This window comes from Pseudomonas sp. 102515, assembly GCF_031085165.1.
Classification (GTDB): Bacteria; Pseudomonadota; Gammaproteobacteria; order Pseudomonadales; family Pseudomonadaceae; genus Chryseomonas.
The window spans coordinates 687536-742494 of the sequence record NZ_JAVHTY010000002.1 but is presented as its reverse complement, the minus strand read 5'-3'; the positions used below and the strand labels follow the sequence as shown (position 1 = coordinate 742494).

Annotated in this window: 54 protein-coding genes and 7 tRNA genes (2 of these 61 running past the window's edge); 28 read left to right on the top strand and 33 right to left on the bottom strand. The window is 66.3% G+C overall.

The features are described 5' to 3' along the window. The 4 genes from glpK to metR all read left to right on the top strand — a co-directional run. A protein-coding gene (gene glpK / locus RCF34_RS10480) for a glycerol kinase GlpK (RefSeq protein WP_308708092.1) crosses the window boundary here: on the top strand, positions 1-1243 show its 3' portion. The gene continues 266 nt to the left of window position 1, outside the view; only the last 1243 of its 1509 coding nucleotides appear in the window; its start codon lies beyond the left edge, outside the window; its stop codon occupies positions 1241-1243. 169 nt (positions 1244-1412) lie between these two features. Further along, positions 1413-2177: a DeoR family transcriptional regulator gene (locus RCF34_RS10475; protein WP_308708091.1), complete on the top strand. Its 765-nt coding sequence runs from the start codon at positions 1413-1415 to the stop codon at positions 2175-2177. Positions 2178-2333: 156 nt separating this feature from the next. Beyond that, a complete protein-coding gene (glpD, locus tag RCF34_RS10470) occupies positions 2334-3863 on the top strand; it encodes a glycerol-3-phosphate dehydrogenase (protein WP_308708090.1) in 1530 nt (509 codons plus the stop codon). A gap of 150 nt (positions 3864-4013) precedes the next feature. Then, entirely contained in the window at positions 4014-4931 is a 918-nt protein-coding gene (gene metR, locus RCF34_RS10465; RefSeq protein ID WP_308708089.1) for a transcriptional regulator MetR, read from the top strand. 24 nt (positions 4932-4955) lie between these two features. On the opposite strand, the gene RCF34_RS10460 is transcribed toward metR, so the two are convergent. Continuing rightward, entirely contained in the window at positions 4956-5216 is a 261-nt protein-coding gene (locus RCF34_RS10460; protein WP_133859431.1) for a type B 50S ribosomal protein L31, read from the bottom strand. Positions 5217-5613: 397 nt separating this feature from the next. Between RCF34_RS10460 and RCF34_RS10455 the strand changes: the two genes are divergently transcribed. From RCF34_RS10455 to RCF34_RS10440, 4 genes are read left to right on the top strand one after another with little or no spacing between them, the layout of a single operon-like run. Next, complete coding sequence (locus tag RCF34_RS10455; protein ID WP_308708088.1) at positions 5614-7386, top strand: N-acetylglutaminylglutamine amidotransferase; 1773 nt, start codon at positions 5614-5616, stop codon at positions 7384-7386. Positions 7387-7399: 13 nt separating this feature from the next. After that, entirely contained in the window at positions 7400-9139 is a 1740-nt protein-coding gene (gene ngg / locus RCF34_RS10450; protein WP_308708087.1) for an N-acetylglutaminylglutamine synthetase, read from the top strand. Further along, complete coding sequence (locus RCF34_RS10445) at positions 9136-10323, top strand: osmoprotectant NAGGN system M42 family peptidase (RefSeq protein WP_308708086.1); 1188 nt, start codon at positions 9136-9138, stop codon at positions 10321-10323. The genes ngg and RCF34_RS10445 overlap by 4 nt, the downstream gene beginning before the upstream one ends. A gap of 54 nt (positions 10324-10377) precedes the next feature. Further along, positions 10378-10608, top strand: coding sequence for a YheU family protein (locus RCF34_RS10440; RefSeq protein WP_308708085.1), 231 nt, complete (start codon positions 10378-10380; stop codon positions 10606-10608). Between the two features lie 15 nt (positions 10609-10623). Here the strand turns inward: RCF34_RS10440 and RCF34_RS10435 are convergent, their stop codons facing one another. The 13 genes from RCF34_RS10435 to RCF34_RS10375 all read right to left on the bottom strand — a co-directional run bounded on the left by RCF34_RS10435 (position 10624) and on the right by RCF34_RS10375 (position 16716). Next, the gene (locus RCF34_RS10435) at positions 10624-10953 is read right to left on the bottom strand and encodes a YnfA family protein (RefSeq protein WP_077173228.1); all 330 of its coding nucleotides are present in this window, start codon (positions 10951-10953) and stop codon (positions 10624-10626) included. Next, positions 10947-12089 (bottom strand): GNAT family N-acetyltransferase, encoded by a 1143-nt coding sequence (locus RCF34_RS10430; RefSeq protein WP_308708084.1) that lies wholly within the window; start codon positions 12087-12089, stop codon positions 10947-10949. Before RCF34_RS10430 ends, RCF34_RS10435 begins: the two co-directional genes overlap by 7 nt. A 134-nt stretch (positions 12090-12223) precedes the next feature. Beyond that, positions 12224-12299 (bottom strand) — tRNA-Glu (locus RCF34_RS10425). A 34-nt stretch (positions 12300-12333) separates the two neighbouring features. Next, positions 12334-12409, bottom strand: a tRNA-Ala gene (locus tag RCF34_RS10420). A gap of 40 nt (positions 12410-12449) precedes the next feature. Continuing rightward, positions 12450-12525, bottom strand: a tRNA-Glu gene (locus RCF34_RS10415). A gap of 34 nt (positions 12526-12559) precedes the next feature. Next, positions 12560-12635 (bottom strand) — tRNA-Ala (locus RCF34_RS10410). A gap of 40 nt (positions 12636-12675) precedes the next feature. Next, positions 12676-12751, bottom strand: a tRNA-Glu gene (locus RCF34_RS10405). A 41-nt stretch (positions 12752-12792) separates the two neighbouring features. Further along, a tRNA-Ala gene (locus tag RCF34_RS10400) sits at positions 12793-12868 on the bottom strand. Positions 12869-12967: 99 nt separating this feature from the next. After that, complete coding sequence (locus RCF34_RS10395; protein ID WP_308708083.1) at positions 12968-13846, bottom strand: ParB/Srx family N-terminal domain-containing protein; 879 nt, start codon at positions 13844-13846, stop codon at positions 12968-12970. 70 nt (positions 13847-13916) lie between these two features. Further along, positions 13917-15038: a beta-ketoacyl-ACP synthase III gene (locus RCF34_RS10390; protein ID WP_308708082.1), complete on the bottom strand. Its 1122-nt coding sequence runs from the start codon at positions 15036-15038 to the stop codon at positions 13917-13919. A 72-nt stretch (positions 15039-15110) separates the two neighbouring features. Further along, a complete protein-coding gene (locus RCF34_RS10385; protein WP_308708081.1) occupies positions 15111-16100 on the bottom strand; it encodes a DctP family TRAP transporter solute-binding subunit in 990 nt (329 codons plus the stop codon). 187 nt (positions 16101-16287) lie between these two features. Continuing rightward, positions 16288-16419, bottom strand: coding sequence for a hypothetical protein (locus tag RCF34_RS10380; protein ID WP_308708080.1), 132 nt, complete (start codon positions 16417-16419; stop codon positions 16288-16290). 57 nt (positions 16420-16476) lie between these two features. Then, positions 16477-16716 carry a DUF2789 domain-containing protein gene (locus tag RCF34_RS10375; RefSeq protein ID WP_133859439.1) on the bottom strand — a complete coding sequence of 80 codons (240 nt, stop codon included), beginning with the start codon at positions 16714-16716 and terminating at the stop codon, positions 16477-16479. Positions 16717-16855: 139 nt separating this feature from the next. Between RCF34_RS10375 and cprA the strand changes: the two genes are divergently transcribed. Next, positions 16856-18007 carry a cationic peptide resistance protein CprA gene (gene cprA, locus RCF34_RS10370; protein WP_308708079.1) on the top strand — a complete coding sequence of 384 codons (1152 nt, stop codon included), beginning with the start codon at positions 16856-16858 and terminating at the stop codon, positions 18005-18007. 42 nt (positions 18008-18049) lie between these two features. Here the strand turns inward: cprA and RCF34_RS10365 are convergent, their stop codons facing one another. Next, complete coding sequence (locus tag RCF34_RS10365) at positions 18050-18988, bottom strand: bestrophin family protein (protein WP_374941174.1); 939 nt, start codon at positions 18986-18988, stop codon at positions 18050-18052. 283 nt (positions 18989-19271) lie between these two features. Between RCF34_RS10365 and RCF34_RS10360 the strand changes: the two genes are divergently transcribed. Continuing rightward, the gene (locus tag RCF34_RS10360; RefSeq protein WP_308708078.1) at positions 19272-19910 is read left to right on the top strand and encodes a DsbA family oxidoreductase; all 639 of its coding nucleotides are present in this window, start codon (positions 19272-19274) and stop codon (positions 19908-19910) included. On the opposite strand, the gene RCF34_RS10355 is transcribed toward RCF34_RS10360, so the two are convergent. Next, positions 19907-20446, bottom strand: a complete 540-nt coding sequence (locus RCF34_RS10355; protein WP_308708077.1) for a peptide deformylase — start codon at positions 20444-20446, stop codon at positions 19907-19909. The genes RCF34_RS10360 and RCF34_RS10355 overlap by 4 nt on opposite strands. A gap of 60 nt (positions 20447-20506) precedes the next feature. Between RCF34_RS10355 and RCF34_RS10350 the strand changes: the two genes are divergently transcribed. Continuing rightward, a complete protein-coding gene (locus tag RCF34_RS10350) occupies positions 20507-21697 on the top strand; it encodes a serine hydrolase domain-containing protein (protein ID WP_308708076.1) in 1191 nt (396 codons plus the stop codon). On the opposite strand, the gene RCF34_RS10345 is transcribed toward RCF34_RS10350, so the two are convergent. The 5 genes from RCF34_RS10345 to RCF34_RS10325 form a co-directional block, all read right to left on the bottom strand. Then, the gene (locus RCF34_RS10345) at positions 21685-21828 is read right to left on the bottom strand and encodes a hypothetical protein (RefSeq protein WP_308708075.1); all 144 of its coding nucleotides are present in this window, start codon (positions 21826-21828) and stop codon (positions 21685-21687) included. The genes RCF34_RS10350 and RCF34_RS10345 overlap by 13 nt on opposite strands. 140 nt (positions 21829-21968) lie before the next feature. Continuing rightward, positions 21969-22577: a hypothetical protein gene (locus RCF34_RS10340; RefSeq protein WP_308708074.1), complete on the bottom strand. Its 609-nt coding sequence runs from the start codon at positions 22575-22577 to the stop codon at positions 21969-21971. A 379-nt stretch (positions 22578-22956) separates the two neighbouring features. After that, positions 22957-25596, bottom strand: coding sequence for an aminopeptidase N (gene pepN, locus RCF34_RS10335; RefSeq protein ID WP_308708073.1), 2640 nt, complete (start codon positions 25594-25596; stop codon positions 22957-22959). Positions 25597-25607: 11 nt separating this feature from the next. After that, positions 25608-26450, bottom strand: coding sequence for a DUF2797 domain-containing protein (locus tag RCF34_RS10330; protein WP_308708267.1), 843 nt, complete (start codon positions 26448-26450; stop codon positions 25608-25610). Positions 26451-26533: 83 nt separating this feature from the next. Continuing rightward, on the bottom strand, positions 26534-26797 hold the full coding sequence (locus tag RCF34_RS10325) for a DUF1315 family protein (protein WP_308708072.1): 264 nt from the start codon (positions 26795-26797) through the stop codon (positions 26534-26536). Positions 26798-27112: 315 nt separating this feature from the next. Between RCF34_RS10325 and pdeM the strand changes: the two genes are divergently transcribed. Continuing rightward, on the top strand, positions 27113-27772 hold the full coding sequence (pdeM, locus tag RCF34_RS10320) for a ligase-associated DNA damage response endonuclease PdeM (RefSeq protein ID WP_308708071.1): 660 nt from the start codon (positions 27113-27115) through the stop codon (positions 27770-27772). 18 nt (positions 27773-27790) lie between these two features. Here pdeM and RCF34_RS10315 read toward each other — a convergent pair whose 3' ends face one another. Then, positions 27791-28015, bottom strand: coding sequence for a hypothetical protein (locus RCF34_RS10315; protein ID WP_027602825.1), 225 nt, complete (start codon positions 28013-28015; stop codon positions 27791-27793). 67 nt (positions 28016-28082) lie between these two features. Beyond that, positions 28083-28964: a polyprenyl synthetase family protein gene (locus RCF34_RS10310; protein WP_308708070.1), complete on the bottom strand. Its 882-nt coding sequence runs from the start codon at positions 28962-28964 to the stop codon at positions 28083-28085. Between the two features lie 135 nt (positions 28965-29099). Between RCF34_RS10310 and fni the strand changes: the two genes are divergently transcribed. From fni to RCF34_RS10280, 6 genes are all read left to right on the top strand, one after another. Continuing rightward, complete coding sequence (fni, locus tag RCF34_RS10305; protein WP_308708069.1) at positions 29100-30149, top strand: type 2 isopentenyl-diphosphate Delta-isomerase; 1050 nt, start codon at positions 29100-29102, stop codon at positions 30147-30149. Next, positions 30149-31444: a glycosyltransferase gene (locus tag RCF34_RS10300; RefSeq protein WP_308708068.1), complete on the top strand. Its 1296-nt coding sequence runs from the start codon at positions 30149-30151 to the stop codon at positions 31442-31444. The genes fni and RCF34_RS10300 overlap by 1 nt, the downstream gene beginning before the upstream one ends. Then, positions 31407-32600 carry a lycopene beta-cyclase CrtY gene (gene crtY / locus RCF34_RS10295; RefSeq protein ID WP_308708266.1) on the top strand — a complete coding sequence of 398 codons (1194 nt, stop codon included), beginning with the start codon at positions 31407-31409 and terminating at the stop codon, positions 32598-32600. The genes RCF34_RS10300 and crtY overlap by 38 nt, the downstream gene beginning before the upstream one ends. Next, entirely contained in the window at positions 32597-34093 is a 1497-nt protein-coding gene (locus RCF34_RS10290) for a phytoene desaturase (protein WP_308708067.1), read from the top strand. The genes crtY and RCF34_RS10290 overlap by 4 nt, the downstream gene beginning before the upstream one ends. A gap of 2 nt (positions 34094-34095) precedes the next feature. Continuing rightward, complete coding sequence (locus RCF34_RS10285; RefSeq protein ID WP_308708066.1) at positions 34096-35031, top strand: phytoene/squalene synthase family protein; 936 nt, start codon at positions 34096-34098, stop codon at positions 35029-35031. Between the two features lie 172 nt (positions 35032-35203). Beyond that, a complete protein-coding gene (locus RCF34_RS10280; RefSeq protein WP_308708065.1) occupies positions 35204-35734 on the top strand; it encodes a gluconate 2-dehydrogenase subunit 3 family protein in 531 nt (176 codons plus the stop codon). A 40-nt stretch (positions 35735-35774) separates the two neighbouring features. On the opposite strand, the gene RCF34_RS10275 is transcribed toward RCF34_RS10280, so the two are convergent. The 5 genes from RCF34_RS10275 to RCF34_RS10255 all read right to left on the bottom strand — a co-directional run bounded on the left by RCF34_RS10275 (position 35775) and on the right by RCF34_RS10255 (position 39850). After that, the gene (locus RCF34_RS10275; RefSeq protein ID WP_308708064.1) at positions 35775-36299 is read right to left on the bottom strand and encodes a sterol desaturase family protein; all 525 of its coding nucleotides are present in this window, start codon (positions 36297-36299) and stop codon (positions 35775-35777) included. Between the two features lie 22 nt (positions 36300-36321). Continuing rightward, a complete protein-coding gene (gene yegS, locus RCF34_RS10270; RefSeq protein ID WP_308708063.1) occupies positions 36322-37266 on the bottom strand; it encodes a lipid kinase YegS in 945 nt (314 codons plus the stop codon). 126 nt (positions 37267-37392) lie between these two features. Next, positions 37393-38589 carry a gephyrin-like molybdotransferase Glp gene (gene glp / locus RCF34_RS10265; protein WP_308708062.1) on the bottom strand — a complete coding sequence of 399 codons (1197 nt, stop codon included), beginning with the start codon at positions 38587-38589 and terminating at the stop codon, positions 37393-37395. Then, positions 38586-39125: a molybdenum cofactor biosynthesis protein B gene (gene moaB, locus RCF34_RS10260; RefSeq protein WP_133859462.1), complete on the bottom strand. Its 540-nt coding sequence runs from the start codon at positions 39123-39125 to the stop codon at positions 38586-38588. Before moaB ends, glp begins: the two co-directional genes overlap by 4 nt. A gap of 233 nt (positions 39126-39358) precedes the next feature. Next, positions 39359-39850 carry a hypothetical protein gene (locus RCF34_RS10255; protein ID WP_308708061.1) on the bottom strand — a complete coding sequence of 164 codons (492 nt, stop codon included), beginning with the start codon at positions 39848-39850 and terminating at the stop codon, positions 39359-39361. Between the two features lie 204 nt (positions 39851-40054). Here RCF34_RS10255 and mobA point away from each other — a divergent pair, with 204 nt between their 5' ends. The 3 genes from mobA (at position 40055) to RCF34_RS10240 (ending at position 41114) form a co-directional block, all read left to right on the top strand. Next, positions 40055-40630 (top strand): molybdenum cofactor guanylyltransferase MobA, encoded by a 576-nt coding sequence (gene mobA / locus RCF34_RS10250; protein WP_308708060.1) that lies wholly within the window; start codon positions 40055-40057, stop codon positions 40628-40630. Positions 40631-40739: 109 nt separating this feature from the next. Further along, a complete protein-coding gene (locus RCF34_RS10245; RefSeq protein WP_059314378.1) occupies positions 40740-40961 on the top strand; it encodes a YgdI/YgdR family lipoprotein in 222 nt (73 codons plus the stop codon). Positions 40962-41037: 76 nt separating this feature from the next. After that, positions 41038-41114 (top strand) — tRNA-Pro (locus tag RCF34_RS10240). A gap of 87 nt (positions 41115-41201) precedes the next feature. Here RCF34_RS10240 and RCF34_RS10235 read toward each other — a convergent pair. From RCF34_RS10235 to RCF34_RS10225, 3 genes are all read right to left on the bottom strand, one after another. After that, complete coding sequence (locus RCF34_RS10235) at positions 41202-41822, bottom strand: LysE family translocator (RefSeq protein ID WP_308708059.1); 621 nt, start codon at positions 41820-41822, stop codon at positions 41202-41204. A 108-nt stretch (positions 41823-41930) separates the two neighbouring features. Then, a complete protein-coding gene (locus RCF34_RS10230) occupies positions 41931-42419 on the bottom strand; it encodes a hypothetical protein (RefSeq protein WP_308708058.1) in 489 nt (162 codons plus the stop codon). Positions 42420-42634: 215 nt separating this feature from the next. After that, on the bottom strand, positions 42635-43021 hold the full coding sequence (locus RCF34_RS10225; protein WP_308708057.1) for a response regulator: 387 nt from the start codon (positions 43019-43021) through the stop codon (positions 42635-42637). 231 nt (positions 43022-43252) lie between these two features. Here RCF34_RS10225 and RCF34_RS10220 point away from each other — a divergent pair, with 231 nt between their 5' ends. From RCF34_RS10220 to RCF34_RS10205, 4 genes are all read left to right on the top strand, one after another. Continuing rightward, positions 43253-44866 carry a hybrid sensor histidine kinase/response regulator gene (locus tag RCF34_RS10220; protein WP_308708056.1) on the top strand — a complete coding sequence of 538 codons (1614 nt, stop codon included), beginning with the start codon at positions 43253-43255 and terminating at the stop codon, positions 44864-44866. A gap of 258 nt (positions 44867-45124) precedes the next feature. Beyond that, entirely contained in the window at positions 45125-46618 is a 1494-nt protein-coding gene (locus tag RCF34_RS10215; protein ID WP_308708055.1) for an ATPase domain-containing protein, read from the top strand. Beyond that, entirely contained in the window at positions 46615-48717 is a 2103-nt protein-coding gene (locus tag RCF34_RS10210) for an ATP-binding protein (RefSeq protein ID WP_308708054.1), read from the top strand. The genes RCF34_RS10215 and RCF34_RS10210 overlap by 4 nt, the downstream gene beginning before the upstream one ends. Before the next feature lie 38 nt (positions 48718-48755). After that, the gene (locus RCF34_RS10205; protein WP_308708053.1) at positions 48756-49241 is read left to right on the top strand and encodes a GNAT family N-acetyltransferase; all 486 of its coding nucleotides are present in this window, start codon (positions 48756-48758) and stop codon (positions 49239-49241) included. A 302-nt stretch (positions 49242-49543) separates the two neighbouring features. Here RCF34_RS10205 and codA read toward each other — a convergent pair whose 3' ends face one another. Together codA and codB are read right to left on the bottom strand one after the other, a co-directional pair. Beyond that, positions 49544-50785, bottom strand: a complete 1242-nt coding sequence (codA, locus tag RCF34_RS10200) for a cytosine deaminase (protein WP_308708052.1) — start codon at positions 50783-50785, stop codon at positions 49544-49546. 10 nt (positions 50786-50795) lie between these two features. After that, positions 50796-52058: a cytosine permease gene (codB, locus tag RCF34_RS10195; RefSeq protein WP_308708051.1), complete on the bottom strand. Its 1263-nt coding sequence runs from the start codon at positions 52056-52058 to the stop codon at positions 50796-50798. A 198-nt stretch (positions 52059-52256) separates the two neighbouring features. On the opposite strand from codB, the gene RCF34_RS10190 reads away from it, so the two are divergent. From RCF34_RS10190 to RCF34_RS10180, 3 genes are all read left to right on the top strand, one after another. Further along, complete coding sequence (locus RCF34_RS10190) at positions 52257-53174, top strand: 3-hydroxyacyl-CoA dehydrogenase family protein (RefSeq protein WP_308708050.1); 918 nt, start codon at positions 52257-52259, stop codon at positions 53172-53174. Further along, positions 53171-54610: a sigma 54-interacting transcriptional regulator gene (locus RCF34_RS10185; protein WP_308708049.1), complete on the top strand. Its 1440-nt coding sequence runs from the start codon at positions 53171-53173 to the stop codon at positions 54608-54610. The genes RCF34_RS10190 and RCF34_RS10185 overlap by 4 nt, the downstream gene beginning before the upstream one ends. Positions 54611-54913: 303 nt before the next feature. Further along, positions 54914-54959: the start of a GntP family permease gene (locus tag RCF34_RS10180; protein ID WP_308708048.1), read on the top strand. It continues 1349 nt past the right edge of the window; the window shows 46 of its 1395 coding nt (coding positions 1-46); the start codon lies at positions 54914-54916; its stop codon lies off the right edge, out of view.

The following is a 54959-nucleotide window of genomic DNA, read 5'->3' as shown; positions in this document are numbered from 1 at the left end:
CATCGTCTGGGACAAACTCACCGGTCGTCCCATCTACAACGCCATCGTCTGGCAGAGCCGCCAGAGCACCGCGATCTGCGACCAGCTCAAGCGCGATGGCATGGAAGACCATATCCGCAAGACCACCGGCCTGGTGATCGACCCCTATTTCTCGGGCACCAAGATCAAGTGGATCCTCGACCACGTCGAAGGCAGCCGTGAGCGCGCCCGCCGCGGCGAGCTGCTGTTCGGCACCGTGGACACCTGGCTGATCTGGAAGATGACCCAGGGCCAGGCCCACGTCACCGACTACACCAACGCCTCGCGCACCCTGCTGTTCGATATCCACAAGCTCGAGTGGGACGCCACCATGCTCGAGGTGCTGGACATCCCGCGCGAGATGCTGCCGGAAGTGAAGTCCTCCTCCGAAGTCTACGGCCAGGCGCACCTGGGCAGCGGCCAGACCACCGGTATCCCGATCGCCGGTATCGCCGGCGACCAGCAGGCGGCCCTGTTCGGCCAGATGTGCGTGGAGCCGGGCCAGGCCAAGAACACCTATGGCACCGGCTGCTTCCTGCTGATGAATACCGGCGAGAAGGCGGTACAGTCCCAGCACGGCCTGCTGACCACCATCGCCTGCGGTCCCCGTGGCGAGGTCAACTACGCCCTGGAAGGCGCCATCTTCAACGGTGGCTCCACCGTCCAGTGGCTGCGCGACGAGCTCAAGGTGATCAATGACTCCCTGGACTCCGAGTACTTCGCCACCAAGGTGACCGATAGCAACGGCGTCTACCTGGTCCCGGCCTTCACCGGCCTGGGCGCGCCCTATTGGGATCCCTATGCCCGCGGCGCGCTGTTCGGCCTGACCCGCGGCGTCAAGGTGGACCACATCATTCGCGCCACCCTGGAATCCATCGCCTTCCAAACCCGCGATGTGCTGGACGCCATGCAGCAGGATGCCGGCGAAGCCCTGAAGTCCCTGCGCGTGGACGGTGGCGCCACCGCCAACAACTTCCTCATGCAGTTCCAGTCGGACGTGCTCGGCACCCGGGTCGAGCGACCGGAAATGAAGGAAACCACCGCCCTGGGCGCGGCCTACCTCGCGGGTCTCGCCACCGGCTTCTGGAGCAGCCTGGACGAGTTGCGCAGCAAGAGCACCATCGAGCGCGTGTTCGAACCGGCTTGCGACCCGAGCAAGAGAGATACCCTGTACAAGGGCTGGAAGAAGGCCGTCGAGCGTACCCGCGGCTGGGCGCTGGACTGAGCCGAATCCGACCGGAAGGCGGCCGACGATTGCCAGGCCGCCTTCCGGACGCCCCCCACCAGGCCGGCGTCTTCCGACGCCGGTCTTGCTTTGCGCGACAAGCGCTTTCCACCTTGAAAGAGCTACGGCATCCTCTGTGAATTTACTCGATCACCTCAAGGAAGCCGTAATGAGCCTGGCGCCTCGCCAACAGCAGATTCTCGAACTGGTCCGTGAGCGCGGCTACGTCAGCATCGAAGAGCTGGCCCAGCATTTCTCCGTCACCCCCCAGACGATCCGCCGCGACATCAACCAGCTCGCCGAAGCCGGGCTGCTGCGGCGCTACCACGGGGGGGCCGCCCACGACTCCAGCGTGGAAAACACCGAATACAGCATGAGAGCCGGGCAGATGCGCGAGGAAAAGCGTCTGATCGCCGAAGCCGTGGCCGCGGCCGTACCCGACCATGCCTCGCTGTTCATCAACATCGGCACCACCACCGAGGCCATCGCCCATGCCCTGCTCGGGCATCGCAGCCTCAAGGTCATCACCAACAACCTGCACGTGGCCAACATCCTCAGCGCCAAGGACGACTTCGACGTGCTGATCGCCAGCGGCAAGGTACGCAGCGACGGCGGCGTGGTGGGCCAGGCCACCGCCGATTTCATCAAGCAATTCAAGGTCGACTACGCCCTGGTGGGCATCAGCGGTATCGACGAAGACGGCACCCTGCTGGACTTCGACTACCAGGAGGTCTGCGTCTCCCAGGCCATCATCCATAACGCCCGCCAGGTGTTTCTCGCCGCTGACTCCAGTAAGTTCGGCCGCAACGCCATGATCCGCCTGGGCAGCCTGGAACAGATCGACCAGCTGTTCACCGAGCAGGAACCCTCTCCGACCTTCGCCCGCTGCCTGCGGGAATGGCAGGTCAAGGTGGAAGTGGCGCGCCCGCGCTGACCTTCCAGGGCGACGACCATTCGTCGCCTGACCTCTCTCTATATTCGTTTTTTTTCGTTTTAGTGGTCTGAAGACACGGACCTGGCTAGAACCTGAGTTTTTGCTGGGCTATTATGTTCGAAACCGAATAATTATGTTCGTTTCACAGGAGGCACCATGGCCCAGGCACCCACTGCAACTCCCCGGACTTACGATCTCGCCGTCATCGGCGGTGGCATCAACGGCGTAGGCATCGCGGCCGATGCAGCCGGTCGGGGGCTGTCGGTGTTTCTCTGTGAACGGGACGACCTGGCGAGCCATACCTCGTCCGCCAGCAGCAAGCTGATCCACGGTGGCCTGCGCTACCTGGAACATCACGAATTCCGCCTGGTACGCGAAGCCCTCGCCGAGCGTGAGGTGCTGCTGGCCAAGGCGCCCCATATCGTCAAGCCGATGCGCTTCGTCCTGCCCCATCGCCCGCACCTGCGCCCGGCCTGGATGATCCGTGCCGGTCTCTTCCTTTATGACCACCTCGGCAAGCGCGAAAAGCTGCCAGGTTCCCGTGGCCTGAAGTTCGATGCCCAGGGGCCGCTCAAGGCCGAGATCAAGCGCGGCTTCGAATACTCCGATTGCTGGGTGGATGACGCCCGCCTGGTGGTACTCAACGCCATGCAGGCGCGCGACAAGGGCGCCGACATCGTCACCCGCACCCGCTGCGTCAGTGCCCGTCGCGTCGAGGGTCACTGGGAGGTCGAGGTCGAGGGTCCCCAGGGCCGCCAACAGATCCGCGCCAAGGGCCTGGTCAATGCCGCCGGTCCCTGGGTCGCCAGCTTCATCCGCCAGGACCTGCAGCAGAAGTCGCCCTATGGCATCCGCCTGATCCAAGGCAGCCACGTCATCGTGCCCAAGCTGTACGAAGGCGAGCAGGCCTACATCATGCAGAACGAAGACCGCCGCATCGTCTTCGCCATCCCCTACCTGGGCCAGTACACCATGGTGGGTACCACGGATCGCGAGTACCAGGGCGATCCGGCCAAGGTGACCATCACCGACCAGGAAATCGACTACGTCCTCGGGGTGGCCAACGCCCACTTTCGCAAGCAGCTCAGCCGCGACGATGTCCTGCACACCTTCTCCGGTGTCCGTCCGCTGTGCGACGACGAATCGGACAACCCCTCCGCCATCACCCGCGATTACACCCTGTCCCTGGCCGAAGAACAGGGCGCGCCGCTGCTGTCGGTGTTCGGTGGCAAGCTGACCACCTACCGCAAGCTCGCCGAGTCGGCGATGGCGCAGTTGCAGCCTTTCTTTCCCCAGTTGGGCAACAGCTGGACCGCGTCGGCGCCGCTGCCCGGTGGTGAGAACATGACCACGCCCCAGGCGTTGACCCGCGAATTGCTGGACAAGGTCAGTGGGCTGACCCCGGCCCTGGCGCAGCGCTGGGCGACTACCTACGGCAACCGGGTCTGGACCCTGCTGGGTGACGGGCGCTCGGTGGAAACGCTGGGCAAGGTGATTGGTGCCGACCTGTACGCGCGGGAAGTCGAGTACCTGCAGCAATACGAGTGGGTCACCAGCGCGGATGACGTACTCTGGCGGCGGACCAAGCTGGGCCTGGTGTTCACCGACGCCGAACGGGCTGCCTTGGAAGACTTTCTGGTGCATTCGGAACCGGCCCAGGCGACCAAGGACAGCAACGCGGCCTGAGGGCGATGCTGACCTGTCCCCGGGCAGGCGAACTGCTCGGGGACAATCGGTTCATCAATCGCATTGGACTCTGCAACGGCTGGCGTGGCGAAGGATGGTCAGCACCATGAAAAGTCTTCATGATGCGGCTTTATCCTCAGCGCCGGCGCCATGTTCGAACTTCGTCACCTGAAAACCCTGCATGCACTCCGTGAATCCTCCAGTCTGGTGGAAGCCGCGGAGCGGCTGCACTTGACCCAGTCCGCCCTCTCCCATCAGTTCAAGGAACTGGAAGAGCGCCTGGGTACCCCGCTGTTCATCCGCAAGACCAAACCCATCCGCTTCACCAGTGCCGGCCTGCGGCTGTTGCAGACCGCTGACGCGGTGTTGCCGCATCTGCGCAGTGTCGAGCGGGATCTGGCGCGGCTGGTCGGAGGGACGGCAGGCCGCCTGCACATGGCCATCGAATGCCACAGCTGCTTCCAGTGGCTGATGCCGACCATCGACCAGTTTCGTGATTCCTGGCCGGAAGTGGAGCTGGACCTGGCCTCCGGCTTTTCCTTCGCGCCCCTGCCGGCCCTGGCGCGTGGCGATCTGGACCTGGTGGTGACAGCCGATCCGGTGGACCTCTCGGGCGTCACCTACGTGCCGCTGTTCACCTACGAGGCCCTGCTGGCGGTAGCCAATCAGCATTCGCTGGCGCAACGGACCTATATCGTGCCCGAGGACCTCGCTCAGGAGACCCAGATCACCTATCCGGTGGAGCGCGATCGGCTGGATATCTTCACCCGCTTCCTCGATCCGGCGGACGTCGAACCGCTGTCGATACGCACGGCGGAGATGACGGTGATGATGCTGCAACTGGTGGCGTCGGGGCGTGGCGTCTGCTGCCTACCCAACTGGGCGATCCACGAGTACAGCTCCCGTGGCTACGTGACGGCGCGGCGGCTGGGCGAGAAAGGGCTCTATGCGACGCTCTATGCGGCGATCCGCGAAGACATGCTGGAGGCGCCCTTCATGCAGGACTTCCTGCTGACCGCCAAGGACACGTCCTTCGCCACCCTCGAAGGGGTCAGCAGCGCGCGATGAGCCGGCGCGCTGCTCGCGAGGGGCTTACTTGCTGTTGCCGCCCGGGAAGCCGGCGAACTTCTTGTTGAAGCTCGAAACGCGACCTTCGACCTTCATCTGACGCTGCTCGCCGGTGTAGATGGGGTGGGAGGCGCTGGACACATCGAGGCTGATGTAGGGATAGGTCTCACCCTCGTATTCCTGGGTGCGGTCGCTCTCGGCAGTGGAGCGAATCAGGAAATAGGTGTCCGACGTGGTGTCATGGAACAGCACAGGACGGTAGTTGGGATGGATACCGGGTCTCATGAAGTCTCTCCTGATCTGAGGCACCGACGACAGGATGTCTTCGGCACACACGCTAAAGATACATTATAACATATTTATGCCTGTTGGACAGCTACACCTGTGACGGTGACGGCAGCCACGGCCATTCGCATGGAACCATCCGCCGCGCCCGGGGCTCGTAACCTGAGGCCCTGACCGGCGGCATCCTACCCTCTCTGAGACCTGCTGTCGGTCGCTGCGTGCGTTCAGACCTGGAGCGCCAGACAGACGACCTGTCCGCCCCACGTCTCCCGCGCGCACAGCGCCCCCGCATTGGCTTCTCAAGGATGGCGAGAAGTCCACACGCATTGGATGCGCACGCCGGGTTCGGGACTGAACTCACCGCGCCGCATCCCAAGGATTCAAGAGGCACAGCACCATGTGCGGCATCGCCGGAGAGCTTCGTTTCGATCGTCAACCTGCATCCATCAGCGCGGTGGAGCGCATCACCCACCGCCTCGAACAGCGCGGCCCCGACGCCTGGGGTTTCCATAGCCAGGGGCCGGTCGCCCTGGGCCATCGGCGGCTGAAGATCATGGATCTGGCGGAAGCCTCGGGCCAGCCCATGATCGAGCCGGAGCTGGGGTTGTCGATGGTGTTCAACGGCGCCATCTACAACTACCCGGAACTGCGCAGCGAGCTGGAAGCCAAGGGTTACAGCTTCCACTCCGGCGGCGATACCGAGATCCTGCTCAAGGCCTATCATGCCTGGGGCAGGGACATGCTGCCCAAACTCAATGGCATGTTCGCCTTCGCCATCTGGGAGCGTGACAGCGGCCGGCTGTTCATCGCCCGGGATCGCCTGGGGATCAAGCCGCTGTATCTATCCTTCACCGACAAGCGCCTGAGATTCGCTTCCAGCCTGCCCGCCCTTCTGGAAGCCGGAGACATCGACACTCGCATCGATTCGGTCGCGCTCAACCACTACCTGAACTTCCACGCCGTGGTGCCAGCGCCGCGCACGATCCTGCAGGGCGTGCAGAAGCTGCCGCCGGCGACCTGGATGACCGTGGATGCGTCTGGCCAGCAGCATCAGGAGACCTGGTGGAACCTGGACTACGGCCCCCGTGAAGACGAGCGCCGCTACACCCTGGACGACTGGGCCGAGCGCGTCCTGCACGGCCTCAAGGACGCCGTCGCGATCCGCCAGCGAGCGGCGCGCGAGGTCGGCGTGCTGCTCTCCGGCGGGGTGGACTCCAGCCTGCTGGTCGGCCTGCTGCACGATTCGGGAGTGAAGGACCTGCTGACCTTCTCCATCGGCTTCGAGGATGCGGGCGGCGAGCGTGGCGACGAATTCCAGTATTCCGATCTGATCGCCAATCACTACGGCACCCGCCATCACCAGCTGCGCATCGCCGAGGATGAGATCATCCAGCAGCTGCCACGCGCTTTCTCGGCGATGAGCGAGCCGATGGTGAGCCACGACTGCATCGCCTTCTATCTGCTGTCACGCGAGGTCTCCAAGCACTGCAAGGTGGTACAGAGTGGCCAGGGCGCGGACGAACTCTTCGCTGGCTACCACTGGTATCCCCAGGTGCATGGCGCCGCCGATCCCTTCGCCGCCTATCGTGCCGCCTTCTTCGACCGCGACTATGCCCAATACGCTGCCACCGTGCAGGCGGGGGTGCGCCTGGAGGAAGACGCCGCCGAGGCCTTCGTCCGCCAGCACTTCGCCAAGCCGGGCGCCAGCGCCGGCGTTGACAAGGCCCTGCGTCTGGACAGCACCGTGATGCTGGTGGATGACCCGGTCAAGCGGGTCGACAACATGACCATGGCCTGGGGCCTGGAAGCCCGGGTGCCCTTCCTCGACTATCGCCTGGCCGAACTCTCGGCGCGCATTCCCGCCGAATTCAAGCTGGGCGACGGTGGCAAGCAGGTCCTCAAGGCCGCCGCGCGCAAGGTCATCCCCCAGGAGGTGATCGACCGGCCCAAGGGCTATTTCCCAGTGCCGGGCCTCAAGCACCTGGAAGGCAACACCCTCAACTGGGTACGAGAGCTGCTGCTGGACCCCAGCCAGGATCGCGGCCTGTTCGACACCGCGGAGATCGATCGCCTGCTGACCAATCCGGCGGACCGCATCACGCCCCTGCGTGGCTCGAAGCTCTGGCAACTCGCCGCGCTCAACCTCTGGCTGAGCGAACACGGACTGTGAGGGTGCAAGACGCATGAAAGCGACCAGCTACAACCAGCGCCTCCAGCGTGCCCAGACGCCCTCCTACGAACGGCTGCAGGCGCGCCTGGCGGAAGGCGACCATCCGACCTCCCAGCCGCTCTGCCTCCATTGCGGCTGGGGACGGCTGCTCGTCGGCCACACCTATCCCGATCCCGCCAGTCTGGCCAAGGAACTGCTCACTGAAACGCCGGGCGAGCGCGATATCGCGCTCTATGTGGCCGCGCCCCACCAGGTGCTGGCCCAGGCACCCCAGCAACTGTTCCTCGACCCCAGCGATACGCTGCGGGTCTGGTTCAGCGACTATCGCCCGGCGCGCCGGATCTATCGCGGCTTCCGTATCCGCCGCGCCTGCTCCGCGCAGGATTGGAACGAGATCAACCGGCTCTATCAGCAGCGGCACATGCTGCCCGTCGACACGGAGCGGCTGACGCCCCGGCACAAGGGCGGCCCGGTCTACTGGCTCGCAGAGGATGACGATAGCGGCGCCATCATCGGCTCGGTGATGGGCCTCAATCACGTCAAGGCCTTCCAGGATCCCGATGGCGGCTCCTCGCTGTGGTGCCTGGCCGTCTCGCCCGAGTGCAGCCGACCCGGCGTCGGCGAGGCGCTGGTTCGCCATCTGATCGAGCACTATGCCAGTCGCGGCCTGGCCTATCTGGATCTGTCGGTGCTGCATGACAATCTGCAGGCCAAGCGGCTCTACGACAAGCTGGGATTCCGGCCGCTGCAGACCTTCGCCATCAAGTGCAAGAACGGCATCAACCAGACGCTGTTCCTCGGTCCCGGGCCAGCGGCCGAACTCAATCCCTATGCGCGCATCATCGTCGACGAAGCCCTGAGGCGTGGCATCGAGGTGCAGGTTGATGACGCCGAAGGCGGCCTCTTCACCCTGATCCAGGGCAACCGTCGTATCCGCTGCCGCGAGTCCCTGACCGACCTCACCTCAGCGGTCACCATGACCCTCTGCGCCGACAAGGTGCTGACCAGCCGTACCCTGGCCCGCGCCGGGCTGAAGGTCCCTGAGCAGCAACTGGCAGGCAGCGACGAAGACAACGCCGCCTTCCTGGAGAAGCATGGCGCCCTGGTGGTCAAGCCGGTCAATGGCGAGCAGGGCAAGGGTGTGGCCGTGGATATCCGCGACGCCGAACACCTCGCCACCGCCATCCAGGCGGCGCAGCGCCATGACGATCGCGTGTTGCTGGAGAGCTTTCACCAGGGTCTCGATTTGCGGGTAGTGGTCATTGGCCACGAGGTGGTGGCCGCCGCCATTCGCCGGCCGGCAGAAATCGTCGGCGACGGTCAGCACAGCGTCAGGGACCTGATCGAGGCCCAGAGTCGCCGTCGTCAGGCCGCCACCGGCGGCGAGTCGCGCATCCCGGTGGACGAGGAAACCGAACGCGCCATCCGCGGTGCCGGTTACGAGTGGGACAGCGTGCTGCCCGCCGGCACCCACCTGGCCGTGCGCAAGACCGCCAACCTGCACACCGGCGGCATCCTGGAGGACGTCACCGACAGCCTCCATCCGGTGCTGGCCGATGCAGCCATCCAGGCGGCCCGGGCGCTGGACATCCCGGTCACCGGCATGGACCTGCTGGTGCCTGCCGCCGATTCGCCCGACTACGTCATCATCGAAGCCAACGAGCGACCGGGCCTGGCCAATCACGAGCCGCGCCCCACCGCCGAACGCTTCATCGACCTGCTGTTCCCGCTCTCCCGGGAGGTTCCGCTATGAATCACTTGCCCGAGCCCGATCTGGATTACCTGCGCAAGGTCCTGCTGGACATGCTGGCGATCCCCAGCCCTACGGGTTTCACCGATACCATCGTCATGTACGTCGCCGAACGGCTCAACGAACTCGACATCCCCTTCGAACTGACCCGCCGCGGCACCATCCGCGCCACCATCAAGGGCCACAAGGAGAGTCCCGACCGGGCCGTGTCCGCGCACCTGGACACCATCGGCGCCATCGTCCGCGAGATCAAGGACAACGGTCGCCTGGGCCTGGCGGCCGTGGGCCACTGGTCGAGTCGCTTCGCCGAAGGCAGCCGCGTCAGCCTGTTCACCGATGACGGCACCCTGCGAGGGAGCGTGCTGCCCCTGCTGGCCTCCGGCCACGCCTTCAACACCGAGATCGACAAGATGCCGGTGACCTGGGACCACATCGAGCTGCGGCTGGACGCGGTGACCAAGAGTCGCCACGAGACCGAGCAGCTGGGCGTGCAGGTCGGCGACTTCGTCGCCTTCGATCCACTGCCCGAGTTCACCGACAGCGGCTACATCAGCTCGCGCCATCTGGACGACAAGGCCGGCGTCGCCGCCCTGCTCACGGCCTTGAAGATGCTCAAGGAGACCGGCCAGACCCCGCCGATCGACTGCCACCCGCTGTTCACCATCACCGAGGAGGTGGGCTCGGGCGCCGCCGGCGCCCTGCCCTGGGACGTCAGCGAATTCGTCGGCATCGACATCGCCCCGGTGGCTCCCGGCCAGCGATCCGACGAGCACCGGGTCAGCGTGGCCATGCAGGACTCCGCCGGCCCCTACGACTATCACCTGTCGCGACACCTGCTGCGCCTGGCGCAACGCAACGACATCCCGGTGCGTCGCGACCTGTTCCGCTACTACTACAGCGACGCCCACTCGGCGATCAGTTCCGGCCAGGACGTGCGGGTCGCCCTGCTGGCCTTCGGCTGCGACGCCACCCACGGCTACGAGCGCACCCATATCGTCAGCCTGGCGGCGCTCAGCCAGCTGCTGACCGGCTACATGCTCAGCCCGCCGGTGTTCGACAGCGATGCCCAGCCGGCCGACAGCTCGCTGGACCGCTTTGGTCACCAGCTGCTGCCGGAAGACACCCAGATGGACAACCAGACGCACCTGCCGCCGCTGGAGGTGGTCGTCGGCGACGGCAGCAAATAGCGTTCGATCAACGCGCCTGGGGTATCCTGGGCGCCTTTTTCCAGGCACATCCCCATGATCATCCCCCACGACCAGCTCGCTGCCGCCACCCTCGACAACCTGCTGGAAGACTTCGTCACCCGCGACGGCACCGACAACGGTGACGAGACGCCCCTGGCGACCCGTACCCAGCGCGCTCGGCGCGCGCTGGAAACCGGCGAAGCCGTCATCCTCTTCGACCCGGACAGTGCGCTGTGCCAACTGGTGCTGCGCCGCGACGTCCCCGCCGAACTGCTGAACGACTAGCGCGTCTCGCGCCTGTCAGGCACTGCCGCGCGGCGCCAGCAGGATCACCAGCGCCCCCGCCACGCAAAGCAAACCACCCGCCAGATCCGTCCAGGTCGGCCGGATGCGCTCGACCAGCGCCAGCCAGCCCAGCGAGGCCACCACGTAAATGCCGCCATAGGCCGCATAGGCGCGCCCGGCGTAGGCCGCCTCGATACGGGTCAGCAACAGGGCGAAGAGCACCAGGCTGGCAAGCCCGGGCGCTATCCACCAGGGACTGCGATCCAGCCGCAGCCAGAGCCAGAAGGCATAGCAGCCGGCGATCTCGAACAGCGCCGCCAGCAGGAACCAGAGATAGTTCAGCATGGGGCCGCGCCGTCGTCCTGGCGATAGGGCAAGGCCTCGGCGGCCCGCCGTGCATAGGCCTGGACGCCATCGCGCTCCTGGTCGAGAAACTCCGCCACCGCCGCCCTCAGGCCCGGATGCACCAGGTAGTGCCAGGAGCGGGTCAGGGTCGGCTCGAAGCCGCGAATCAGCTTGTGCTCGCCCTGGGCGCCCGCATCGAAGCGCTGCAGTCCTTCGGCGATGGCGTACTCGATGCCCTGGTAGAAACAGGTCTCGAAATGCAGCTGATCGAATTCCTGCAGGCAACCCCAGTAACGACCATAGAGGGTGTCACCGTCCTTGAGATAGAACGCCATGGCCACCGGCCGACCGCCCTGGCGGACCAGGACCACCCGAATCGCCTCGGGCAGCCGCTCGGCCAGCAGACTGAAGAAGGCGCGGGTCAGATAGGGATCCTGGCCGCGCACCTCGTAGGTATTGGCATAGCAGGCATAGACGAAATCCCACTCCGCTTCGCTCAGCTCACCGCCCCGGCACCATTCGAAGCTCACCCCGAGCCCGGCGACCTGATCACGCTCCTTGCGCAGCTGCTTGCGTTTGCGCGAGGTCAGGGCCGCGAGGAAATCGCCGTAGTCGCCGTAGCCGCGATTATGCCAGTGGAACTGGCAACCAAGCCGCGCCAACCAGCCTTCGCGATCCTGGAGCAGGGCATCGGCCTTGGGATCGGTGAAGTTGACGTGCAGACTGGAGAGCTCCAGACCGGCCAGGCTGCCGGTGGTGGCGTCGAGCAAGGCCGCGCAGGCGGCCGGATCGCCCAGCAGGCGTGCGCCCTGCACCGGCGAAAAGGGCACGGCGGCCAGCAGCTTGGGGTAGTAGTCGATCCCGGCACGGCGGCAGGCATCGGCCCAGGCCCAGTCGAAGACGTATTCGCCATAGGAATGCGTCTTCAGATAGGCCGGCATCGCGGCCCGCAGGTGCCCCTGCTCATCCTTGAGGATCTGGTGCGCCGGCTGCCAGCCGGTCCCCTGCCCCAGGCTGCCACTGTCTTCCAGGGTAGAGAGGAATTCATGCCGCAGAAAGGGCTGGTCGTCCGCCAGCAGCGCGTTCCACTGGACGGCAGGCATTTGGGCCAGGCTGTAGAGATACTCGACGATCATCCTACTCCCCTTGCTTGGACTCGGCCTACAGGTCTAACACAGATGAGTACCCGGACGGGCACCTGTGAAAGACTCTGGCGGCTCGCTTTCGTGCGGGCGAAAAAAAACCGCCGTGAGGCGGTTTCCTTCGAGTGTGGCGTCCCCTAGGGGACTCGAACCCCTGTTACCGCCGTGAAAGGGCGGTGTCCTAGGCCACTAGACGAAGGGGACGTTACCCTGGTGCGATCCTTGCGGATCACGAATTTGGTGGAGCTAGACGGGATCGAACCGTCGACCTCTTGCATGCCATGCAAGCGCTCTCCCAGCTGAGCTATAGCCCCAAGTACAGCATCTTGCCACGCCTGGGATGCGTGACCGATATGGCGTCCCCTAGGGGACTCGAACCCCTGTTACCGCCGTGAAAGGGCGGTGTCCTAGGCCACTAGACGAAGGGGACGTTACCCTGGTGCGATCCTTGCGGATCACGAATTTGGTGGAGCTAGACGGGATCGAACCGTCGACCTCTTGCATGCCATGCAAGCGCTCTCCCAGCTGAGCTATAGCCCCAAGTACAGCATCTTGCCACGCCTGGGATGCGTGACCGATATGGCGTCCCCTAGGGGACTCGAACCCCTGTTACCGCCGTGAAAGGGCGGTGTCCTAGGCCACTAGACGAAGGGGACGAAACCCTCTACCGATTCCCCCCGAAGGCGAAACCGAAATTTGGTGGAGCTAGACGGGATCGAACCGTCGACCTCTTGCATGCCATGCAAGCGCTCTCCCAGCTGAGCTATAGCCCCGTCGGTCAGGACGGGGCGCATGTTAAGAGCCCCGGCCTCCCCTGTCAACACCAATAAGAAAAAAACCTGCTAGTAACAGACACTTAAGCCGGAAAACGGCTAGATCGCCCGCGACAGGGCCGCCCGCTGGGCGCGGGCCGCCAGCAGGTAGGTGAACTTGCCGTCGCTGGCGGACAGCTTGCGCAGCACCTTCTTGTCCAGGGCCCGATAGCCACCCATCTCCAGCGCCGTACGCCCCGAGCTGCCGATCAGCATGCCGGGGTTGGCCACCATCAGCCGGGCAGCCTGCTCCACCGCCTTGGCGTAGCTCTTGCGATCGTCGAGATCGTAGCCCTGCAGGGGCAACAGCATGCGCAGCCACTCGGCCCAGTAGAACTCGAGGAATTCCGACGGCAGCACCCGACCGTCCGGCGTACGCGGCTTGTCGTAGCCGATCTGGCGGGCGAAATAGACCAGGGCGCGATAAGGATCGTCGGCCATGGCGGTGAGCCCCAGGGTTTCCGGGAGCTGTTCAGGCAGGATCGGGCGGCCCTGGGGGTCCTTGAGCCAGGCCTTGCGCTCGTCGAGCAGGCGAATCCAGAACTCGGCCATGCTCGCAGCACCACTGAAGTCGTCGGTGACCCTGACCCATACCGAGGTTTCCGGGCCACCGCCGGGATGTTCCCAGAAGGCGGAAAAAGTGTGGTGGCCATCGGTGAGATAGAGCTGCCGTCCGGGCCCTATGACGACGGTCTTCATTTCATCCGGACAGCTACCCGGCGGCCGTACCCCGAGGGCATCGCCGGCCGAACGCAGACTGGTGCTCGGCTGGAAGCCACCACTCAGGTGCTGGCCGTTGGCTTCGCAGTAGTCGTCGAACAGCTTGCGCCGGTCGCAGGCGTACTTGCCAAGCTTGTACAGCACCTGGTCGTGGCCGATCGCGGGCTGGGTGGGGCGCAGCTGACGCAGCTGGACCTGAAGCAGGCTTCCTGGCGGCACGGGGTCTCCCTATATCAAGAGGTCTTCCCAGGTCCGACAACGGTCATCCCGGGAAGACTCCTGCCGTCGATCAGACCTTGCGTAGCACCACGCTGCCGATGGAATAGCCGGCGCCGAAGGAGCTGAGCACGCCCAGGCTGCCACTGGCCAGATCCTCGTGGTGCAGATGCATCGCGATGACCGAACCGGCCGAGCTGGTGTTGCCATAGGTGTCGAGGATGACCGGAGCTTCGCCAGACTCGGGCTCGCGGCCCAGCAGACGCTTGACGATGAGCTGATTCATCGCCAGGTTGGCCTGGTGCAGCCAGAAGCGCGAGACCCGCTCGACGGGGATGTCCAGTTCGGCGAGGTGATTGGCGATCAATTCGGCCACCAGTGGGCAGACCTCCTTGAACACCTTGCGCCCTTCCTGGACGAACAGCTTGTCCGGGTGGGTCATGCCCTCCTCCGCCGCGCGGTTGAGGAAGCCGAAGTTGTTGCGGATGTTGTTGGAGAACTGGGTGAACAGCCGGGTCCCGAGGATCTCGAAGCGATGCGCCGAGGTCGCTTGGTCGGCGCGCTCCACCACCAGGGCGGTGGCCGCATCGCCAAAGATGAAATGGCTGTCGCGGTCGCGGAAATTCAGGTGGCCGGTGCAGATCTCCGGATCTATCACCAGCACCGCCCGCGCCTGGCCCAGTTGCACGGCGTTGGCCGCGGTCTGCAGGCCGAAGGTCGCCGAGGAGCAGGCGACGTTCATGTCGAAGCCGTAGCCCTGGATTCCCAGCGCGGCCTGCACTTCGATGGCTACCGCCGGATAGGGGCGCTGCAGGTTGGAGCAGGCGACGATGACGCCGTCGATGTCGGCGGCCGTCCGCCCGGCGCGCTCCAGGGCCTCGCGCGCCGCGGCGACACCCATCTCGCAGAGGATCGAGGGCTCGTCGTTGGAACGTTCGGGGATATGCGGCACCATGCGCGCCGGATCGAGGATGCCGGCCTTGTCGACCACATGGCGGCTGCGGATGCCGGAGGCCTTCTCGATGAAGGCGGCGCTGGATTCCGGCTGGGGCGCCAGGCTGCCCTGGGCGATGGCGTCGGCATGCTCGGCATTCCACTGGCCAGCCCACTGATTGAAGGACGCAACCAGTTCGTCGTTGGAAATGCTTTCGGGCGGCGTATAGAGCCCACTACCGCTGATGACCGCGTGCTGCACGGCTATTCCTCTTGTTGTCGGGATGACGCCGTGCCAGTTTGCCGCAAATCCGGGGTGGACGCCCGTGCAATCTCAGCGCCGATTGGCGGCCTCGGCGGCGCGCAGGACGTCGCTGCCCACTTCACTTTCGTACCGCTTGATCAGGGGCGCCACCGCCGCGCGCCAGGCATCGCGCTCGGCCGCCGTCGGCACCAGGATCTTGCTGGTATTGGCCGCCGCCACCCGCTCGCGCGCCTTGGCGTTGATGGCTTCGGCATCGCGGTTCACCGATTGGGAGACCTCGTCGAGGATGGCCTCCAGCTCGCTGCGGATCTCGAAGGGCAGCCCGTTCCAGAAGGCGGGGTTGGTGATGAGCATATAGGTGAGGAAGCTGTGATTGTCCTCGACGATATAGGGCTGCACGGTATTGATCTTCTGCCCCAGCAGATTCGACCAGGGATTCTCCGCGCCCTGGACCTTGCCGGTGCGCAGGGCGTCGTAGACCTGGGCGAACGGCAGCTTGACCGCCTGGGCGCCCAGTTGCTGGTAATAGGCCGCCAGGACATCGGAGGACTCGACGCGGAAGGTCAGGCCCTTGAGGTCGGCGGGGACGTGGATTTCCCGCGTGGCCGAGAGCTGCCGGCCACCGTTGTTCCAGTAGGCCAGCCCGGTGATACCGTGGGGGACCAGGCTGCCCAGCAGTTCGCGACTCTTGTCGCGCCGCTGGAAGCGCTTGACCGCCTCGATGTTGTCGAACAGAAAGGGCAGATCGTAAACCTTGAGCGGCTTGGCCAGGGCATTGAGCTTGGAAACCGAGGGCGCCAGCAGCTGGACCCGGTTGCTGCGCAGGGCCTCCAGTTCGTCGGCATCGCCCACCAGGCTGGAGTTGGGATAGACCTCGATCCTGACCTTGCCGGCCAGCCGTTCCTGCACCAGCTTCTGCACCTGCAGGGCACCGCGGCCCTTGGGCGTATCGTCCGTCACCACATGGGCGAACTTGATGACGATGGGTTCGGCCACAGCGAAGGGCATGGCCAGAGCGATAAGCGAGCCGGCCACGGTGGCGAAGAAGGTCTTGATCATGGGATTCCCTGCGTTGAACGATCCGTCGGATCGCCTGCGCGACCCCGGTCGCGATGCGGGCGCGACGCAATTACCTTAGCAGTCGCGGCGGGAAGGGCTGGTCAACGGAGGAAAACGGCACGACGAGTGTGCAAGAAAGCCAGATCAGGGGTAGGGGTGGCGCCGCCGAAACGGCGCCAAGAAACCATCAGGGCGAGATGGGATCGCTCGCGGGAAAGGTTTCCTCGACGGATTCGTCGAGCTGTTCCTCGCTCACCTCTTCTTCATCGTCGGCGACGGGCGGATCGTTGGGCTGCTGCTGGGCATGGACGGCATTCATGGCAAGTCTCCGGACATGGAAGGGTCTGCAGGGCTGAATGCTTCCAGCCCTGTAGGTTTAGTCATGACTATGCAGACGGACGTTCAGCTCGTCGACGATCGGCGCCCAATCGGCGTCTCCCATGATCTCGTCCTTGAGAAAAGCCTTCTGCGCCGGCGACCAGAAGTCGGCTTCGGATACCTTGACCGCGTCGGGCAGCGGGGAGTGGCTGGCGATGAAGTCATCGATGGCAGCCGGATCGGAGTCCAGGCCCAGTTGCTCGAAGAGGGTCGTCAGATCGTGAACGGGAAGTTCCATGGGGGTCTCCAGGCGGTTGTCGGTCGTTACGCTCAGGTATCTAGAAAGACGCCGGCCTTGAGGGGTTCCCCAGCCTTAATAAATCCTTCAGCGTCGAGCCCTAAGGTAAGCCCACGTTTCGCCAACCAGGGCCTCTGCCATGTCGCTTCCCGTCTCTTCCATCCCATTCACCGCCGCGCCGCGCCGCATCCTCGTTACCGGTGCCACCGGCTTTCTCGGCGGTGCCGTCACCCTGCGTCTGCTGGAGCTGGGCCATGTCGAAGGGCTGAGATTCCTGGTCCGTGCCGCCACCCCGGCGGAGGGCCTGGAGCGTCTGCTGCAGAACCTTCGCGTCCATGACATCGACGAGCGCCTTGCCGCCCTGCTCAAGCCCGAACAGATTCTTTGTGGCGACCTGCTCGACACTCACTGGATCGAAGCCGCCAAGCCGCTCCTGCGGACGCTGGACGAAGTCATCAACTGCGCGGCGGTGGCCTCTTTCTCGCGCAATCCGAAGATCTGGCCGGTCAACGTCGAGGGCACCTTCGCCCTGGCCGAGGCGTGCGCCCAGTCGCGGCGACTGAAGCGCTTCCTGCACGTCAGCACCGCCATGGCCTGCGGTCCGCAGCGCCAATCGCCGGTCGCCGAGACCTGGGATTTCCCCGAACCGGACCAGCAGCTGGTGGACTACACCGCCTCCAAGGCCGCCATCGAACTCAAGTTGCGCAACGAGTTGCCGCTGCTGCCGCTGGTGGTGGCGCGCCCCTCCATCGTGGTGGGTCATCGTCGTTCGGGCTGCAAGGCGTCGGGCAGCATCTTCTGGGTGTTCCGCATGGGCTTCGCCCTGGAACGCTTCACCTGCGGCCTCGATGAGCAGATCGATGTCATTCCGGTGGACTACTGCGCCGAAGCCCTGGTGGAACTGGCGCTCAAGCCCAAGCTGAACTACAGCCTGTACCACATCTCCGCAGGCAACGCCGGCGCCTGCACCTTCGGCGAAATCGACGAGGCCTATGCCGGTGCCATGGGCGACGCTCCGGTCGGCGAGCGCTATCGCCAGGTGGACAGCGCCGACCTCAAGGAGCTGGCCGCCGACTTCAACGAACGCATCGGCCCGGCCAATCCGCGCCTGGTGCTGCGGGCGCTCAAGCTGTACGGCGGGTTCGCCGATCTGAACTACCTGTTCGACAACCAGCGTCTACTCGACGAAGGCATCGCCGCCCCGCCACGCTTCACCGACTACCTGGATGTCTGCGTGCACTCCTCGCGCGACATCAGCATCCCGGCGCAGATGCAGTGGGACTTCAAGTAACGCCCGGGCCCGGTGCGGGCACTTGCCGGCACCGAGCCCTGCTCAGACGGAATCCTTCTCTGGCGAACTCAGCCGCGAATCCCGCACGATCTCGCTGACCGAGGCGTACCCCCCGCGGGCATCGCGCAGCATGGTGCGCAGGTTGCCCTCGATGGTGTTGCAGATGGTGCCCATGGTGATCTGGTGCCGACTGCGCTGGAAGGGATTCTGCAGGTCCGTACCGACCTTTTCCATGGCCAGGAAGATGAAGCCCACCACGGTGGAGGCCAGCGGTGTGTACCACTCCAGGCTCTCCACCAGGCCGATGGGCATGAGCACGCAGAACAGGAAGATGAACAGCCGCGGGAAGTTCACGTAGGGATAGGGCAAGGGCGTGTTGGCGATGCGCTCCATGCCACCCTGCCAGTTGGACATGTCGACGAAGGTGGCTTCCAGGCGCTCCAGGCGAATGCTGTCCAGCCGACCGGCGCGGTATTCCAGGGCGATCAGGCTGGAAGAGCCGCTCAAGATGGCGTTGGCGAAGTTGTTGGTTTCCTTGCGCATCGCCCACTCCTCCTTGCCCAGGTAGGTGCGGACTTCCTTGGGCAACGGGTCACCGCTGAGCTGGCAGGCCAGGCAGCGGACATAGGCGAGATGGCGCTCGATGAGCACCGTCTTGATGGCGTTGAAGTGCTCGTCGCCATCATCGATGAGCGACAGTACCTGCCGGGCGAAGCTGCGCGAACTGTTGACCATGCCGCCCCACAGGGTGCGCGCCTCCCACCAGCGCTGATAGGCACTGGTGTTGCGGAAGCTGGTCAGCACGATCAGCGCCGAACCGATCAGGGTCAGGGGAATGGTGGGCAACTGCGCCCGCTGGTCGACGAAGAGCATGTAGTCGACGGTGACGGCGATATCCCACAGCAACAGCCAGAAGACCGACCAGCCGACGTAAGTGAAGGTTTGCCGAAGGAATGTCAGGATGCGGTGGAAATAGCCCACGATGATAGTCCTTAGCGCGTGAAAGAAGGGGTGCCGCCATAGGAACCTGGGGTCGGAAACAGGTTCAAGGCAAGCGTCTGGAGCGCGGATCGCCGCTCAATTCACGTAATTGACCGGTGGCGATTCCGTTTCCGGATATGAAGAGCTATCCGCTCGCAGGCTGCTGGCTTTCGCGGCCGCAGGACCTGACCGGTGCCCGATTGCCCAGGGATATCGGCCGCTTCACCGAACATCCGCGCCCGGGTGCGGTCCGACGGACACCATGCCCTTCCGGAGCACTGCCATGACCGCCATCCCGCGCGTTCGTCTGGATGTCTGGAGCGATTACGTCTGCCCCTTCTGCTACCTCGAGCTGCCCCAGCTGGCGCGTCTACAGGAGGAATTCGGCGACCAGCTGGCCATCGAGTGGCATGCCTTCGAATTGCGTCCCGAACCCACGCCCACCCTCGATCCCGCCGGTGACTACCTGCGCCGGACCTGGGATCGCGCCGTCTATCCCATGGCGGCGGAGTACGGCATGGTGCTGCGCCTACCGCCCGTGCAACCGCGCAGTCGCCTGGCGCTCGAGGCGGCGGAATTCGCCCGCGAGCACGACCGTTTCGACGCCTTCCACCTGGCGGTCTTCCAGGCCTTTTTCGTAGAGGGGCACGATATCGGTGAGCTGGACGTCCTGCTCGAGCTCGCGCGGCGCAGTGGTCTGGACAGCCAGGCGTTGAAGGCCAGTCTTGCCCGGGGCGATCACACCGACGTGGTGCTGCATGCCGAGGATCGCGCCGAAGCCCTGGGCATCACCGCGGTGCCGACGCTACTGCTGCGCTCCGCCGGGGCGCCCGTCGAAGAGGCTCAGGCGCTGGATGGCGCGGTGCCCTACGCCCAGTTGGCGGTGGCCGTCAGGGCGCAGCTGGAGACTGCCGGCGCCTAGCGCTGGGCGTCCGGCGTCAGGTCGGGGAACAGCACCTCGGTAAAGCCGAAGCGGGCGAAGTCCTGGATCCGCGAGGGATAGAGTCGCCCGATCAGGTGATCGTATTCGTGCAGGACCACCCGTGCATGAAACCCCTCGGCTTCCTGGTCGACGGCGCGGCCGTCGCCATCCACGCCACGATAGCGGATCCGCCGTGGCCGCGGCACCTCGCCGCGCAGTCCCGGGATCGACAGGCAGCCTTCCCAGCCCAGCTCTTCGCGGGCGTCCAGCACCTCGAGCCGCGGATTGATCAGTACCTGCAGCGGCACCGGAGCGGCCTCGGGATAGCGGGCATTGCGCTCGAAGCCGAAGACCATCAGTTGCAGATCCTCGCCGATCTGGGGCGCCGCGAGGCCCACGCCACCGGCGGCGGCCATGGTGTCGAACAGGTCCTGGATCAGGCCGTGCAGCTCGGGCGAGCCGAAGCGCTCGGCCGCCACCGGCGGCGCCACCCGCAGCAGGCGCGGATCGCCCATCTTCAAAATGTCGCGAATCATGCGAGGATTCCTCCTTTTGGCCGGTCCAGCCGCCGGCGTTTCGCCAGGAGCTTAAACCAGATGTCTTCCCTACTGCTCGCCAGCGCACTCGGCCTCGGCCTGAGTACGCCCCTCGCCCAGGCCGAGGACGCCACCCTCGCCGCCCGCCTGGATCCGATCTTGGAACGCGCCATCGCCCAGCAGCATATCGTCGGGACCGTGGTCATGGTCGCCCGCCAGGGCCGGGTGGTGTACCAGCGCGCGGCTGGCTTCGCCGATCGCGAAGCCCAGCGGCCGATGCGCGAAGACCAGCTGTTTCGCTTCGCCTCCCTGACCAAGCCGCTGGTGGCCGTGACGGCCTTGCGACTGGCGGACCAGGGACGCCTGGATCTGCAGGCCCCGGTCAGTCGCTACCTGCCCTACTTCACCCCGCAGCTGGCCGATGGCACCCCGGCCGTCCCCACGCTGGCGCAGCTGCTCAGTCATACTGCCGGCCTGCACTACGGCTTCGGCGAAGACGCGAACGGTCCCTATCACCGCGCCGGGGTCTCCGACGGCCTGGATGGCGCGCCCCTGACCCTGGAAGAAAACCTCCGGCGCCTGGCGGGCGTGCCTCTGGACTTCAAGCCGGGCACCCAGTGGCGCTATTCCCTCGCGCTGGACGTGATGGGCGGCGTGCTGGCGGCCGCGACCGGGCAGCCCCTGCCCGAGGTCGTCCAGCAGGAGGTGGCCGCACCGCTGGGCCTGCACGATCTGAGCTTCCACGTCAGCGATGCCGGGCGCCTGGCCACGGCCTATCGCGACGGCTATCCGCGCCCCGAGCCCATGAGCGAGCCCTATCTGCTGCCCATGCCCAAGGGCGGCATTCTCTATTCGCCGGCGCGTGCCCTTTCGGCGCAGGCCTTTGCCTCGGGCGGCGGTGGCATGCAGGGCAGCGCGGGCGACTATCTCGCCTTCCTGGAAGGGCTCCGCCAGGGCAAGCTGCTCAAACCGGCCAGCCAGCGCCTGATCATGGAAGACCAGATCCCGGGGCTGCAACGCGACGATGCACCGGGCTGGGGCTTCAGCCTGGGCGCGGCGGTACTGCGCGATGCCCGGATGGCCAGGACCCCGCAGACGCCCGGCACCCTGCAGTGGGGCGGCGTCTACGGCAATGCCTGGTTCATCGATCCAGCGCGGGAGCTGAGCGTGGTGATCCTGACCAATACCGCGATCGCCGGCATGAGCGGGCCCTTCCCCGAAGCCATCCTCGCCGCCCTCTACCGCGACTGAGCCGCCTCCGGGCGGTCCTGTAGCGCCTGCAGCTGCTCCTGCAGCGCGACAGGCTCGTGCTGCAGGGCCTGGTAGCTGTCGGTAAGGGCATCGGTATCGATGAACACCTGCTCGATGAATTCCTTTTCCACCGGGGTCCGCGACGGCTTCGCCCGTTCCTCTTCGAGGCTTTCGCGCAGGGTCTAGGGGCAGGCCGCGCCGACGGTTGCGCAGCGCGACAGAGGCGACGGTTGAGGGGATGGCCGGTGAGCCAGGAGCCGCACACCACCGCTCAGAGGGAAGAAGGCGCACCCGCGTCAGTCGAATGCCGGGACGCCGAATCCGCCTTGCGGCTGGGCTGGACCTCGGCCAGCAGAGCATCACGCTCCTGGCGCATCTGGGCGAGGCTGGTCTGGGTCCGGGTCAGCTCTTCCTGCAGGCGTTGGGCGTGGGCTTCGGAGGCGCGCAGCTCGCGATTCTGCGCGCGCAGGCCGGTCACCACCTTGTGCGCCCGGGTCAGCCGCATGACCATGTTGTCCACCTTGAGCTCCAAGGCTTCGCGGTGCGACAGCAGCTCCTCGACATAGGGGTCGTCGCTCTTCTTCCACTCGGGATAGTTCGCGTCGTACACCTCTTCCGGTCCCTCGTCGAAGAGGTCGACGTTGCGGTTCGCCGCAGGGCCGGTGCTGGCAGGCAGTGGTGGTGGAATGTCGGCAGGCAGGCTGTCCACCGCGTCGGACACCGGAGGTGCCTGCTCCTCGCCGCTGGCGTCCTCGACCTTGGCCGCGGCGTCGCCGGCGAAATGACGCTGCCACAGGAGCAATACCACCAGGGCGATCAGCAGGATATTGCACAGGGTTATCAGGACGAATCCCCAATCCATCAGCTGTGCATGACTCATCTGCCGCTCCGCGCTCTTCCGGTGATTAGGGCCTGGGTGCCGTTCGAAACACCCTGCCCACCCTGTCGGCGGCGGCGCTTCATTCTGCAGCTGATTTGAATACAACTGACCGCCTAAAGCATTTCCAGCAGCCAAGCGGCGCCAGAGTGGGGACGAGTCGCCAGGCATGGGGCCTGCGCCGCCTTTCCGCGGGCGGGGCCAGGGGCTGTGGCTGCAGGGAAAAGCGGGACGAAAAAAAGCCCGACGCGGGGCGTCAGGCTTTGCAGCAGCGGGCCATGTTGGGCTTCGCGGGGCTCAATCCCAACCTACCTATGCCTCGGTAGGTTGAGTCGAGACGCCTCTATCGTCGACGCCCAACAAGGAGCGCTCCCGAGCAGACCTACGCCAGGCTCTTGCTCACCACCTCGTAGACGTCGCTGGACAGTTCGCCGCTGGCCAGGATGCGCTCCAGCTCGGCGCGCATCAGTGCCTGGCGCGCGGGACCGTACTTCTTCCACCGGGTCAGGGGCGTGAGCAGGCGCGACGCGATCTGCGGATTGAGGCGGTTGAGGCTGATGATCTGGTCGGCCAGGAAGCGATAGCCGCTGCCATCCTCGGCGTGGAAATTGACCAGGTTGGCGTTGGCGAAGGCACCGATCAGCGCCCGCACCTTGTTGGGGTTCTTCAGGGTGAAGACCGGGTTTTCCATGAGTGCCTGGACGCGGGCCAGACCGCCCGGCAGGGGACTGGAGGCCTGGACGCTGAGCCAGGTGTCCATCACCAGCGGATCGGCCTTGAATTCCTCGTAGAAGCGCGCCAGCACCTCCGCCTTCTCCTGCTCGAAGCCGGAGTTGACCAGGCCGCTCAGCGCGGCCAGGCGCTCGGTCATGTTGTCGGCGTGTTCGAACTGCTCCAGGGCGGCATCGCGGGCTTCCGGCTCTTCCAGCAGCATGAGGTAGCCCAGGGCGGCATTCTGCAGGCTGCGGCGGGCGATATGGTCGGCGCTGGCCTGGTAGGGCGTGGCGCGGGAGGCTTCGCGGGCACTGCGATAACGCTGCCAGAGCACGTCGCGCAGGGCTTCGGCGATAGCCCGGCGCGCCTGGCGACGAGCGCCGTGGATGGCACAGGGATCGGCCTGCTCGGATAGCTCCACCAGATAGGCCTCGGACGGCAGCGACAGCATCTCGGCGACCATGGCCGGGTCGAGGGACTCGTCCGCGGCCACGGTACGCAGGGCCTCCACCAGCCGGGTGTCCAGCGGCTCGCCAGCGATCATGCCCTGCAGCACCTGCACGGCCAGCTGCTGGCCGGCATCCCAGCGATTGAAGCCGTCGCTGTCGTGCTGCATGAGGAAGGTCAGCTGCTCGCGACTGTAGGGAAAGCTGAGCTTGACCGGGGCGGAGAAGCCACGCAGCAGCGACGGCAGCGGTTGCTCGGGCACGTCGACGAAGGTGAAGGTCTGCTCGGCCTGGGTGACCGACAGCACTCGGTCGGTACCCTGGGCAGTACCCTCACCTTCCAGGCGCAGCGGCAGGTCGCGGCCCTGGCCGTCCAGCAGACCGAGCTGGACCGGGATGACGAAGGGCTCCTTGGTCGGCTGACCTGGCGTAGGTGGGCAGCTCTGGCGGAAGGTCAGGCGATAGGTCCTGGCCGCCGCGTCGTAGTGCTCGCTGACCGCCAGGCGTGGCGTGCCGGACTGGCTGTACCAGCGCTTGAACTGGCTGAAGTCGGCGCCGTTGGCGTCTTCCAGGGCCTTGATGAAGTCGTCGCAGGTCACCGCCTGTCCATCGTGGCGCTCGAAGTAGAGATCGGTGCCCTTGCGGAAGCCGTCCGCGCCCAACAGGGTGTGCAGCATCCGCACCACCTCGGCGCCCTTCTCGTACACCGTCAGGGTGTAGAAGTTGGAGATCTCGATGAAGTGATCCGGGCGCACCGGGTGGGCCATGGGGCCGGCGTCCTCGGCGAACTGGTTGGTGCGCAGGAAGGCCACGTCCTCGATGCGCTTGACCGTCGGCGAATTCATGTCGGAGCTGAAGCCGGCGTCGCGGAACACGGTGAAGCCTTCCTTGAGCGACAGCTGGAACCAGTCGCGGCAGGTCACGCGGTTGCCCGACCAGTTGTGGAAGTACTCGTGGGCGACGATGGCCTCGACGCGCTGGTGGGCGGCGTCGGTGGCGGTGCGCGGGCTGGCCAGCACGGCGCTGGAGTTGAAGATGTTGAGCCCCTTGTTTTCCATGGCGCCCATGTTGAAGTCGTTCACCGCGACGATCATGAAGATGTCCAGATCGTATTCGCGGCCATAGACCTCCTCGTCCCAGCGCATGGACTTCTTCAGGCTGTCCATGGCGTGCTGCAGCTTGCCGATGTTTTCCGGCTCGACGTAGATGCGCAGGGCCACGTCGCGGCCGCTGCCGGTGCGGTAGCTGTCTTCCACGGACCAGAGGTCACCGGCCACCAGGGCGAACAGATAGGCCGGCTTGGGGAAGGGATCTTCCCAGGTCGCCCAGTGACGACCGCCCTCGGCGTCGCCACTGGCCACGGGATTGCCGTTGGAAAGCAGGATCGGGTACCTGGCCTTGTCGGCCTCCACCGTGGTGGTGAAGACGCTCATCACGTCCGGCCGGTCCAGGTAGTAGGTGATCTTGCGGAAGCCCTCGGCCTCGCACTGGGTGCAGAACATGGTGCCGGAGACGTACAGCCCTTCCAGGGCGGTATTGCTTTCCGGATGGATGCGCACCGAGGTCTTGAGCACGAAGGTCTCTTCCTGCGGCTGCAGGGTCAGGCTGCCCGCCTCGACCTGGTAGTCGCCAGCCGCCAGGGTCTGGGCGTCCAGCGCCACCGCCAGCAGTTCCAGCTCCTCACCGTGCAGCACCAGCGGCGGCAAGCCCGCGCCACGCGTCGGGTTGCGCTGCAGGCGCAGCTCGGCATGCACCAGGGTCTGGTCGTCATGCAGCTCGAAGCGAAGGCGGGTTTCCTCGATGAGGTACTCGGGCGCCTGGTAGTCCTTCAGGTAGATGGTCTGGGGCTGGTCGGTGCGCATGGCTTACGTCCTTACATCTCTGCTGCGGAGGCGGACACGGCCAGCTGATAGGCCGTGTACTTGCGAATGTTGATCACGCCGGTGTCGAACATCAGGTATTGACCCTTGATGCCCAGCAGCGTGCCTTCCACCACGGGGGTCTTTTCCAGGTCGTGGCTGACCACCTTGGTGGGATAGACCGTCACCGGATAATGGATCTCGATGGGCGCCATGTCGACCACCGGCTGGATCGCCTGCAGGCCGAAGCGACCCTGGAGATCGTCCAGGCCCTGGGCGCAGGCATCGAAGATGCGCTCGCGCACCGCGACCAGGTCTTCCGGGGCGGCCATACCCTTGAGCATCGCCCGCCAGTTGGTGCGATCGCCCACCTGGCTGCGCAGCACGTCCTCCACCAGACCGGATTGCTGGCGGGTGGCGACCCTCAGGATCGGCAGCGCCTGGTAGGCGCCCTGGTCGATCCAGCGGGTGGGCAGTTGGGTAGCGCGGGTGATGCCCACCTTGAGGCCCGAGGAATTGGCCAGGTAGACGATGTGGGGCACCATGCAATGGGCCTCGCCCCACTCCGGCTGGCGGCAGGTGCCGTGTTCGTAGTGGCACTTCTCGGGACTGACGATGCAGCTGTCGCACTGGGCAAGGGCGGTGAAGCAGGGATAGCAGTAGCCCTGGCTGAAGCTCTTGCGGGTCTTGCGGCCGCAATGGGAGCAATGGATGGCACCCAGGTATTCGAGCCGTACGCGGCGACCGATCAGCGGATTGACCGGCACCTCGCGCTCATTGAGGCGAAAGGCATAGTTGACGGGGTCGGCCAGGGTCACGGCCATCTTGCGCAGGGCGCCACGGCCCAGTTCGGTCATCACGGTAGGAAGATTCTCGATTTCTAAAAGACGCGAGGTGCCTCTTCTCGCGAAGGGCACCTCGTCGGGTAAGGCGCGGACGATCAGTGAATGGCGTCGGACTTGAACAGGATGTTCTCGATGGGTACCGACTTGGAGGCGCACTCCTGGGGACCCATGTAGCCGGTCCGCTGGTCTTCCGGCAGGTGCTTGGCCTCGTAGGCGATTACCGCCTGCAGACAGAGCTCGACCTGGTCACGACTGAGTTTGCGGCCGTCCGGCCACTTGCCGATCTCCACGGCCATCTTCAGGCCCTCGTAGATATCGGGGGTGATGTTTTCCAGCATCTGGGCGAAGGATGTCGACATGGGTCGCTCCGGACTCTAGTGAACCGCCAGTTTACCGGGCTGCCGGCGACGGTGCACCTGGCCTGGCTCAATGGTGGTCATAGGCTCTACCGTCCCAGCGGATCGCGCCCATGGCGGTCCGCCGCTGCGACCGCTCAGGCTAACTGCAGGAGCGCCCCATGGCCGCGATAGCCCGGTCAAGACAGTTCCTACAGATACCCCGATGAAGGCGGTCGCAGATCAGCTCAACCAGGCGCCGCTGCTGCCCAAGACGGGACACTGCTGAACCCTGCCACCTGGCTGCCATCAGAGCAGGAAGCGTTTTCTGGAGACCCCATGCCTGCCTATCACTCCCTCATCCTCGCCGGTGTCGAACTCTGGCTGCTCGCGGAAAAGGCCATCTACTGGCCGGCACGCCGGGCGTTGCTGGTGGCGGATATCCACTTCGGCAAGGCGGCGGCCTTCCGGGCCCTGGGCCAACCGGTGCCCCATGGCACCACCGCGGGCAACATCGCCCGACTGGACAGCCTGCTGGCTCGCTACGACTGCCAGGAGATCATCTTTCTCGGTGACTTCCTGCACGCCCCGGAATCCCGCGCGCCCCTGACCCTGGACACCCTGGAGCGCTGGCGGGAACACCAGGCCCATCTGCGGCTCCTGTTGATCCGCGGCAACCACGATCGTCGTGCGGGAGATCCCCCCGCCGCCCTGGGCATCGATGTGGTGGGTGAACCGTTGGAACTGGATGGTCTGTCGCTGCAGCACGAACCCGATCCACACCCGCGCCTGCCGGTGCTGGCCGGCCACATCCATCCGGCGTTTCGCCTGCAGGGACGTGGGCGCCAGGCCCTGCGCCTGCCCTGTTTCTGCCTGGAGAATGACGAGGTGCTGATCCTGCCGGCCTTTGGCGACTTCACCGGCGGGCACCTGCTGGCGCCCGATCCGGTGCGGCGAATCTTCGTGGTCGGGGATGGCGGTATCTGGCCCTTGCGCTAGAGCCAGATACCCGGGCGATCAGCCTTCCTCGGTGATCCCGGTGATGGTGATGCCGTGGCGCTCCAGCAGGGCTACCGTGGGTTCGTCGTAATCCCGTGGGACCTCGCTGTCGTCGTACTCTTCCAGGGCATCGTCACGAACGATCTGGGCAACGCGCTCCATGTCCGGTTTCTGGTCGGCGTCGGTGGTGACCACCGAGGTATTGCCGTCAACGTTGCTGTAAGCAATTTTCCACTTCGACATCTCAGGACTCCTCACAGGGAAACAAGGCTATCGAGAGATTAGAGGGCGGGATGCCCAGTAATTCGCCCTAACGCGGACGAAAGACGATATCCAGCAGGCCGGCCAGGGCGCCATCGGCGCAATCGGCCTGGGCCAGAGCCTCGCGGGCCTGCTTGAGGTGACTTTGTAACTGGCGTTGAGCGTAGTCGCGGCCGAGCAGGCTGACCAGGGTGGACTTGTCGCCATCCTTGCCGGCGTCCTTGCCCAGGCCCTTGCCGTCGTCGAGATCGTCGAGCAACTGGAAGGCCAGGCCGAGCTGGCAGGCGAAGACCTGGAAGGCCTCGCGCTGCGCTGCAGTGGTAATCAGGGCGACTCCGGCCATGCCCATGGCCGCCGAAAACAGCGCCCCGGTCTTGAGCTGGTTGGTCAGGGCGATGGCGTCGGCCGGACGCGCCTGGCGACCGCCGTGCAGGTCATGGTACTGGCCGCACACCAGACCGGCGGTGCCGACCGCATCGGCCAGTTGGCAGACCATCTGGGTACGGGTTTCCGCCGGCACCCCTGCCAGGCCCGCGACCAGGCGCAGGGCATGACTGAGCAGGGCCACCGCGGCCAGCATGGCGACGTCTTCGCCGAACTCGACGTGCAGGGTCGGGCGACCGCGGCGCAGGCGGGCATCGTCCATGCAGGGCATGTCGTCGAGGAACAACGACGCGGCGTGCACCATTTCCACGGCGCAGCCCAGATCGAGGACGGCTTCGTCGGATTGGCCCAAGTCCTCGGCCGCCAGCACCATCAGCAGCGGACGCAGCCGCTTGCCTGGTGCCATGACCCCACTGCGGATCGCTGCGGCGACCGGATCGCCACCGGCCGGTAACAGTACTGCCAGACGCTCGTCGATACGGGTACGCTGCCACTGCAGCGTAGCGGCAAAATTGTCTGTCGCGTTCGGCACTAATACGGTCGCCATGAGTCGAGATACTCCATATGTGGAACCGACGAACGGTCGCACCTCGGTGGATTAGGTCTTCGCTAAGCGAACCCGTCGTCCCCTACCAGACCACAACGACCGACGAAAGGTCATTCAGGGCGGACTCTAGAAGACATGGTGGATTGGGAACTGGCAAGCCGCAAGAACGATCATCTGGACATCGTGCTGGATCCCCACAAGGCCCGTAGCGTCGTCACCACGGGCTTCGACGCCTACCGCTTCACGCACTGCGCCCTGCCCGAACTAAATCTTGACGAGATCGACCTGGGCACCCGCCTGTTCGATCGTCCCCTGGCGGCGCCGCTGCTGATCAGCTCCATGACCGGCGGGCCAGAGCGCGCCGCGCTGATCAATCGTCATCTCGCCGAGGCGGCCCAGGCCCTGGGTATCGCCCTGGCGGTCGGCTCCCAGCGCATCGCCCTGCAGCAGGGTGGCGACCAGGGCCTGACCGGCGAATTGCGTCGCCTGGCGCCGGACGTGCCGCTGCTGGCCAATTTCGGCGCCGCGCAGCTGGTGGCCGGCTACGGCATCGACGAAGCCCGGCGTGCGGTGGAAATGATCGAGGCAGACGCCCTGATCGTGCATCTCAATCCCCTGCAGGAAGCCGTACAGGCCGGGGGCGATCGCCGCTGGCGTGGCATTCTCATAGCGCTGGAAAATCTGGTTACACAACTGCCCGTGCCCGTCGTCGTCAAGGAAGTCGGCGCCGGCCTGTCGGGCCGGGTCGCTACACAGCTGCTGGAGGCAGGGGTAGCGGTGCTCGATGTCGCCGGAACCGGCGGCACCAGTTGGGCAGCGGTGGAAGCCGAACGCGCCCGCGACGAGCAGCAGCGCGCCATCGCCCGCGCCTTCACCGACTGGGGCATCCCCACCGCCGAGAGCCTGCGCCAGGTACGTGCCGCCTGCCCGCGGGCGACGGTGATCGCCTCGGGCGGCATCCGCGACGGCATCGACGTGGCCAAGGCCATCCGCCTCGGCGCGGACCTGGCCGGCCAAGCCGCTGCGGCCCTGCCAGGCGCCACCGAATCCACCGAGGCGGTGATCGCGCATTTCCAGGTGGTGATCGAACAGCTGCGCATCGCCTGCTTCTGCACCGGCTCGGCGGATCTGGCCGGCTTGCGCCAGGCTGAGCTGCTGGACGCCGCGCCGCTGCGGTGCCCATAGTGGCCGACACCCGACCGGACGCCGCCATGCATGTCGCCCTGATCTCGCCGCCGCTTCCTAGCCACCTGTCCACCCATCTGGTGCTGGGCGAGGCGCTGGTCGCGCTCGGCCACCGCGTCACCCTGCTGCACCAGGTGGAGGTGGGCGATCGTGCGCTGCCGGCGGGTATCCATTTCCAGGCCCTGGGCGCGACCAGCCACCCGCGCGGCAGCCTGGCGCCGCTGCTGGCGCGTACCGCCAGCAGCAAGCCCTGGTCGGTGTTCGGGGTGATCGCCGACATGGCGCGCAACACCGAACTGCTCTGCCGCGAAGGCCCGACCGCCTTGCGTGACCTGGGTGTCGACTGCCTGATCGCCGACCAGATGGAACCGGCCGGTGGACTGCTCGGCGAGCACCTGGGCCTGCCCTATGCGTCGCTGGCCTGCGCCGTGCCGATGAATCGCGAGCCCCATCTGCCGCTGCCCACCCTGCCCTTCGCCTATCCCGCCACCGAGCGGGAGCGGCAGATCGTCCAGGGCGCCACCCAGGTGTTCGACCTGATGATGCGCGGCCAGGGCAAGGTCATCCAGCGCCAGGCCCAGGCCTTTGGCCTCGGCGACCGGCGGACCCTCGACGACTGCTTCTCGCCCCATCTGCAGCTGAGCCAGTGCCTGCCAGGCTTCGACTTTCCGCGTCGCGCCCCGCCGCCGCATTTCCACGAGGTCGGGCCGCTGCGTTCGCCGGTGGTGCGTGAGCGACGGCTGGAACTGGAGATCGATCCAGGCCGGCCCTTCGTCTTCGCCTCCTTCGGCACCCTGCAGGGTGGCCGGCTACCCCTGTTCCGCCGCATCGCCCAGGCCTGTCGCCAACTCGACGTCCAGGTGCTGATCGCCCACTGCGGACGTCTGGATGCCGGTGCCGAACGCCGTCTGCTGGACGACGGCGCCACCTGGGTCACGGACTTCGCGCCCCAGGAGGCAGCCATCGCCCGCGCCGACGCGGTCATCACCCATGGTGGCTTCAACACCGTGCTGGACGCCCTGGGGGCCGGCAAACCCATGCTCGCCCTGCCCATGGTGTTCGACCAGCCGGGCATCGCCCGGCGTCTGGAACGGGTCGGCGCCGGCATCTGCCTGGCACCGCGCCTGGCCAGCAGGGCCCGCCTGACCCAGGCCCTGGGCGCCGTGCTGGCCGACCCCGGCTATCGCCGGGCAGCCGAACGCTTCGTGCCCATTACCCAGGCGGCCGGCGGTGTCGCGGCTGCCGCCCGCCTGGTGGATGGCCTGGCCCGACGAGGACTCGCGCGTGCGTCCTGACCTGCTGATCGTCGGCGGCGGCCTGGCCGGCGGCCTGCTAGCCCTGCGCCTGGCCCAAACCCGTCCGGAGCTGGACTGGCGCCTGGTGGAAGCCGGTCCGCGGCTGGGCGGCAACCACACCTGGTCGTTCCACGAGCCGGATCTCACCGCGCCGCAGCACGCCTGGATCGCGCCCCTGGTCGCCCACCGCTGGCCCGGCTACGAGGTGCGCTTCCCCAAGCGCCAGCGGCAACTCGGCAGCGGCTACGCCAGCATCAGCGCCGAACGCTTCCATGAGGTGCTGAGCGCCCGGCTACCGGCAGAGCGCCTGCTGCTGGGACGCGAGGTGCTGCGCCTGCAGGACGATGGGGTTGTATTCGCCGGTGGCTACACCCTGGCCGCCGGCGCGGTGATCGACGCCCGCGGACCACGACCCGATCCGGCGCTCTGGCTCGGCTATCAGAAATTCCTCGGCCAGGAGGTGCGCCTCGTTCGCCGCCACGGCCTGGCCGAACCCATCGTGATGGACGCCACCGTCGATCAGCTGGACGGCTATCGCTTCGTCTACAGCCTGCCACTGGCGCCCGACCGGCTGCTGATCGAAGACACCTACTATGCCGATGGCGAAAGCCTCCCGGTCGAGCGCCTGCGCCAGCACCTGGCCGACTATGCCGAGCAGCAGGGCTGGGAGATCGCCGAGGTGCTGCGCGAAGAACAGGGCGTGCTGCCCATCACCCTGGGCGGCGACCTCGACCGCTATTGGGACAACGTCACCGCAGGCGCGCCCATCGGCCTGGCCGCGGGCCTGTTCCACCCCACCACCGGTTATTCGCTGCCCGAGGCCGTCCGCCTGGCGGAGCACCTGGCCGCCCAGCCCTTCACCTCCAGCGCCGTGCTGCGCGACAGCCTGCGGCAGTACGCCCAGGGCCGCTGGCAGGGCCAGGGCTTCTTCCGCCTGCTCAATCGCATGCTCTTTCTCGCCGGCCGCCCCGAGCATCGGGTGCGCGTCATGCAAAGGTTCTACGGCCTCGGGGAACCGCTGATCCAGCGCTTCTACGCCGGCCGCCTCACCGCCTTCGATCGGCTGCGTATCCTCTCCGGCAAACCGCCGGTACCGCTGAAACCGGCCCTGGATGCCGCGCTGGCTCGCCCTCCTCAGTCCAAGGAAGCACCATGACCCAAGGTAACGTGCCCAAGCGGGCCATCGTCATCGGCGCCGGCTTCGGCGGTATCGCCCTGGCGATCCGCCTGCAGTCGGCCGGCATCGCCACCACCCTGATCGAGGGCCGCGACAAGCCCGGCGGCCGTGCCTACGTCTATGAGGAGGCAGGCTTCACCTTCGATGCCGGCCCCACCGTCCTCACCGATCCCTCGGCGCTGGAAGAGCTGTTCGCCCTGAGCGGCCGGCAGATGAGCGACTATGTGGAGCTCTTGCCGGTCAGCCCCTTCTACCAGCTGTGCTGGGAAGACGGCACCCGCTTCGACTACGTCAACGACCAGGCCCGGCTGGACGAGCAGATCCACGCCCTGGAACCGGACGACGTGGCCGGCTACCAGCGCTTCCTGGCCTATTCCCAGGCGGTGTTCGAAGAGGGTTATATCCGCCTCGGCACCAAGCCCTTCCTCAAGGTCGGCGACATGCTCGCCGCGGGTCCCAAGCTGGCCAAGCTCACTGCCTGGCGCAGCGTCTACACCCAGGTGTCGCGCTTCGTGAAGAGCGAGAAGCTGCGCCAGGCGCTGTCCTTCCATACCCTGCTGGTAGGCGGCAATCCCTTCGCCACCTCCTCGATCTATGCCCTGATCCATGCGCTGGAACGCAAGTGGGGCGTCTGGTTCGCCAAGGGCGGTACCCATCAGCTGGTCCTGGGCCTGCTGAAGCTCTTCACCGACCTCGGCGGCGAAGTGCGCCTGAATGCGCCGGTGGAACGCATCCTCACCGAAGGCAATCGCGCCACGGGCGTCTGCCTGGCCGACGGCAGCCAGCTCGAGGCCGATCTGGTGGCCTCCAACGCCGACGTGGTGCACACCTATCGCAAGCTGCTCGGTCACCACACCCATGGCGTGGTCGAGGGCAATCGCCTCAAGCGCAAGAGACACAGCATGTCGCTGTTCGTCATCCATTTCGGCCTGAGCCAGCCACCGGTGGGCCTCGAACACCACATGGTCTGCTTCGGCCAGCGCTATCGCGGCCTGATCGACGAACTGTTCAAGGGCCCGGGCGTGCCGGACGACTTCTCGCTCTACCTGCACTCGCCCTGCGTCACCGATCCGTCGCTGGCGCCGCCCGGGCACAGCTCCCACTACGTGCTGGCGCCGGTGCCGCACCTGGGCAATGCCGACGTCGACTGGAGCGTGGAAGGCCCGCGCCTGCGCGACAAGATCCTCGCCTACCTGGAAGAGCGCTACATGCCCGGCCTGCGCGAGCACCTGGTCACCTCGCGCATCTTCACCCCGGCCGATTTCCGCCAGGAACTCAATGCCCACCTCGGCTCGGCCTTCTCCCTGGAGCCCATCCTCACCCAGAGCGCCTGGTTCCGGCCGCACAATCGCGATAGTGTCATCCCCAACCTCTACCTGGTCGGCGCGGGCACCCATCCCGGGGCCGGCGTTCCGGGCGTGGTCGGTTCGGCCAAGGCCACCGCCAGCGTCATCCTCGAGGAGCACGGTTAGCCATGCCAGCCACCCATGACGTCGTCGACCATGCCGAGCAGAGCATCGCCGTCGGTTCCAAGAGCTTTGCCGCGGCCGCCAAGCTGTTCGCCCCCGAGACCCGCGAAAGCGCCGTGCTGCTCTATGCCTGGTGCCGCCATTGCGACGACGTCATCGATGGCCAGGAACTGGGCCATGGTCAGGTCGAGGGCGACCGCCGCGCCGGGCGGGACCGCCTGGCCGAACTAGAACGGCTGACCCGTGCCGCCTACGGCGATGAGCCGCTGCAGGATCCCGCCTTCGCCGCCTTCCAGCGAGTGGTCAGGCGTCACGGCATTCCCCTGGCGCTGCCGCTGGATCACCTCGCCGGTTTTCGCATGGACGTCGAGGAGCGCGTCTATGTGGAGCTGGAAGACACCCTGGAGTACTGCTACCACGTCGCCGGCGTGGTCGGGGTGATGATGGCGCGCATCATGGGCGCCGAAGACGAAGAGACCCTGGATCGTGCCTGTGACCTGGGCATGGCTTTCCAGCTCACCAACATCGCCCGCGACATCGTCGAGGACGCCCGCATCGGCCGCCTCTACCTGCCGCGGCTATGGCTCGACGAACTCGGTGTGCCGGCGGACGAACTGGCCGAGCCACGCCATCGCGAAGCCGTCGCCCAGCTGGCCGAGCGCCTGGTGCGCCTGGCCGAGCCCTACTACGACTCGGCACGCCAGGGTATCGCCGCCCTGCCCCTGCGCTCGGCCTGGGCCATCGCCACCGCCCGCGGTGTCTATCGCGAGATCGGCATACAGGTGCTGCATTTGGGCGCCCACGCCTGGGACCAACGCGTCAGCACCAGTACCGCCGACAAGCTGCGCCTGGTCTGCCGTGGCGCCGCCCGCGCCATGCTCTCGCGGCACCAGCGCGACGAGCCACGCCCGAACGAACTCTGGACCCGGCCGCGGCGCTGACGCCAGCGATCGCGCTTCGGTCACATTTGTGCGCATCTTGGGGCTGCCCACACTCAAACTTTTATGCGATAAACGGGTCGGATTAAAGCGACCCCTGGTGGGCCGCGGATGGATGGATGCCTGAGCCAGAGCGCTGCATCCGGTAGTCAGCCTACGAGTATGGGATTTGCACATGCACAAGACGGAAACGGCTGTTTCACACGATCGCTTCGCTGCCTCCTCGTCACTACTTGCCCTTGGCCTTTCCGCTAACGCGCAGTCCGGTTACAAGCCCGAATTCTTCAACGCCACCCAGTGGCGGACCCTGGTCGCCCTCTGCGCTCACCTGCAGGCCGACAGCGAGCAGGCCGATGCCCGGCTGCCCGAGTTCATCGACCGCCACATGCTGACCCCCTACGCCCACGGCGATCGCTCCAATATCGTCGATCCCTTCGACGAGCAGGCCCAGGTCCAGCAGGGCGCCAACCTGCGCGATCTGCTGCGTGACGGCCTGGCCGTGGTAGACAGCTATTGCACCGAGCGCCTGGGGAACGGTTTCGCCGAACTGGCGGCCGGTGAGCAGGCCCAGGTGGTCACCGCCGCCGAAGCGGGTACGCTGAATCCCCCGGCGAAGGAATTCATCGATCTGCTGCGCAACGAGAGCGAGCGCAGCCAGTACGCCCACTCGCTGTTCGCCGCCTACGACACCCCCGCCGTCGCCTGACCCCGGTTAGCGCCTCCCAGGGGGCGCTCCCCTCTCCCGCCTAGTCCGCGCCTTCCTGCTGATCCCGCGCCTTACGTTCGCGCGAGGAATCAAGCGCACCGCCGTGGATCTCGCGCAACTGCTGCTTGAGCTGCTGGGTGGTGGGCGCCAGCAGGAAACCGAAGGACACGCAGCCGTCCTTGCCGTCCACCGCATGGTGCATGCGATGCGCCTGGTAGAGCCGCTTCAGATAGCCGGTGCGCGGGATGTAGCGAAACGGCCAGCGCTGGTGCACCAGGCCATCGTGGGCGATGAAGTACAGCAGGCCATAGAGGGTCATGCCGGCACCGATCCACTGCAGGCGCCAATAGCCGGCATTGCCCAGGGCGATCAGCAGGATCGCCAGGCCGGCGAAGACCACCGCATAGAGGTCGTTCTTCTCGAACCAGCCGGTACGCGGGCGGTGGTGGGATTCATGCCAGCCCCACCCCCAGCCATGCATGATGTACTTGTGCGACCACCAGGCGAAGGCTTCCATGCCGGCCACGGTGGCCAGCACGATTCCCGCATTGATCAGTAGCTCCAACGTTACCTCCGCAGGCGCCTGCTCAGGACGTCGCCGCCGGTTCGGCCAGGGTGCCGGCGGTCGCGCCCAGCAGGGGCGAATCCACCGGTAGACAGACCTGCAGGATACCCGGACGCACCTCGAATCTCACCCGGTCGCGCTTGACCGGTTCGCCATCGAGGTTCATGTCCAGGCCTTCGTCGGCTTCCAGCTCTAGCCAGGGCAGGCGGGCGCGAACGAACATCTCCTCGGTGCTGAAGCCCTTGCTGAGGAATTCGCCGAGGGTGCCGAGCACGTCCTGGGACGCCGGCAGGATGCCCACATCGAGCAGGCCATCGTTTACCACGGCGGTGGGACAGAGCACATGGCCACCGCCGGCCTGGCGACCGTTGCCGATGCCCAGGGCGAGGAATTCGCCTTCCCATTCGAAGCCGGGACCGCGGAAGCGACCGTGGGCCGAATGCACCTCGGCGAAGCGGGTCAGGCCGGTGAGCAGGTAGGCCGCGCCCCCCAGCAGGCGCTTGAGTTCGCCGGGGGTGTTGGCGGTGACCTGGGAGCCGAAGCCGCCGGTGGCCATGTTGAGGAACAGTTGACCTTCCGCTTCGACCAGATCGATGGCACTGGCCGGCCCATCCAGCAGCGCCAGGGCCGCCGCGGGCTCCACCGGCACACCGGCCGCCCGGGCGAAATCGTTGGCGGTGCCTAGCGGCAGCAGGCCGAGGCGTGCCTGGCTGTGATTCTGCGCCATGGCTTCGGCCACGGCGCGCAGGGTGCCGTCGCCACCGGCCGCCACCAGCGTGCCGTAGCCCTCGCGGGTGGCCTGCTCGACGAAGCGCGCGGCGTCGTCTTCCTCCCAGGTCACCCGCACATCGATGCGATGACCGGCGGCACGCCGTTCGAGAATGGCCTCCCGAACGTCCTCGTTACCGGTTTCCTTGCCATTGAGAATGACCAGGGCTGCGTCAGCCAGGGTGCCTGTCGTCGTCATGTCTGTCGTCCAAGGTTGGCGCTACGCGGCGAGATGCCGCGTCAGGTACCGGGCAGAGCCCGGCGAGCGAATCTGGAGACTAGGACTGTGGCCCAACGGCCACGTTCAGTCCTGACCACCGGTTGGCTACGCCTTGAGCAATTCCGCGAGGGGAATGAAACGCACCGGATCACCGACGGCGAAGGTGCGGTCCTCGCGGATCTCCACCAGGCCATGGGCCCAGGCCGCGGTCTGCAGCACATTGGAGCCCTGGTTGCGATGGGGTACCGCCCGGCCATTCTCCAGGCGCGCACGCTGGTATTCACGGCGTGCCCCGGCACGCGGCCAATCGAAGCCGGCCGGCACCTCGACGCTCAGCGGCGCCACGTCGATCTTGCCGGCCCGGCGCAGCAGATAGGGTCGCGCCAGCAGGCCGAAGGTCACCAGGGTCGAGGCGGGATTGCCCGGCAGGCCGATCAGCGGGATGCCGCGGAAGCGCCCACAGGTCAGCGGCTTGCCCGGCTTGAGCGCCAGCTTCCACAGGGTCAGCTCGCCCTCCTCGCGCAGGGCCTGACCCAGATAGTCGGCCTCACCCACCGAGACACCGCCCGTGGACAGGATCAGATCGGCCTGCAGCGCGCCCAGCCGCTGGCGGGTCTCGGCGAGATCGTCCGGCAGGATGCCCTGGTCCGACACCTCGCAACCCAGCCGCCGCAGCCAGCTGATGAGCAGGGCGCGATTGCTGTTGTAGATCTGCCCCGGCCCGAGCGGTTGTCCGGGCGCCACGAGTTCATCGCCGGTGGACAGCACCGCGACCTTGAGCCGGCGAAAGACGTTCAGCCGGGCGCGGCCGAGGGACGCGGCGACGCCCAGCTCCGCCGGGCCCAGGGCCGTCCCGGCCGACAGGACCTCGTCACCGACCTTGACCTCGTTGCCGCGCCGACGGATGTTGCGGCCCGGCCGCAGTTGCTCGACGAAGCGGACCCGGCCGTCGTCCAGCACCTCGGTGTTTTCCTGCATCTCCACGCAGTCGGCACCCGCCGGAACCGGCGCGCCGGTGAAGATGCGGGCACAGGTGCCCGGCTCCAGCGGCGCCGGTGCCTGACCGGCGAAGATGCGCTGGGAGACCTGCAGCGGCTCGCCCTGCCAGTCATCCAGGCGCAGGGCATAGCCGTCCATGGCACTGTTGTCCCAGGGCGGCAGATCCAGATCGGCCACCAGGGGCGCGGCCAGGATGCGCCCGTCGGCGTTCTCCAGGGCCACCTGCTCATGGGGCAAGGGACCGTCTTCGGCCGCCATGGCCAGCAGTCGGGCCAGGGCCTCTTCCAGCGACAGCAGGCTCATCCGCGCGGCCCGCAGGGCTCGGCCTGCTTGAGATGCGGCACGAAGTTGCAGGGACGATGACGGTTGTCCAGCTGCTCGGCGAGGATGCCGTCCCAGGCGGTACGGCAGGCGTTGGTCGAACCTGGCAGGCAGCAGACCAGGGTGCCATTGGCGAGGCCGGCCAGCGCACGGGACTGTACGGTGGAGGTGCCGATGTCGGCCACGGAGATCTGGCGGAACAGCTCGCCGAAGCCATCCACCTGCTTGTCCAGCAGGCAGGCGACGGCTTCCGGGGTGCTGTCGCGACCGGTGAAACCGGTGCCGCCGGTAATGAGCACCACCTGCACCTGGTCTTCGGCGATCCAGTGGGCGACCTGGGCGCGGATCTTGTAGAGGTCATCCTTGAGCAGCACGCGGTCGGCGAGGAAGTGGCCGGCGGCCTCCAGGCGGTCGACGAACAGCTGACCCGAGGTGTCGGTCTCGAAGGTGCGGGTGTCGCTGACCGTCAGGACAGCGATGTTCAGCGGTACGAAAACCGCCTCGGCTTTATGGCTCATCTGCTTGGGTTTCCGAAGAGTGCGAAGGAAAGGGCGCAGCGGAAGACCGCTGGACGGGCAGCGGGTTTCCCGCTTGGGGCGAGCGTCGGACTGGCAGCGGCCGGGAGGTGGCCGCTCCGACAGTGAGGATCACCGTCGACCCCGGTCGACGTGAAGGTCCGAGAAGGCTGCATCGTCACAGCCTAGAGGAAAAGCCGACGCCCCTTCAACCGCGAGCGCGCCGTTGTCATGACCTAGCGCTGGCGCTGTTCGCCTTCGGCGTGAGTCTCCCACCTGATGGGACGCGGATCGGCGATGTCGTTGGCATCCTGGCTGAAGCGGCCGTATTGCGGGGCGATGTTCGGGTCTTCTTCCCAGGTCGCTTGCTGGGTGAAGGTGCCGGCCTTGCGATCGAACGTGAGGAAATGCCGGGCTGTCTTGCCGCCCCAGTCCGCGGACGGCAGGGAGATGAAGTCCACCTGGTACTGGTCGTCGGTCAGCTTGCCGTGCACCACGTAGACGCCGTAGTGCTCCTCGCCGGGCGAGATGATCTTGTAGACGCCATTGCTGCAGTAATAGAGGGTGGCATCGGGGTAGGGCTTCTTCTCGTAGAGCTTCTCGTAGAACAGCTTCTGCCGGACGGTCGGCTTGCCAAAGGTGACCTTGACCGAAGGGGGTTCGCCACCGCCCGCGCCAAGGGCGGGCAAGGCAGCCAGGGCCAGGACGGCAAGCAGCATCGTCTTCATCGTTTGCAAACTCCTTCTGGGCGGGGACTCGCCTCCAACAGGCGGAGGGGATCAAAGGTGTCTAACACGCCCCTTTGCACGGGGCGCGCTCGAGTCTAGCCCAGCCGTCCCGCCCGGATAAACCCTGCCTTGGCCGGCCGCCAGCGGCGAAACCGGCTAGGATGGACGCCCGATCCCCGCATCCGAAAGCCCGAGGCCTCCTGCATGCCACTGTTGCCCTCTTCCATCCTCATCCTGGCCGGCGGTCGCGGCCAGCGCATGGGCGGGCGCGACAAGGGCCTGGTGGAATGGCAGGGCCAGCCGCTGGTGGCCCAGGTGCAGGCCGCGGTACGGGCGCTGACCGATGACCTGGTGATCTCCTGCAACCGCAATGGGCCACGTTATGCCCAGTGGGCCGATCGACTGGTGGCCGATGACCAACCGGACTTTCCCGGCCCCCTGGCTGGCCTCCTCGCCGGGCTCGCCGTGGCGCGGCATGACTGGGTGCTGCTGCTGCCCTGCGATGCGCCGCGGATCGACCCCGCCCTCGCCCTCCAGCTGCTCACCGCGGCCCAGGCGACCGCGGGCCCGGTGATGGCGCGCCAGGGTGGCTATTGGCAACCGCTGTTCAGCGCCCTGCCCCGACGCCTGCTGCCGGCACTGCGCCAGGCCTGGGCGGACGGCGAACGCAGTCCGCGTGGCGCCCTGCTACCGCTGGGCCTGACCGCCGTGGAGTTCGCCGAAGACGATGTCCGTCTGGCCAACTTCAACGATCCCTCCGCGCTGGAAAGCGCGGTCTGACCCCAGCGATCCGCCAGCTCAAGGGACGTGACCCACCGGTTCCGGGACGAACTCGGACCGGCACCCGCGGTCCTAAGCCCGCTTGGTTGCCAAGAAAGGAGACCGTCACATGAACAAGCACCTGCTCCCCGCCGCCCTGCTGGTCGTCGCCAGCGCCCTGCTCGCCGGCTGCTCCACCCCCAGCGTCATCACCCTCAACGATGGTCGCGAGATCCAGGCCACCGACACGCCGAAGTACGATGACGACTCCGGCTTCTATACGTTCAAGCAGCTCGACGGCAAGCCGACCCGCATCAACAAGGACCAGGTTCGCACCATTAAGGAGCTCTGATTCCTGCCCGGCGCGATTTTTTTACCTAACCCCTTGTGCTTGCATGAGTTTTAGGTAGAATGCGCGCCATCCATTACGGAGCGTAGCGCAGCTTGGTAGCGCGTCTCGTTCGGGACGAGAAGGTCGCTGGTTCGAATCCAGTCGCTCCGACCAATCTGATCCGCAAGGATCACCCAAGGCCCGCCTAGTGCGGGCCTTGTCGTTTCTGGCGTTTGGCTTTGTCCCCCGCCCTCTCCCTCTCTACCGGCGACTCACCGCCAGCTTGGCGGCGAACAGCAGAAAGACCACGCCCGTCGCCCGATCCAGCCAGCGGATCACCGCGGCCTTGCGCAGGGTTTCGCCCAGGGTGCGGGTGGCGCCGATCAGGGTCAGGGACCAGAGCAGGCCCAGCGCCACATGGATGGCGACCAGGCCGAAGGTCCAGGCGACCAGGGGCTGGCCCCGGGGAATGAACTGGGGCAGGAAGGACACATAGAAGATGCCGACCTTGGGATTGAGGGCATTGCCCAGCAGGCCCTTGAGAAACCAGTTGGAGCCTGTGCCGCCCTCGCCTGTCGCTGGGGCGATGGCCGTACGGGGACGCAACAGCAGGTTGAGGCCGAGCCAGCAGAGGTAGGCGGCGCCGCAGTACTTGAGCAGCGTATAGGCCAGTTCCGAGACCGCCAGCAGCGCACCTAGGCCGAAGGCCACGGCGGCGCCCCAGAGCAGGCAGCCGGCATTGATCCCCAGGGCCGCGCGCCAGGCCTGGACGTGCCCTTCTACTGCAGCGGTGCGCAGGATCAGCGCGGTATCGAGACCCGGGGTGATGGTGAGCAGGGACGCGGCCAGGGTGAAGGCCAGCAGGTTGTCGGCGAGGGGCATGGCAGGGCTCGTTTCGGCTTGGGGCTTCGAAACGGTAGCACGGGCCCAGGACGACGATCAGCCTGCCCTCGTACCGCGATGGCCGCCCGCAGGCGGCCATGCCGAGGCTCAGCCGGCGGCGCGGAAGGCGGGTTCCTGGTCGGCGATGTAGCGAGCGGCGGCGCGGCGGGCTTCCAGCTCGAAGGCCTGGGGATTGCGATCGACGATGCGCTCCAGAGTACCGCGGGGAATGCCGTCGGCCTCGAAGTCGGTACGGCACTGCAGGGCGCCGGCGTGGCAGACGTTGCGCTCGACAGCCTCGATCAGGCCTCCGGCGCGCAGGCTCTTGACGATGTTATGGGGCAGTCGGCGGCTGCGGCGCAGGGCGGCCGTGGCCGTGGCCAGGACGTCGAGAATCTCGTTTTCCACCGGGCTGAAGGGGCCGTTGCCGAGCTTGCCCTTCTGCAGCAGGTAGCGGCGCGAGAGCAGATTGCCCTGGCGGTCGAGGGCTTCCCTGGCCGCCTGCTCGAGGCGACCGCGGCTTTCCAGGCTGCGCTCCAGCGCAATGAGAAATTCCCAATCGGTGATCTGAGAAATCTGGGTGATGACTGCGTCCATGAAGCGCTCCTTGCCAGTCGGGAATAGATGGCACATTGATAGCGTTCAGCGCATTTGGTTCCCTGCAAGCCAGGCATGCCGACGGACGTCATATCATTTGGCCAGTCGCGACCGGTCGCGGCCGACGAGCGTGTCTATTCGGGGGACGAAAGAAAGGATGGCAAGACCTGGGGAGTCAGGCATCGGCAAGCCCCTCCACCCCAGGAAACAGGTCGCTAGCGACGCGGCAGCAGGTTCTCGACCAACTGGCTGAGGTCGGCCACGCTCCAGGGCTTGGGCAGGAAGGCGGCGCGGCGCGGCAGGATGGCGAGATCCTGGTCGATGTAGCCGGAGATGATGATGAAGGGCACCGTGGGCCAGCTCACCGCGGCCAACTGGGCGAACGCCAGGCCGTCCAGCATGCCCGGCACGTTCACGTCGGCGATGACCATCTTGGTGTCGCTGCCGCGGGTGTCCATGTGGGCCAAGGCCTCGTCGCTGGAAGCCACCGCCACGACGTCCAAGCCCTGTTCGGTGAGGATTTCGATCAGCAGTTCGCGCTGCCCCGGATCATCTTCCAGAACAAGAATTTGTCTTTGTATTTCAGGGCTTCTCGGCTTCATGGCAGGTCAGACAGCTGAGGTCGAAGAGGTTCTCCCGAAACTTACCTAACGGTCACCTGAGGCAGGTGAGCGGTACGCTGGCAAATTGCCGTCAAGGCCGCGCCACCCCTGGCTGTCAACCCCGGAAAAGGCGATGCCAGGCGGCCTCATACGGGGGACAAATGAAGTTTTTCCACCGCTTGGCTGTCTGAGGGGCAAGCTGCCCATTTTGCCTGCGCAAGGATTCCCCCCGTGAGCCAGAAGCACCCACCCCGCAAGGCGCGGGTCGACAATTCCGCGACGAGCGATGTCTCGCACGAGGGCAAGAACATCTTCTTCGCCGCCGTGGAAACCACGCGGATGCCGATGCTGATCACCGACCCCAAGCAGCCGGACAATCCGATCCTCTTCGCCAACAATGCCTTTACCGACATGACCGGCTACCGGGTGGATGAGCTGCTGGGGCGCAACTGCCGTTTCCTGCAGGGGCCGGAGACGGATCGCTCGGTGGTCGCCCAGGTTCGTGAGGCGGTGGAGCAGGAGCGCGAGCTCTCGGTGGAGATCATCAACTATCGCAAGGACGGCTCGACCTTCTGGAACGCGCTGTTCGTCTCGCCGGTCTACAACGATGCGGGTGAATTGACCTACTATTTCGCGTCTCAGCTGGATGTCAGCCGGCGGCGCGACGCCGAGGATGCCCTGCGTCAGGCGCAGAAGATGGAGGCGCTCGGTCAGCTCACCGGCGGCATCGCCCATGACTTCAACAACCTGCTGCAGGTGATGATGGGCTACATCGACATCATCCACCGCACCGCGGAGAGGCCCAGCCTCGATCAGGAGCGCATCGTGCGCAGCGCGACCCATGCCAAGTCGGCGGCCGAACGCGCCAGCACCCTCACCCAGCAGCTATTGGCTTTTTCGCGCAAACAGAAGCTCGAAGGCCGGGTGCTCAATCTGAACAACCTCGTCCGCGGCGCTCATGAGCTGGCCGAGCGTACCCTGGGCGATGTGGAGATCCGCACCCAATTGGATCCTGAGCTGTGGAATTGCCGGATCGACCCCACCCAGGCCGAGGTGGCGCTCCTCAACATCCTGATCAACGCCCGGGACGCCCTGGTGGATTGCCCGCAGCCCAGCGTGGGCATTGAAACGCGCAACGTCGAGGTACGCGAGTTGGCCAGCATGTCGTACGACGGGCTGATGCCCGGCCGTTATGTCAGCCTGGCGATCACCGACAACGGTCATGGCATGCCGGCCAGTATCCGGGACCGGGTGATGGACCCCTTCTTCACCACCAAGGAAGAAGGCAAAGGCTCGGGGCTGGGGCTATCGATGGTCTATGGCTTCGCCAAGCAGTCCGGTGGCACGGTGCGCATCTATTCGGAAGAGGACGTCGGTACCACGCTGCGCCTCTACTTCCCGGTGGACGACAGCCACATCACCCATCAGCAGGCGGAGCAACGCTCGGAGCGGCGCAGCGGCACGGAGCGCATCCTGGTGGTGGAAGATCGTCCAGACGTCGCCGAGTTGGCCAAGCTGGTGCTGGAGGACTACGGCTACACCGCGCAGATCGCCTTCAATGCCAGTGAAGCCTTGCGGGTACTGCGCGAGAGCGAGCAGCCGTTCGATCTACTTTTCACCGATCTGATCATGCCCGGCGGCATGAACGGGGTGATGCTGGCACGGGAGGTGAAGCGGCTGCATCCTCCGATCAAGGTGCTGCTCACCACCGGGTACGCCGAGAACTCCCTGGAGCGCACCGACATCGGCGGTTCGGAGTTCGAGGTCATCTCCAAGCCCTATATCCCCAATGATCTGGCGCGCAAGGTACGCCGGGTGCTGGACGGACCGAACGGCATCGCCTAGACACCACGATGTGCCGTTAGAGCACCGGGAAGCACCGGCGGCGCGTCGAACGCTACCGCCGGAGTGGCCCGAGGCAAGCGACGCGATTAGACTGACGATAATGTCGGGGCGACAGGTGCCTTCGACTTCCTGTACCGCCGTCTTCCGGCGCACTTCCATCAGTTGCCTACACCGTCGTCCCAACGTCTGCTGGGAAGCCATCTGCGCGGCGGGCTTGCTGTCCTCTTTCGTTCCCTTCGCCGCGAGGTCCGGTCACCCATGAGTTTTCCTAGCCCGTCAATTATCGCGACAGGCAATCCCGGCCTGGACGCGGTACTGCGCGGTGGCTTGCCGAAAGATCGGCTCTATCTGCTCGAGGGCACTCCGGGCTCGGGCAAGACCACGCTGGGCCTGCAGTTTCTCTTCGAAGGCGTGCGCCAGGGCGAGTCGGTGCTCTACATCACGCTGTCGGAGACCGGGGAAGAGCTGCAGAGCGTGGCCGAGTCCCATGGCTGGAGCCTGGACGGCGTGCATCTTTTCGAACTGTCGGCCGCCGATGCGGTACTGGGCGGTGCGCAGGAGCAAACCATCCTGCACCCCTGGGAGTCCGAGCTGGGTGACACCATAGGGCTGATCCAGGCTCGCGTGGATGAGCTCAAGCCTCGTCGCCTGGTATTCGACAGCCTGTCCGAGATGCGCCTGCTCGCTCAGGACCCGCTACGCTATCGGCGCCAGGTATTGGCGCTCAAGCAATTCTTTGCCGGGCGTGGCCTCACCGTTCTGCTGGTGGACGACCTGACCACCAGCGGCGGCGAACGGGACAATCACCTGCACAGCCTCTGCCACGGCGTCTTGACCCTGGAGCGGCTGACGCTGGAATTCGGTGCCGCCCGCCGTCGCCTACAGATCCAGAAGCTGCGCGGCGTGGACTTCGTCGCCGGCTATCATGACTTCACCATCCGCCGTGGCGGGCTAGAGGTCTATCCGCGCATGATCGCGGCAGGGCGCTACCAGGATTTTGCCGGCGAACCCGTGCCCAGCAACATCGCCGATATGGACGCCCTGCTGCACGGCGGGCCGCTGCGGGGCACCAGCACTCTGATCACTGGCCCGGCCGGTGCCGGCAAGACAACCCTGGCCCTGCAGTATGTGATGGCCGCCTGCGCGCGGGGCGAGAAGTGCGCCGTCTATGAGTTCGACGAGCGCATCGGCACCCTGCTCAAGCGCGCGGACAGCATGGGCATGCCGCTGCTGCGCTATATCCAGGAGGGGCTGCTGGTGGTCCACCAGATCGATCCCGCCGAGCTGTCTCCGGGCGAGTTCGCCTGGCGCGTGCGGCGGGATGTCGAGGAGGACGGCTGCCGAATGCTGGTGTTGGACAGCCTCAACGGTTACCTGGCTGCCATGCCGCAGGAACAGCAGCTGATCCTGCAGATGCACGAACTGCTCTCGTACCTGAGCCAGTCCGGGGTGGTGACCTTTCTCATCAATCCCCAGCACGGGCTCGTCGGCTCGATGACCTCCAGTCTCGACATCTCCTATATCGCCGACACCGTGGTGCTGATCCGCTTCTTCGAGGCGCAGGGGCGCCTACGCAAGGCCATTTCCATCCTCAAGCACCGCGGGGGCGGTCACGAGGACGCGATCAGGGAATTGCGCATCGACACCCAGGGCATTCGGGTCGGCAAACCCCTGGTGGACTTCCGCGGCGTACTGACCGGCACGCCGGAGTATTTCGGTGCCAAACAGCCCCTGATGGAAGAGCGCGATTGACAAAGAACGCAGTGCCGTCCTGCGAACTCATCATCTGCGCGCCCTTGAGAGGTGACGCAGCCAGCCTGCAGCGGCTCTTTACCCAGGGCTACCACACCCGTTATCTGTCCACCCTGGACGAGGTGGCGGCGACGCTTGGCGACGACATCGGGATCATCGTCTTCACCGAAGAGGCTCTGCGCCAGGACATGAGATCCCTGGCCGGGGCACTGGAACGGCAGCCGACCTGGTCGGACATTCCGCTGGTGCTGCTGGCGTCCGATTCCAAGCGTTCGGGACGGGGCAATGATCTCCTGCGCCGTCAGTTGCCTGCGGCGGCGACCAATCTGGTCATCCTGGAACGGCCTCTGAGTGGGGCTTCCCTGCTGAGCAGCGTCGCGGCCGCATGGCGCTCACGCTTGCGCCAGTTCGATATGCGCGATCGCCTCGCCGAACTCGCCCAGGAGCGCGAGCGCATGCAGACGCTGCTGGAAAACCTGCCAGTCGGGGTGTGCTTCATGGACGGTGAAGGCCGCACTCTGGTCAGCAACCCCTTCTATGACCAGCATGTGTCCGGCCGCCAGATTCCGTCGCGACACCCTGAGGAGGCGCTACGCTGGGCCGCTCTCGACACTGCCGGTCAATTGCTACCACCCGATCAGTTCCCGGGGGCGCGGGCCTTGCGGGGCGAGCGGGTGAAGGGACAGGACTTCTATCACTCCAACGACGCGGGCGAGGAGTCCTGGCTACGCGTCAGCGCGGTGCCCTTGCACGACGAGGCTCAGCGGGTCATCGGCGCGACGACAATGATTGCCGACATCAGCGAGGAAAAGCGCGCGGAACTGGCATTGCGGCGCTTCAACGAAGAACTGGAATCCCAGGTGGCGGAACGAACGCGCACCCTCGCCCATACCTTGAGCGAGTTGCAACGGGAAACCACCGAGCGCGGTCGCGCCGAAGAGCAGCTCCGCCAGTCGTTGAAGATGGAAGCGGTCGGCCAGCTCACGGGCGGTATCGCCCATGACTTCAACAACATGCTGACCGGCGTACTGGGCGCGCTGGATCTGATGAGACTCAAGGGCAAGCGCCAGCTGGAAGGCCTGGAGCGTTACATGGATGCGGCGCAGCAGTCGGCGCATCGGGCAGCATCGCTCACCCAGCGATTACTGGCCTTCTCGCGCCGGCAATCGCTGGAATCCCGGCCCATGTCCGCCAACGAACTGATCCTGGCGCTGCAGGAACTGCTGCAACGCACGGTGAGCGAGCAGATCGCGGTGACCCTGGTCCTTGCCGATGACCTGCCCTGGATCCTGGCCGACGCCAATCAGCTGGAGAACGCCCTTCTCAACCTGGTGATCAACGCCCGCGATGCCATGCCGGACGGCGGGGTCATCACCCTGGCGACGTCCCTGGTCGCCGTTACCGAACAGGGGACCGAGGACGATGCCCTGGCTCCGGGAGACTATGTCTGCATCGAGGTCCGGGACACCGGGACCGGCATCCCGGAGCGGCTGCTGGGCAAGGTGCTCGAACCCTTCTTCACCACCAAGCCGCAAGGTCAGGGCACGGGGCTGGGCCTGTCGATGGTGTATGGCTTCGCCCGGCAGAGCAACGGCCGCCTGACCATCGTCAGCGACGAGTGCGGCACCCGGGTTCGCGTCTATCTGCCGACGGTGGAGCAGATAGCCGAGCCGAACCGATCCACGCCTGCGGAATTCACCCAGGGCGCTGGCGAAACCATCCTGCTGGTGGAAGACGACGACGCCGTCCGCCTGGTCAACCAGGAGGCGCTGGAAGCGTTGGGCTATCGAGTCTGGAGCGCGGCCGAAGGCAAGATCGCGCTGCGCCTGCTGGAGCAGATCCCCGAGTTGAACCTGCTGGTAACCGATGTCGGCCTGCCGGGCCTGAATGGGCGCCAGCTGGCGGAGGTGATCCAGCAGCTCAGACCACGGCTGCCGGTGCTGTTCCTCACCGGCTACGCCGAGGGCGCGCTCAGTAGGACGGCCTTCCTGGGTGGTAACATGGAGCTCATGACCAAGCCCTTCACCCTGGACCAGCTGGCCGCGCAGGTCGCCGCCATGCTGGCCGGGTCCGCCAATCGGGTGACGGCCACCTCCTGAGGTCGCCGGCGCTCCAGCGACCTAGCCAAGGAACCCCCATGACGCTCCAGATCCGCCCTGCCCGCCGCGAGGACGCCGCCCGTATCCATGCCCTGATCGTCGAGCTGGCCGACTACGAAAAGGCCGTCCACGAGGTGCTGGCCAGTCCGGCGCAGATCGAGGCCACGCTGTTCGCCGTCGACACCCCGACCCGTGCACTGGTTGCGGAGCACGAAGGCGCGGTGGTGGGCTATGCCGTGTATTTCTACAGCTATTCCACTTGGCTGGGCCGCAACGGCATCTACCTGGAAGACCTCTATGTGAGCCCGATCGCCCGCGGCACCGGCCTGGGCAAGGGGCTGCTGCGCGAACTGGCTCGGGAGGCGGTAGCCAATGACTGCGGCCGCCTGGAATGGAGCGTGCTGGACTGGAACACCCCGGCCATCGACTTCTACGAAAGCCTGGGCGCCCAGGCCCAGAGCGAATGGGTGCGCTATCGCCTGGACGGTGCCGCACTACGGGATTTCGCGGAAAGCGGGCGGTAGCCAGTTCGGCGTAGGTTGGGTTGAGCGCCAACACCGCACCGTTGGGCTTCGACCATAGCGCCGTCTCAACCCAACCTACGGTAACCGCGGCCGCGCCTACGTAAATCCGGCGCCGTAGCCTGGAAAACGGCGCAGCCCTTTCCACTGGGACTTCGGCATGGCGCCTGCCCTCACCCCCAGCCCTCTCCCAGAGGAAGAGGGGGCCCTGTCCGAGTGGGCATCAGGTCCTTGCCAGTCCTGAGAAATCGCAAGCGACCGGCACCCGCCCGTCCGCATCGCCCGGCCGCCCTGACCGCCATCCGCTACTGATCCGCCAGCGCCACCTGGGCCGGGCGGCGCTGCATCAGCACCTTGCCGTTACGGATGGAATACAGCGGCAGGCCCTGGCTGCGGACCATTTCGTAATCGCTGTCGGCGGAGAGCACCAGCAGGTTGGCTGGCCGCCCCTCCTCCAGGCCGTAGCGGTCGCCCAGGCACAGCGCCTTGGCGCTGTTGACCGTGACCAGGTCCAGCGCCGATTGCAGGTTGCGATAGCCGAGCATGTGGCAGATGTGCAGCCCCGCTTCCAGCACGCGCAGGATGTTGCCGTTGCCCAGCGGATACCAGGGATCGACGATGGAATCCTGGGCGAAGCAGACGTTGAGGCCGGCTTCCAGCAACTCGTTGACCCGGGTCACGCCGCGGCGCTTGGGGAAGCTGTCGAAGCGGCCTTGCAGGTGGATGCTCTCGGTCGGGCAGGAGATGAAATTGATGCCGGCGTGGGTCAGCAGGCGGAACAGCTTGGCGCAGTAGGCGTTGTCGTAGGAGCCCATGGCGGTGGTGTGGCTGGCGGTGACCCGCGAGCCCATGCCGCGGCTGCGCGCCTCTTCGGCCAGCACCTCAAGGAAGCGCGAGTGGGGATCGTCGGTCTCGTCGCAATGGACGTCCACCAGGCAGCCGGTGCGCTCGGCCAGGTCCATGAGGAATTTCACCGAGCTCACCCCCTGGTCGCGGGTGTATTCGAAGTGCGGGATGCCGCCGACCACATCGGCGCCCAGGCGGATCGACTCCTCCATCAGCTCGCGCCCGTTCCTGAAGGACTCGATGCCCTCCTGGGGAAAGGCGACGATCTGCAGATCGATCAGGTGACGGGTTTCCTCGCGCACCTCCAGCATGGCCTTGAGCGCGGCCAGGGACGGATCGGTGACGTCGACATGGGTGCGTACGTGCTGGATGCCGTGGGCGGCCAGGGCGCGGATGGTGCGCGTGGCGCGGGTCTTGGTGTCTTCCTGGGTGATGGTGGCCTTGCGCTCGCCCCAGCATTCGATGCCTTCGAACAGGGTGCCGCTCATGTTCCAGCGCGGCTCGCCGGCGGTCAGGGTGGCGTCGAGGTGGATGTGCGGCTCGACGAAGGGCGGCACCACCAGGTTGCCGGCGGCGTCGATGTCGTCCGGCCCCACCGCGGGAGGCATGAGCTGCTCGGCGATGGCGGCGATGCGTCCGCCTTCCAGGCGGATGTCATGGAGGCCTTCGCGGTCACGCAGGCGGGCGTTGAGGATGCGCATGGTCGATCTCCTAGAGCGAAGCGGGGGCGGCGGCACGGCGACCGCGACTCAGCCCATTGAACACGCCATAGCCGAGCGCCGCCACCCCGATGCCTACCAGGGGCGCGACCCAGGGTGAACCGAAGGCGGCCAGGGTGCCCAGCCCATAGGCGGCCAGGCCCGGCCAGTTGTAGTGCGGCAGGCGGGCCTCGGCGAGGAGCGGGTAGCGGCCATGGTGGCGCAGCCAGAAGTCGGCGACGATCACCCCGCCGATCGGCGGGATCACGGTGCCGAGCAGTACCAGATAGGGCACCAGCAGGTCGTACATGCCCAGCACCGCCAGGGCGGTGCCGATCAGGGCGCCGGCCAGGGTCACCGTCTTGCGGCGGCTGGTGCGCACCAGGTTGCAGCCGGCCACGGCGAAGTTGTAGATGGTGTTGTCCTGGGTGCTCCAGATGTTGAGCAGCAGCATCGCCAGGGCAGCGGTGGCGAAGCCCTGCAGCATCAGCACCTCCACCACGTCCGGCTGCTGGTAGACGATGGCGCCATAGGCGCCGATCAGCACCATCAGGCCGTTGCCGATGAAGAACCCGATCAGGCTGGCCAGCACCGCCACCCGGGTGGAGCGGGCGAAGCGCGTCCAGTTGGTGGCCTGGGTGGCGCCGCTGACGAAGGTGCCGAACACCAGCGTGATGGCGGTGGAGAGGTCCAGGCTGGCGCTGGGCTGGATCGCCAGCAGGCCGGCCAGGCCGCCGGCCTTGGCGGTGGTCACGCTCATGGACAGGATCAGCAGCAGCGCCATGGCCGGCACGGCGATCCAGGAAAGGATCTCCAGGCCCCGATAGCCGATGTAGGCGGTGGCGCAGAAGCCCAGGCCGAACACCGCCATCAGCGCCAGCACCGCGCCCTGCTCCAGGCCGAAGTACTTGCCCAGCACCACGGCAGCGGTGGCCGTACCCCAGGCGTACCAGCCGATCTGGGTGAAGCCGAGGATGAGGTCGCACAGCTTGCTGCCGCGTTCGCCGAAGGCGAAGCGCCCCATCAGCACCGAATTGAGGCCGCTGCGACAGGCGATATGGCCGAGGGCCGCGGCGTAGAGTCCCAAGAGCAGATTACCCAGGGCGATCACCAGCAGCAGGTCGGCGAAACCGAAGGCCACCCCCAGCTTGCCGCCGGCGAACATGGTGGCGGTGAAGAAGGTGAAGCCCAGCAGCACCATGGCCAGGGAGGCCAACCCCTTGCGGGCGTGGGGCGGGACTTCGCTCAGGGGATAGTCGTTGCCAGCGTTGCTCATAAAGGACTCCTCGGGATGGGCGTGCCTCTCCTGTAGCAGTGGCCATGCCAGACCCTGCCAAGGGGCGTGGCAGAGCCCGGAGTCCCGTAGCGAACCCATTACCAGGGCCCGCCTTTGGTGCAAGGCGGCATCCCGTGCCTTGGCCGGGGGCGGTCAAGTGTGAGACGGTTGCCGCGGCCGTCTCACAAGGAAAAGATCATGACCACGCCACGCCTCGCCGTCCTGGGTTCCGGTCTCATGGGCATCGGCATCGCCGTGCGCCTGGCGCGCCATGGCCATGCCGTGCGGCTGCAGGACGTCGACCCCGCCCGCCTCGCCGAGGTGGCCGCCACCGCGCGCACCCTGCTCGCCGAGCTGGAAGAAGCCGACATCGCGGTGGACCCCGAGGCGGTCATCGCCCGCCTGACCACCACGACCGACCTGGCCGATCTCGCCGACTGCGACCTGCTGTTCGAAGCCGTGCCCGAGCGCCTGGAGCTCAAGCACCGGCTCTATGCCCAGCTCGAAGCCGTGCTGCGCGCCGATGCCCTGATCGCCAGCAACACCAGCGGCCTGCCACCGGACGAGCTGGCCGCGCACCTGCGCCATCCCGAGCGCCTGCTGATCGCCCACTTCTGGAATCCGCCGCACTTCATTCCCCTGGTGGAGCTGGTGCCCGGCACGGCCACCCTGCCCGCTCACCTGGAGGCCGTCCGCCAGCTGCTGGAAGCCGCCGACCTGGAAGCCGTGGTGCTGCAGCGCGCCATTCCCGGCTTCGTCGGCAATCGCCTGCAATTCGCCCTGCTGCGCGAGGCCCTGCACATCGTGCAGAGCGGCGCGGCGGATGCCGAGACGGTGGACCGGGTGATGCGCGCCTCCCTGGGTCGGCGCTATGCCATGGTCGGTCCGCTGGAAGCGGCGGACATGGGTGGCCTGGATACCTTTCGCGACATCGCCCGGCATCTCTGGCCGACCCTGGCGCGGGACGAGGCGCCGCTGCAGCTGCTGGAAGACCAGGTGGCGGCCGGCCGCACCGGGTTGCGTAGCGGCCACGGCTTCTATGATTGGGACGCGGCGCGGCGCGAGCGCATCGTCCAGCGGCGCCTGCACCAGCTGCGCCACGCGCTGAAGCCATGAGCCGCACCCCGCCGGGTCTGCCCGGGCTGGAAGACTACGCCGACATCCGCCAACGGGCGATCCGCTCGCTGTTCGAGATCATCGAGCAGACCAGCAACGGCACGGTGATCGTCGACCGCGAGGCACGCATCGTCTGGATCAACCAGAGATACGCCCAGCACTTCGGCCTGCCGGATGCCGCCGCCGCCATCGGCCAGCCAGTGGAACAGATCATTCCCCACAGCCTCCTGCGCGAGGTGGCGCGCAATGGCCAGCCGATCCTGCTCGACATGTTGGAGACCCGCAACGGACCGCTGGTGGTGATGCGCCTGCCGATCCATACCGACGAGGGCGAGTTGATCGGCGCCATCGGCTTCGCCCTGTTCGACCAGTTGCAGCAACTGGCGCCGCTGGTGACCCGCTACCTGCGCATCCAGGAGGAACTGGCCACCACCCGGCGTTCGCTGCAGCATGCGCGCACCGCCAAGTACGGCTTCGGCCACTTCGTCGGCAGCGGACCGGCCAGCCTGGAGGTCAAGCGTCGCGCCCGGCGCGTCGCCGCCAGCGAGGCCGCGGTGCTGCTGCTGGGCGAGACCGGCACCGGCAAGGAGTTGCTGGCCCACGCCATCCACGGCGCTTCGCCACGGGCCGGGCGGCCCTTCGTCAGCATCAATGCCGCGGCCATCCCGGAAAGCCTGTTGGAAGCAGAATTCTTCGGCACCGCGCCCGGCGCCTTCACCGGCGCCGAGCGACGGGCCCGACCGGGCAAGCTGCAGATCGCCCAGGGCGGCACCCTGTTTCTCGACGAGATCGGCGACATGCCGCTGGCCTTGCAGGCCAAGCTGCTGCGGGTGCTGCAGGAAAAGGAATACGAGCCCTTGGGCTCCAACGAGGTGCTGGCCTGCGACGTGCGCATGATCGCCGCCACCTCCCGTGACCTGGAGGCCGCCGTGGCCGAGGGGCGCTTTCGCGCCGATCTCTACTACCGCCTCAACGTGCTGCCGATCCGCATTCCGCCGCTGCGTGAACGCCTGGACGACCTGGCGGTGCTGGCGGAAGCCATCCTCGACAGCCTACCCCAGGTAGGCGGACAGTCGACGCCCGACCTCACCGCCGATGGCCTGGCGCTGCTGCAGCGCCAACCCTGGCCCGGCAACGTGCGCGAGTTACGCAACGTGCTGGAGCGTGCCGTGCTGCTGGGTGACGACAGCCAGCTGGATGCCGCGGCGCTGGCGGTGGCCCTGGGCGTTTCCGCCGAACTGCCAGCCAGGCAGCCCCTGGCGAGCGCCACCGGCGAAACCTATGCCGAAGCCCGCCAGCGCTTCGACCGGGATCTGTTCCAGGCGACCCTGGCCACCTGCGGCGGCAAGGTGGACGAAGCCGCCCGCCGCCTGGGTCTGGGGCGGTCCACACTGTACAAGAAGCTGGTGGAGCTGGGACTGACGTCTCTCAAATGAGACATATCCAGATAAAGAGACAGTCTTTAGGAACGGCTGTAGGTTGGGATGGGACGGCTCTATCGTCGAAGCCCGACATTGCCGGCATCATGCCGATGTCGGGCTTCGCTTCGCTCAACTCAGCCGGCAATGTCCACCTTTTGAGACAATTTATCGATAGCGGATGACGATCGAAATAAAAATTCATATAAAACAATAAGTTATAAATCTGGCACGGTTCTGGCTGCTGCATTCGGGCGATCCCTGCATCGCCCTTATAACAACAAGAACCGCTTCGCCCCAGGCGAAGCTCTAGGAGAAGCCATGAGTGTCCTGATCGCACTCGCTGCCCTGGCGCTGCTGATGTTCG

What these genes read in the sequence shown, in the direction of transcription:
- RCF34_RS10310 (WP_308708070.1), bottom strand. Translation starts at nt 28,964, where the DNA reads ATGGCGACCGTATTAGTGCCGAACGCGACAGACAATTTTGCCGCTACG.
- RCF34_RS10455 (WP_308708088.1), top strand. Translation starts at nt 5,614, where the DNA reads ATGTGCGGCATCGCCGGAGAGCTTCGTTTCGATCGTCAACCTGCATCC.
- RCF34_RS10330 (WP_308708267.1), bottom strand. Translation starts at nt 26,450, where the DNA reads ATGACCGAACTGGGCCGTGGCGCCCTGCGCAAGATGGCCGTGACCCTG.
- RCF34_RS10435 (WP_077173228.1), bottom strand. Translation starts at nt 10,953, where the DNA reads ATGCTGAACTATCTCTGGTTCCTGCTGGCGGCGCTGTTCGAGATCGCC.
- RCF34_RS10360 (WP_308708078.1), top strand. Translation starts at nt 19,272, where the DNA reads ATGACCGCCATCCCGCGCGTTCGTCTGGATGTCTGGAGCGATTACGTC.
- crtY (WP_308708266.1), top strand. Translation starts at nt 31,407, where the DNA reads ATGGCCTGGCCCGACGAGGACTCGCGCGTGCGTCCTGACCTGCTGATC.
- pdeM (WP_308708071.1), top strand. Translation starts at nt 27,113, where the DNA reads ATGCCTGCCTATCACTCCCTCATCCTCGCCGGTGTCGAACTCTGGCTG.
- RCF34_RS10350 (WP_308708076.1), top strand. Translation starts at nt 20,507, where the DNA reads ATGTCTTCCCTACTGCTCGCCAGCGCACTCGGCCTCGGCCTGAGTACG.
- codB (WP_308708051.1), bottom strand. Translation starts at nt 52,058, where the DNA reads ATGAGCAACGCTGGCAACGACTATCCCCTGAGCGAAGTCCCGCCCCAC.
- yegS (WP_308708063.1), bottom strand. Translation starts at nt 37,266, where the DNA reads ATGACGACGACAGGCACCCTGGCTGACGCAGCCCTGGTCATTCTCAAT.
- RCF34_RS10445 (WP_308708086.1), top strand. Translation starts at nt 9,136, where the DNA reads ATGAATCACTTGCCCGAGCCCGATCTGGATTACCTGCGCAAGGTCCTG.
- RCF34_RS10225 (WP_308708057.1), bottom strand. Translation starts at nt 43,021, where the DNA reads ATGAAGCCGAGAAGCCCTGAAATACAAAGACAAATTCTTGTTCTGGAA.
- RCF34_RS10355 (WP_308708077.1), bottom strand. Translation starts at nt 20,446, where the DNA reads ATGATTCGCGACATTTTGAAGATGGGCGATCCGCGCCTGCTGCGGGTG.
- RCF34_RS10230 (WP_308708058.1), bottom strand. Translation starts at nt 42,419, where the DNA reads ATGGACGCAGTCATCACCCAGATTTCTCAGATCACCGATTGGGAATTT.
- fni (WP_308708069.1), top strand. Translation starts at nt 29,100, where the DNA reads ATGGTGGATTGGGAACTGGCAAGCCGCAAGAACGATCATCTGGACATC.
- RCF34_RS10205 (WP_308708053.1), top strand. Translation starts at nt 48,756, where the DNA reads ATGACGCTCCAGATCCGCCCTGCCCGCCGCGAGGACGCCGCCCGTATC.
- RCF34_RS10235 (WP_308708059.1), bottom strand. Translation starts at nt 41,822, where the DNA reads ATGCCCCTCGCCGACAACCTGCTGGCCTTCACCCTGGCCGCGTCCCTG.
- ngg (WP_308708087.1), top strand. Translation starts at nt 7,400, where the DNA reads ATGAAAGCGACCAGCTACAACCAGCGCCTCCAGCGTGCCCAGACGCCC.
- RCF34_RS10315 (WP_027602825.1), bottom strand. Translation starts at nt 28,015, where the DNA reads ATGTCGAAGTGGAAAATTGCTTACAGCAACGTTGACGGCAATACCTCG.
- RCF34_RS10430 (WP_308708084.1), bottom strand. Translation starts at nt 12,089, where the DNA reads ATGATCGTCGAGTATCTCTACAGCCTGGCCCAAATGCCTGCCGTCCAG.
- RCF34_RS10285 (WP_308708066.1), top strand. Translation starts at nt 34,096, where the DNA reads ATGCCAGCCACCCATGACGTCGTCGACCATGCCGAGCAGAGCATCGCC.
- RCF34_RS10245 (WP_059314378.1), top strand. Translation starts at nt 40,740, where the DNA reads ATGAACAAGCACCTGCTCCCCGCCGCCCTGCTGGTCGTCGCCAGCGCC.
- moaB (WP_133859462.1), bottom strand. Translation starts at nt 39,125, where the DNA reads ATGAGCCATAAAGCCGAGGCGGTTTTCGTACCGCTGAACATCGCTGTC.
- RCF34_RS10255 (WP_308708061.1), bottom strand. Translation starts at nt 39,850, where the DNA reads ATGAAGACGATGCTGCTTGCCGTCCTGGCCCTGGCTGCCTTGCCCGCC.
- mobA (WP_308708060.1), top strand. Translation starts at nt 40,055, where the DNA reads ATGCCACTGTTGCCCTCTTCCATCCTCATCCTGGCCGGCGGTCGCGGC.
- pepN (WP_308708073.1), bottom strand. Translation starts at nt 25,596, where the DNA reads ATGCGCACCGACCAGCCCCAGACCATCTACCTGAAGGACTACCAGGCG.
- codA (WP_308708052.1), bottom strand. Translation starts at nt 50,785, where the DNA reads ATGCGCATCCTCAACGCCCGCCTGCGTGACCGCGAAGGCCTCCATGAC.
- RCF34_RS10440 (WP_308708085.1), top strand. Translation starts at nt 10,378, where the DNA reads ATGATCATCCCCCACGACCAGCTCGCTGCCGCCACCCTCGACAACCTG.
- RCF34_RS10185 (WP_308708049.1), top strand. Translation starts at nt 53,171, where the DNA reads ATGAGCCGCACCCCGCCGGGTCTGCCCGGGCTGGAAGACTACGCCGAC.
- RCF34_RS10460 (WP_133859431.1), bottom strand. Translation starts at nt 5,216, where the DNA reads ATGAGACCCGGTATCCATCCCAACTACCGTCCTGTGCTGTTCCATGAC.
- glp (WP_308708062.1), bottom strand. Translation starts at nt 38,589, where the DNA reads ATGAGCCTGCTGTCGCTGGAAGAGGCCCTGGCCCGACTGCTGGCCATG.
- RCF34_RS10215 (WP_308708055.1), top strand. Translation starts at nt 45,125, where the DNA reads ATGAGTTTTCCTAGCCCGTCAATTATCGCGACAGGCAATCCCGGCCTG.
- RCF34_RS10325 (WP_308708072.1), bottom strand. Translation starts at nt 26,797, where the DNA reads ATGTCGACATCCTTCGCCCAGATGCTGGAAAACATCACCCCCGATATC.
- RCF34_RS10280 (WP_308708065.1), top strand. Translation starts at nt 35,204, where the DNA reads ATGCACAAGACGGAAACGGCTGTTTCACACGATCGCTTCGCTGCCTCC.
- RCF34_RS10190 (WP_308708050.1), top strand. Translation starts at nt 52,257, where the DNA reads ATGACCACGCCACGCCTCGCCGTCCTGGGTTCCGGTCTCATGGGCATC.
- glpD (WP_308708090.1), top strand. Translation starts at nt 2,334, where the DNA reads ATGGCCCAGGCACCCACTGCAACTCCCCGGACTTACGATCTCGCCGTC.
- cprA (WP_308708079.1), top strand. Translation starts at nt 16,856, where the DNA reads ATGTCGCTTCCCGTCTCTTCCATCCCATTCACCGCCGCGCCGCGCCGC.
- RCF34_RS10380 (WP_308708080.1), bottom strand. Translation starts at nt 16,419, where the DNA reads ATGAATGCCGTCCATGCCCAGCAGCAGCCCAACGATCCGCCCGTCGCC.
- RCF34_RS10375 (WP_133859439.1), bottom strand. Translation starts at nt 16,716, where the DNA reads ATGGAACTTCCCGTTCACGATCTGACGACCCTCTTCGAGCAACTGGGC.
- RCF34_RS10290 (WP_308708067.1), top strand. Translation starts at nt 32,597, where the DNA reads ATGACCCAAGGTAACGTGCCCAAGCGGGCCATCGTCATCGGCGCCGGC.
- RCF34_RS10475 (WP_308708091.1), top strand. Translation starts at nt 1,413, where the DNA reads ATGAGCCTGGCGCCTCGCCAACAGCAGATTCTCGAACTGGTCCGTGAG.
- RCF34_RS10385 (WP_308708081.1), bottom strand. Translation starts at nt 16,100, where the DNA reads ATGATCAAGACCTTCTTCGCCACCGTGGCCGGCTCGCTTATCGCTCTG.
- RCF34_RS10340 (WP_308708074.1), bottom strand. Translation starts at nt 22,577, where the DNA reads ATGAGTCATGCACAGCTGATGGATTGGGGATTCGTCCTGATAACCCTG.
- metR (WP_308708089.1), top strand. Translation starts at nt 4,014, where the DNA reads ATGTTCGAACTTCGTCACCTGAAAACCCTGCATGCACTCCGTGAATCC.